This is a genomic window from Cupriavidus sp. HMR-1 (assembly GCF_000319775.1).
Taxonomy (GTDB): Bacteria; Pseudomonadota; Gammaproteobacteria; order Burkholderiales; family Burkholderiaceae; genus Cupriavidus; species Cupriavidus metallidurans.
The window spans coordinates 1-42,022 of sequence record NZ_ANKP01000073.1 but is presented as its reverse complement, the minus strand read 5'-3'; the positions used below and the strand labels follow the sequence as shown (position 1 = coordinate 42,022).

Annotated in this window: 43 protein-coding genes and 1 pseudogene; 21 read left to right on the top strand and 23 right to left on the bottom strand. The window is 64.9% G+C overall.

What is annotated here, in order from left to right; all coding sequences use genetic code 11:
• On the bottom strand, window positions 1–1,776 hold a 1,776-nt coding region (locus D769_RS11290), incomplete at its 3' end, for an MMPL family transporter (protein WP_008645113.1).
• A 181-nt stretch (window positions 1,777–1,957) separates the two neighbouring features.
• On the opposite strand from D769_RS11290, the gene D769_RS11285 reads away from it, so the two are divergent.
• Window positions 1,958–2,587, top strand: a complete 630-nt coding sequence (locus tag D769_RS11285) for an ABC transporter substrate-binding protein (protein WP_008645112.1) — start codon at window positions 1,958–1,960, stop codon at window positions 2,585–2,587.
• 93 nt (window positions 2,588–2,680) lie between these two features.
• On the opposite strand, the gene hpnH is transcribed toward D769_RS11285, so the two are convergent.
• Window positions 2,681–3,847: an adenosyl-hopene transferase HpnH gene (gene hpnH / locus D769_RS11280; protein WP_008645108.1), complete on the bottom strand. Its 1,167-nt coding sequence runs from the start codon at window positions 3,845–3,847 to the stop codon at window positions 2,681–2,683.
• A 28-nt stretch (window positions 3,848–3,875) separates the two neighbouring features.
• The gene (gene ispH, locus D769_RS11275) at window positions 3,876–4,874 is read right to left on the bottom strand and encodes a 4-hydroxy-3-methylbut-2-enyl diphosphate reductase (RefSeq protein WP_040010987.1); all 999 of its coding nucleotides are present in this window, start codon (window positions 4,872–4,874) and stop codon (window positions 3,876–3,878) included.
• Between the two features lie 154 nt (window positions 4,875–5,028).
• Between ispH and hpnA the strand changes: the two genes are divergently transcribed.
• On the top strand, window positions 5,029–6,105 hold the full coding sequence (gene hpnA / locus D769_RS11270; protein ID WP_267880404.1) for a hopanoid-associated sugar epimerase: 1,077 nt from the start codon (window positions 5,029–5,031) through the stop codon (window positions 6,103–6,105).
• 36 nt (window positions 6,106–6,141) lie between these two features.
• Here the strand turns inward: hpnA and D769_RS11265 are convergent, their stop codons facing one another.
• The 4 genes from D769_RS11265 to D769_RS11250 all read right to left on the bottom strand — a co-directional run bounded on the left by D769_RS11265 (window position 6,142) and on the right by D769_RS11250 (window position 9,041).
• The gene (locus tag D769_RS11265; protein ID WP_008645101.1) at window positions 6,142–7,284 is read right to left on the bottom strand and encodes a glycosyltransferase; all 1,143 of its coding nucleotides are present in this window, start codon (window positions 7,282–7,284) and stop codon (window positions 6,142–6,144) included.
• Window positions 7,285–7,290: 6 nt separating this feature from the next.
• Complete coding sequence (locus D769_RS11260; RefSeq protein WP_008645100.1) at window positions 7,291–8,307, bottom strand: hypothetical protein; 1,017 nt, start codon at window positions 8,305–8,307, stop codon at window positions 7,291–7,293.
• Between the two features lie 132 nt (window positions 8,308–8,439).
• Window positions 8,440–8,715, bottom strand: coding sequence for a hypothetical protein (locus D769_RS11255; protein WP_008645099.1), 276 nt, complete (start codon window positions 8,713–8,715; stop codon window positions 8,440–8,442).
• A 62-nt stretch (window positions 8,716–8,777) separates the two neighbouring features.
• A complete protein-coding gene (locus tag D769_RS11250) occupies window positions 8,778–9,041 on the bottom strand; it encodes a hypothetical protein (RefSeq protein ID WP_008645098.1) in 264 nt (87 codons plus the stop codon).
• Between the two features lie 199 nt (window positions 9,042–9,240).
• Between D769_RS11250 and D769_RS11245 the strand changes: the two genes are divergently transcribed.
• A complete protein-coding gene (locus D769_RS11245; RefSeq protein ID WP_040010986.1) occupies window positions 9,241–10,359 on the top strand; it encodes an AGE family epimerase/isomerase in 1,119 nt (372 codons plus the stop codon).
• Between the two features lie 7 nt (window positions 10,360–10,366).
• On the opposite strand, the gene D769_RS11240 is transcribed toward D769_RS11245, so the two are convergent.
• Window positions 10,367–11,224: a LysR family transcriptional regulator gene (locus D769_RS11240; RefSeq protein ID WP_008645096.1), complete on the bottom strand. Its 858-nt coding sequence runs from the start codon at window positions 11,222–11,224 to the stop codon at window positions 10,367–10,369.
• Between the two features lie 133 nt (window positions 11,225–11,357).
• Between D769_RS11240 and mdtD the strand changes: the two genes are divergently transcribed.
• Complete coding sequence (gene mdtD, locus D769_RS11235) at window positions 11,358–12,761, top strand: multidrug transporter subunit MdtD (RefSeq protein ID WP_008645095.1); 1,404 nt, start codon at window positions 11,358–11,360, stop codon at window positions 12,759–12,761.
• A 38-nt stretch (window positions 12,762–12,799) separates the two neighbouring features.
• On the opposite strand, the gene D769_RS31800 is transcribed toward mdtD, so the two are convergent.
• From D769_RS31800 to D769_RS11220, 4 genes are all read right to left on the bottom strand, one after another.
• Window positions 12,800–12,940 (bottom strand): hypothetical protein, encoded by a 141-nt coding sequence (locus D769_RS31800; protein WP_234707028.1) that lies wholly within the window; start codon window positions 12,938–12,940, stop codon window positions 12,800–12,802.
• Between the two features lie 21 nt (window positions 12,941–12,961).
• Window positions 12,962–13,336, bottom strand: coding sequence for a hypothetical protein (locus tag D769_RS11230; protein ID WP_008645093.1), 375 nt, complete (start codon window positions 13,334–13,336; stop codon window positions 12,962–12,964).
• 76 nt (window positions 13,337–13,412) lie between these two features.
• Window positions 13,413–14,084, bottom strand: coding sequence for a dienelactone hydrolase family protein (locus D769_RS11225; RefSeq protein ID WP_008645091.1), 672 nt, complete (start codon window positions 14,082–14,084; stop codon window positions 13,413–13,415).
• 96 nt (window positions 14,085–14,180) lie between these two features.
• Complete coding sequence (locus D769_RS11220; RefSeq protein ID WP_008645090.1) at window positions 14,181–14,477, bottom strand: hypothetical protein; 297 nt, start codon at window positions 14,475–14,477, stop codon at window positions 14,181–14,183.
• A gap of 572 nt (window positions 14,478–15,049) precedes the next feature.
• On the opposite strand from D769_RS11220, the gene D769_RS11215 reads away from it, so the two are divergent.
• A complete protein-coding gene (locus D769_RS11215) occupies window positions 15,050–16,123 on the top strand; it encodes a methyl-accepting chemotaxis protein (protein ID WP_008645088.1) in 1,074 nt (357 codons plus the stop codon).
• Window positions 16,124–16,140: 17 nt separating this feature from the next.
• Here the strand turns inward: D769_RS11215 and D769_RS11210 are convergent, their stop codons facing one another.
• Window positions 16,141–17,010, bottom strand: a complete 870-nt coding sequence (locus D769_RS11210) for an alpha/beta hydrolase (protein ID WP_008645086.1) — start codon at window positions 17,008–17,010, stop codon at window positions 16,141–16,143.
• Between the two features lie 455 nt (window positions 17,011–17,465).
• On the opposite strand from D769_RS11210, the gene D769_RS11205 reads away from it, so the two are divergent.
• Window positions 17,466–17,963: a hypothetical protein gene (locus D769_RS11205; RefSeq protein ID WP_008645085.1), complete on the top strand. Its 498-nt coding sequence runs from the start codon at window positions 17,466–17,468 to the stop codon at window positions 17,961–17,963.
• A 256-nt stretch (window positions 17,964–18,219) separates the two neighbouring features.
• Window positions 18,220–18,819 carry a TetR/AcrR family transcriptional regulator gene (locus D769_RS11200; protein WP_008645082.1) on the top strand — a complete coding sequence of 200 codons (600 nt, stop codon included), beginning with the start codon at window positions 18,220–18,222 and terminating at the stop codon, window positions 18,817–18,819.
• Window positions 18,820–18,865: 46 nt separating this feature from the next.
• On the opposite strand, the gene D769_RS11195 is transcribed toward D769_RS11200, so the two are convergent.
• From D769_RS11195 to D769_RS11175, 5 genes are all read right to left on the bottom strand, one after another.
• Window positions 18,866–19,642, bottom strand: coding sequence for an alpha/beta hydrolase (locus D769_RS11195; RefSeq protein WP_008645079.1), 777 nt, complete (start codon window positions 19,640–19,642; stop codon window positions 18,866–18,868).
• Window positions 19,639–20,670, bottom strand: coding sequence for a M14 family zinc carboxypeptidase (locus tag D769_RS11190; protein ID WP_008645078.1), 1,032 nt, complete (start codon window positions 20,668–20,670; stop codon window positions 19,639–19,641). The genes D769_RS11195 and D769_RS11190 overlap by 4 nt, the downstream gene beginning before the upstream one ends.
• 45 nt (window positions 20,671–20,715) lie before the next feature.
• Window positions 20,716–21,630, bottom strand: a complete 915-nt coding sequence (locus D769_RS11185) for a LysR substrate-binding domain-containing protein (RefSeq protein ID WP_008645076.1) — start codon at window positions 21,628–21,630, stop codon at window positions 20,716–20,718.
• A gap of 286 nt (window positions 21,631–21,916) precedes the next feature.
• Window positions 21,917–24,061 (bottom strand): phospholipase C, phosphocholine-specific, encoded by a 2,145-nt coding sequence (locus D769_RS11180; RefSeq protein ID WP_008645074.1) that lies wholly within the window; start codon window positions 24,059–24,061, stop codon window positions 21,917–21,919.
• Between the two features lie 51 nt (window positions 24,062–24,112).
• Entirely contained in the window at window positions 24,113–24,328 is a 216-nt protein-coding gene (locus tag D769_RS11175) for a hypothetical protein (RefSeq protein ID WP_008645073.1), read from the bottom strand.
• 456 nt (window positions 24,329–24,784) lie between these two features.
• Between D769_RS11175 and D769_RS11170 the strand changes: the two genes are divergently transcribed.
• Window positions 24,785–25,270 carry a hypothetical protein gene (locus D769_RS11170; protein WP_008645072.1) on the top strand — a complete coding sequence of 162 codons (486 nt, stop codon included), beginning with the start codon at window positions 24,785–24,787 and terminating at the stop codon, window positions 25,268–25,270.
• Window positions 25,271–25,295: 25 nt separating this feature from the next.
• On the opposite strand, the gene D769_RS11165 is transcribed toward D769_RS11170, so the two are convergent.
• Window positions 25,296–26,444: a DSD1 family PLP-dependent enzyme gene (locus D769_RS11165; RefSeq protein ID WP_008645070.1), complete on the bottom strand. Its 1,149-nt coding sequence runs from the start codon at window positions 26,442–26,444 to the stop codon at window positions 25,296–25,298.
• Between the two features lie 217 nt (window positions 26,445–26,661).
• On the opposite strand from D769_RS11165, the gene D769_RS11160 reads away from it, so the two are divergent.
• Complete coding sequence (locus tag D769_RS11160) at window positions 26,662–28,209, top strand: methyl-accepting chemotaxis protein (RefSeq protein ID WP_008645069.1); 1,548 nt, start codon at window positions 26,662–26,664, stop codon at window positions 28,207–28,209.
• Window positions 28,210–28,294: 85 nt separating this feature from the next.
• Here D769_RS11160 and D769_RS11155 read toward each other — a convergent pair whose 3' ends face one another.
• Window positions 28,295–28,888 (bottom strand): 2-hydroxychromene-2-carboxylate isomerase, encoded by a 594-nt coding sequence (locus D769_RS11155; protein ID WP_008645068.1) that lies wholly within the window; start codon window positions 28,886–28,888, stop codon window positions 28,295–28,297.
• Between the two features lie 57 nt (window positions 28,889–28,945).
• Entirely contained in the window at window positions 28,946–29,674 is a 729-nt protein-coding gene (locus D769_RS11150) for an SDR family oxidoreductase (protein WP_008645067.1), read from the bottom strand.
• Between the two features lie 316 nt (window positions 29,675–29,990).
• Here D769_RS11150 and D769_RS11145 point away from each other — a divergent pair, with 316 nt between their 5' ends.
• The 4 genes from D769_RS11145 to alaC all read left to right on the top strand — a co-directional run bounded on the left by D769_RS11145 (window position 29,991) and on the right by alaC (window position 33,255).
• Entirely contained in the window at window positions 29,991–30,584 is a 594-nt protein-coding gene (locus D769_RS11145) for a PadR family transcriptional regulator (protein ID WP_051705428.1), read from the top strand.
• Window positions 30,581–31,393: a siderophore-interacting protein gene (locus tag D769_RS11140; protein ID WP_008645065.1), complete on the top strand. Its 813-nt coding sequence runs from the start codon at window positions 30,581–30,583 to the stop codon at window positions 31,391–31,393. The genes D769_RS11145 and D769_RS11140 overlap by 4 nt, the downstream gene beginning before the upstream one ends.
• Before the next feature lie 99 nt (window positions 31,394–31,492).
• Entirely contained in the window at window positions 31,493–31,894 is a 402-nt protein-coding gene (locus D769_RS11135) for a hypothetical protein (RefSeq protein WP_008645064.1), read from the top strand.
• A gap of 143 nt (window positions 31,895–32,037) precedes the next feature.
• Complete coding sequence (alaC, locus tag D769_RS11130; protein ID WP_008645063.1) at window positions 32,038–33,255, top strand: alanine transaminase; 1,218 nt, start codon at window positions 32,038–32,040, stop codon at window positions 33,253–33,255.
• A 68-nt stretch (window positions 33,256–33,323) separates the two neighbouring features.
• Here the strand turns inward: alaC and D769_RS11125 are convergent, their stop codons facing one another.
• Complete coding sequence (locus D769_RS11125) at window positions 33,324–34,211, bottom strand: LysR family transcriptional regulator (protein WP_008645058.1); 888 nt, start codon at window positions 34,209–34,211, stop codon at window positions 33,324–33,326.
• Between the two features lie 100 nt (window positions 34,212–34,311).
• Here D769_RS11125 and D769_RS11120 point away from each other — a divergent pair, with 100 nt between their 5' ends.
• The 4 genes from D769_RS11120 to D769_RS11105 all read left to right on the top strand — a co-directional run bounded on the left by D769_RS11120 (window position 34,312) and on the right by D769_RS11105 (window position 37,934).
• Entirely contained in the window at window positions 34,312–35,319 is a 1,008-nt protein-coding gene (locus tag D769_RS11120) for a tripartite tricarboxylate transporter substrate binding protein (RefSeq protein WP_008645056.1), read from the top strand.
• Window positions 35,320–35,424: 105 nt separating this feature from the next.
• Window positions 35,425–36,162: a PIG-L deacetylase family protein gene (locus tag D769_RS11115; protein WP_008645054.1), complete on the top strand. Its 738-nt coding sequence runs from the start codon at window positions 35,425–35,427 to the stop codon at window positions 36,160–36,162.
• A complete protein-coding gene (locus D769_RS11110) occupies window positions 36,159–36,872 on the top strand; it encodes a 4-carboxy-4-hydroxy-2-oxoadipate aldolase/oxaloacetate decarboxylase (protein WP_008645052.1) in 714 nt (237 codons plus the stop codon). The genes D769_RS11115 and D769_RS11110 overlap by 4 nt, the downstream gene beginning before the upstream one ends.
• 111 nt (window positions 36,873–36,983) lie before the next feature.
• Window positions 36,984–37,934, top strand: a complete 951-nt coding sequence (locus D769_RS11105) for a LysR substrate-binding domain-containing protein (protein ID WP_008645050.1) — start codon at window positions 36,984–36,986, stop codon at window positions 37,932–37,934.
• A 220-nt stretch (window positions 37,935–38,154) separates the two neighbouring features.
• Here the strand turns inward: D769_RS11105 and D769_RS11100 are convergent, their stop codons facing one another.
• On the bottom strand, window positions 38,155–39,846 hold the full coding sequence (locus D769_RS11100) for a M48 family metalloprotease (protein WP_008645048.1): 1,692 nt from the start codon (window positions 39,844–39,846) through the stop codon (window positions 38,155–38,157).
• A 163-nt stretch (window positions 39,847–40,009) separates the two neighbouring features.
• Here D769_RS11100 and moaC point away from each other — a divergent pair, with 163 nt between their 5' ends.
• From moaC to D769_RS11085, 4 genes and pseudogenes are all read left to right on the top strand, one after another.
• Window positions 40,010–40,492, top strand: a complete 483-nt coding sequence (gene moaC, locus D769_RS11095) for a cyclic pyranopterin monophosphate synthase MoaC (protein ID WP_008645047.1) — start codon at window positions 40,010–40,012, stop codon at window positions 40,490–40,492.
• Between the two features lie 178 nt (window positions 40,493–40,670).
• The gene (locus D769_RS11090; RefSeq protein ID WP_152414967.1) at window positions 40,671–40,916 is read left to right on the top strand and encodes a hypothetical protein; all 246 of its coding nucleotides are present in this window, start codon (window positions 40,671–40,673) and stop codon (window positions 40,914–40,916) included.
• Between the two features lie 359 nt (window positions 40,917–41,275).
• Complete coding sequence (locus D769_RS30995) at window positions 41,276–41,740, top strand: hypothetical protein (RefSeq protein ID WP_008645045.1); 465 nt, start codon at window positions 41,276–41,278, stop codon at window positions 41,738–41,740.
• Window positions 41,737–42,022, top strand: a pseudogene (locus D769_RS11085) (glycine zipper family protein); the annotation flags it as partial. The gene D769_RS30995 and the pseudogene D769_RS11085, both read left to right, overlap by 4 nt.

Genomic DNA, 42,022 nt, shown 5'->3' with positions numbered 1-42,022 from the left:
GGCCAGCGCGAGCTGGCGCGAAGCGTTGCGCAGCGATGCCACGCGGCGCACGTCCTCGGCCGGCTGCGAGCGCGTTTGCGTCAGCACGGGCATCAGGCTTTTCGCCATGCCGGCGACGATGGCCAGCTTGGCCGGTTGGTCATCCGGAATGAACGTCTTCAGCGTGACCACGCGCTCGACTTCCGGCAGCGTCTTGAGCCGCGTGGCGATCTGCTGGGCCGCCGCCACGGACGGGGCGAGCACGCTGACGTTGTCGGTGCCGGCCTGCGGCGCATCCTTGAGCGCGAGCAGCGTCGACATCGATTCGGAGTCAGGGTCCTTCAGGTGCAGCGGGTCGAAATCGAAACGCAGGTGCGGCAGCAGCGGCGCGCCCGCGATCAGCACTGCCAGCACGCCCACCAGCGTGCCCTTGCGATGACGTTCGAAGAAGGTATCGGCCGGGGCCAGCCAGGCAAAGCCCGGCACTTCGTCCTCGCCCGGCGGGGCCAGCACGCGGATCATGGCCGGCAGCAGCGTGAAGGTGGTGCCAAAGGCGATGAACATGCCGACGCCGGCGATCTTGCCAAGCTCGGCCACGCCGCGGTAGTCGGTGGGCAGGAAACAGAAGAATGCCGCGGCGGTGGCAGCCGCGGCCAGCGTGAGCGGGCCTGCGACGTCGCGGGCCGCCAGCTCCAGCGCCTTGTTGATGTCGTCATGCTCGTGCCGCTCTGCTCGGTAACGCACGCCGAACTGGATGCCGAAGTCGACACCCAGGCCGACGAAAAGCACCGCGAACGCCACGGAAATCATGTTCAGCGCGCCAACCATCAGCAGGCCCAGCGCGGCAGTGATGATGAGCCCGGAGATCAGGCTGACAAGGACGGCCGTGATCAGCCGCGCGGAACGCAGCGCCATCCACAGGATGCCGATCACGACGACCAGTGTGAGGATGCCATTGAGCGCGGCGCCTTCGCTGACCGACGAGAATTCGTCGTCGGCCAGGGGCTGCGGGCCGGTCAGTCGCACAACGGCGCTGTAGCGTTCGGCAAGCTTGAGTTCGGTGGCCGCGGTGCGGATCGCTTCGCTGGCGCCAGAGCCGGCTTGCAGGTCGCTGAAATCGAGCACCGGCGACAGCGTCACGAAACTGAACGCGTTGCCGTCGGCGTTGGCCTTGAGGCTGTCGTCGACCAGTCCGGCCCACGACAGGGCCACCGTATGGTCGGCCAGCACGCCGTCGACGGTATTCGCGCTCGCCTGGAGCAGCTTTTCCATGTCAGCCAGCTTGATCTGTCCGAGCTGCAAGGGGAGGGCCAGCGTGGTGGTCAGCAGGTCCGACAGGCCGCGCAACGTGGGATCGTGCGCGAGGTTGTTGAGCAGCGGCCGGGCCTGCGTGAGTTTCTCGGCCATGTCGTTGACGCTCGCGGTATCGGCGAACAACAGGCCGTTGCGTTCGAAGAACGGGCCCGAACCGGGCTGCCCGACCGCGCGGAAGCGCTTGGGCTGCTTGCGCAGGGCATCGGCCAGTTCATTGGCGGCCGCATCGGCAAGCTCCTTGGCTGGGGCCTGCACCACGGCGAGGATCATCTTGTCGCGCTGCGGAAAGGCGTCGCTGATGGCCTGGTCGTGCTTCGCCCAGGGGGCGTCGGATTCAAGCAGCCGGCTGATATCGGTGTTGATGGCGAAGTTGCGGGCCGCGTAGATGCCTGCGGCAACGGTCAGCAACAAGGAAATGCCAATTACCAGCCAGGCGTGGGCGGTAGCGAATTTGACGGTGCGAACGAGCAGCGGTCTGATCATGTGTTTGAATTCTTCATCGCCCGGTTGCGGAGGGGCGCGTGGGCGGCACCCGGAGTATAGCGGGTGACGGTGGCGTTGCAGGTCCGGAGCGCCTTGCGCGCCATGCGGTCCGGCCTCGCGGCGATACGCTATATACTGGCTCGACTGGCCAGCCGGCCGATACCTTGAGCATCAGATTGTCATGAACCGTTACGGATTCCTTCCCGCCGCCATCATTGCGCCGATCGCCGCCGTGGCCGTCGTCAGTACCGCCCATGCGCAGGTCAATACCAGCGCATCGCCGGACAAGCTCGTGCAGTCCGCCGTCGAGGGCGTGATCACGAAGATCAAGGCCGATCCGGAAACCCGCGCGGGCGATCTCGGGAAGATCACGGCGGTGGTCCAGCGCGAGTTCCTGCCCTATACCGACTTTGGTCGCACCACGCGCCTGGCGGTGGGCGGTGCCTGGAAACAGGCGACGCCGGAGCAGCAGAAGGTCCTGCAGGAGCAGTTCACGGCGCTGCTGGTGCGCAGCTACGCGGTGTCGCTTTCGCAACTGCGCGAGCAGAGCCCGAAATTCTCGTACAAGCCGGCCAAAACCGGCAGCAATGCCAACGACGTGGTGGTGGCCACGCGGGTGATGAACAACGGCGACGAGATGCTGATCGATTATCGGCTGGAGCGCGGCGCGGAAGGCTGGCGCATCTATGACATCAACATGATGGGGGCGTGGCTGATCGAGGTGTACCGCAAGCAGTTTGCGGACATCGTCGCTCGTGACGGCGTGGATGGATTGGTGAAGTACCTGACGAATCACAACGCGCGGACTTGATGCCTGTGTGGGCCTGAATGGCCTGAGTGGTCCGGAAAAGCAATCGGGGTCGGCAATGCCGACCCCGATTGCTTTCACGTCACCAGAACAGGCTTAGTGCACCTGGGCGGCCTGCGCGGCCTCGGCGCGGCTACCCTGCGCCTTCTTCAGGTTGCCGATCTCGGCCAGCTTGATTTCCACGTGGCGCGAGAAGACGTACTCGGCGGGACGCTGCTTGTCCAGCGGGATGTCCGGGGCCATCGGGCCATCGGTCTTCACGCCGCGCAGGCTCACGCCCAGCGCCTTGATCGGGTGCGCGAACGTGTCGGCCACAGCCGTGGCTTCGAAGCCGCTGTGGACCATGCAGTTGGCGCACTTCTCGTAGTTGCCGACACCGTAGGCGTCCCAGTCGGTGTCTTCCATCAGTTCCTTGAAGGTCTTCACATAGCCTTCGCCGACCAGGTAGCACGGACGCTGCCAGCCGAACACGGTACGCGCCGGGTTGCCCCACGGCGTGCACTTGTAGGTCTGATTGCCGGCCAGGAAGTCCAGGAACATCGTCGACTGGCTGAACGCCCAGTTCTTGCCGGCGTTGCCGCGCGACAGGATGTCGCGGAACAGTTGCTTGGTCTTGCCGCGGTGCAGGAAGTGCTGCTGGTCCGGGGCGCGCTCGTAGGCGTAGCCCGGCGAGACCGTGATGCCGTCCACGCCCATCGCCTTGACCGAGTCAAAGAACTTGGCCACGCGGTCAGGCTTGGCATCGTTGAACAGCGTGCAGTTGATGTTGACGCGGAAGCCACGTTCCTTGGCCATGCGGATCGCTTCCACACAGCGGTCGTACACGCCTTCCTGGTTCACCGAATGGTCGTGCATTTCGCGGTCGCCATCCAGGTGGATCGACCACACGAAGTACGGGCTCGGCTCGTACTGGTCGATCTTCTTTTCCATCAGCAGCGCGTTCGTGCACAGGTAGACGAAACGCTTGCGGGCGATGATGCCGCGCACGATCTCCGGCATATCCTTGTGCAGCAGCGGCTCGCCGCCGGCGATCGAGACCACCGGGGCGCCGCACTCGTCCACGGCCTCCAGGCATTCCTGCACCGACAGGCGCTGGTTCAGGATGGGGTCCGGATAGTCGATCTTGCCGCAGCCCGAGCAGGCGAGGTTGCAGCGGAACAGGGGCTCGAGCATCAGGGCGAGCGGGTAGCGCTTCTGCCCGGAAAGATGCTTGCGTGCGATGTAGGCGCCTACGCGGGCGACCTGCAGAAAGGGAATGGCCAAGGGGGTGCTTCCTGTTAGGTTCGTTGCTTCAGCCTGCCGCCGTCTGGTCGGCAAGGCGTGCGTCGCTGGGTTCAGTGGTACTACTGGCCGCCGGGGCCTGCTTCACATCGTCCAGCTCGGCCGGCAGGCGGAATTCGGCATGTTCCTCGATCCCTTCCATGGTCGAGACTTCGACCGGACCAAGGCGGCGCAAGGCCGCAATGACGTCTTCCACCATTTCTTCGGGTGCCGAGGCACCCGCGGTAATGCCGACGACGGCGGCGTCGCGGACCCACGTGGGGTCCAGCTCGCTGCCATCGGCGATCAGGTAACTCGGTACGCCGCTCTCGGTGCCGATTTCGCGCAGGCGATTCGAGTTGGAACTGTTGGTGGCGCCAATCACGAGGATGACGTCCACGCGGGTGGACAACTCGCGCACCGCGCTCTGCCGGTTCTGAGTGGCGTAGCAGATATCGCGTGTACTCGGGCCAACCAGATTGGTAAATCGCGCGCCGAGCGCCGCAATGATATTACGGGTGTCGTCCACGGACAACGTGGTCTGTGTGATGTAAGCGACCGGTGCGTCATTCGGCAGGTCCAGCGTGGCGACATCGGCCTCGTTCTGGACCAGGATGACCTTGCCCGGAATCTGCCCCATCGTGCCTTCCACCTCGGGGTGGCCGGCATGGCCGATCAGGACGACGTGGCGGCCCGCTGCCGCGTACTGGCGTCCCTGATTGTGAACCTTGATGACGAGCGGGCAGGTCGCGTCGATCGCGTGCAGTTCGCGGCGGGCGGCCTCGCTGACCACGTCCCGCGACACGCCATGCGCGCTGAAGATCGTCACCGCATTGCCAGGCACCTCGTCGAGTTCCTCGACAAAGCGCGCGCCTTTCTGGCGCAGGCTTTCCACCACATGCTTGTTGTGTACGATCTCGTGTCGCACATAGACGGGGGCGCCATGCTTGACGAGGGCTCGATCGACGATTTCGATCGCGCGGACGACACCTGCGCAAAATCCGCGAGGTTGAGCAAGTATCACCTGCATCGAAATGGCCCCCAGACCCTCTTGTGAAGATTAGAAGACATTTATATTTTGGTACTCCCGGGATCACATTTCCGGATTACGGTGGTTACTATATACCGGTGTCAGTTTTCGTGTCGCCGCGTGGGAATTTGCCAACAGCGCGTTTCCGGCGAGAATGCCGCACCGCAATCCGGCTGTGGGCGGGCTTCTGCGGGGCAGAAATGCCTGCCGCGCCGGCAGTATTGTCAGGGGATTTGAAATTAACAATTGCATTCTTGTTACAGGTGCGTCGGGATTCCTGGGCTCCTCTGTGATGCGACAGGCACTCGACCGTGGCTTCCAGGTGCGTGTGCTCGTGCGCCCGACCAGCCCGCGCGCCAATCTGGCCGGCTTGCCCGTGGAGATTGTCGAAGGCGACATGCGCGATGCGGCGTCGATGACCCGCGCCATGGCCGGCGTCCGATACCTGTTCCATGTGGCGGCCGATTACCGGCTCTGGGCGCCTGATCCCGAGGAAATCGTGCGTTCGAACGTCGAGGGCACGGTTACGGTCATGAACGCCGCGCGCGCCGCCGGCGTAGAGCGTGTCATCTATACGAGCAGCGTGGCCACCCTGCGTGTGGCGGGCGCCACGGCGCCGGTCGACGAGACGGCGGCAATGGCCGGCCATGAGGCGATCGGTGCCTACAAGCGCAGCAAGGTGCTTGCCGAGCGCGAGGTGGAGCGTCTGGTGGCGGAAGGCCTGCCGGCGGTCATCGTGAATCCCTCCACGCCGATTGGCCCGCGCGACGTGCGCCCGACCCCGACAGGCAGGATCATTGTCGAAGCGGCCACCGGCAAGATCCCGGCCTTCGTCGATACCGGCCTGAATCTGGTCCACGTGGACGACGTGGCGAACGGTCATTTCCTGGCACTGGACAAAGGGCGCATCGGCGAGCGCTATATCCTGGGCGGCCAGGACGTGCTGCTGCGGCAGATGCTGGCCGACATCGCGGGCATGGCCGGCCGCAAGGCGCCAACCATCGAGTTGCCGCGCTGGCCGCTCTATCCGGTCGCGCGCGTGGCCGAGACCATCGCACGCTTCACCGGCAAGGAGCCGTTCGTGACCGTGGATGGGCTGAAGATGTCGCAATACCGGATGTTCTTCACTTCCGCCAAGGCCCAGCGTGAGCTTGGATACGCGCCGCGCCCCTATCAGGAAGGGCTGCGCGACGCGCTCACGTGGTTCCGGGAAGCCGGCTATCTGAAGTAGCCGATCGGCATGGCGGGTGGCCCCGCCATCTGGACGTTACGACCGTACGGGCGCCTGCGAGCGCCCTTTCCACTGGCCGCCGCGACGCAGGTAATAGCGCCGCGCGGAATCCAGCGTGGCGCCCAGGTAGAACAGGGCGGTCAGCGGCAGCAGCGGCGCCATCCACACGGGTTGGCGATACTCGCGCAGCATCGGCCGGTAGCTGATGGCCATCAGCAGCCAGGCCAGCCAGGCTGGCCAGGTCCCCGCGCCGCCGGCCAGCGCCAGGACCGGCGGGGCCAGATAGGTCAGGATCATGCCCAGCGTGGCTCCGATCAGCATCCACGGCGAGTAGTGCAACTGCGTGTAGGCACTGCGGGCGATCATGTTCCAGAGGCTCTGCCAGTCGTCGTAGGGGCGGAGCGAAATGCTGTCATCCGCCAGATCGAGCCGGATCGATCCACCTGCCTTGATCTTCGCCGCAAGGCTGCAATCGTCGATCAACTCGCCGCGAATGGCTTCGAACCCGCCGATACGGGCCAGCGCCGAGCGCCGCGCCAGCATGCAGCCGCCCGCCGCGCCGGCAACGCGGCTGCGCGGGTTCGCAATGCTCGCGAACGGGTAGAGTTTGGCGAAATAGAAGACAAATGCCGGCACGATCATGCGTTCCCACGCGGAATCGCAGCGCAGGCGCACCATCAGCGAGACCAGGTCACGCTGCTCGTCCTCGGCGCGGGCCACCAGCTCGGCCAGCGCATTCGGACCGTGCCAGATATCCGCATCGGTCAGCCAGACATACCTGGCCTCTGGCGCGGCCTTGTCGGCGGCGGCCAGACCTTCGGACTGCGCCCAGACCTTGCCACTCCAGCCGGCGGGCAGGTCGCGTGCCCCGATCACGGTCAGCGCGTCGCCCTTGCCGATGGACAGGGCCGCGGCACGCGCGATGTCCGCCGTGCCATCGGTACTGTGATCGTCCACCACCACCAGATGGAGCCGGCCGGCGTAGCGCTGGCTCAGCACACCGGTGACGGCGCGGCCAATCACGTCCGCTTCATTGCGGGCCGGGATCACGGTGACCACGGTGGGCCATTCGGCCGGGGCGGGAGAGGGCGTGGGCTTGCGCACGCGCCAGAAACCGGCGCGGGCGAAGACCAGCACGCACCAGACCACAAGGGTCAGCAGGGACAATCCAAACAGCATGGCGAATTATTTGACGAAGCGTCGTGCGAAGCGCGCCAGCTTGGGCACCGTGGTCGGACGCAGAAGCCGCGCATCATACCCCGCCATGCGCCGATCGTTCTCCGCCAGGCAGAGATCGATCATCGAGCCGGGCGTCAGCGAGTCGGCCAATGTTTCGGCGGCGTTCATCGGGAAGTTGGCATCCTGGGCGCCGCCATGCTCGTCCACTTCGATCTGGCGGGCCAGGCCGATCCGCTCTCGAATCAGGAACAGCCAGACGCGGAACACCTTGAAGGCGAACGCGGGGCGACGCCACCAGGGCAGGCTGGCGCGGTACCAGGCCACCCAGTTGACGAAGAACAGGATGTGGCGGCCTTCTTCCTGAATCACCGGTTCGAAGGTCTCGACGAGTTCGGCGGGGAAGAAGCCCGAATCCTTGGCGGCCGCGAACAGGCCGAAGGCGGCAAAGCTGTCGATGCACTCGCTGTAGCCGGTAACCAGCCAGCCCCATTCGATGTCGGACGGCGGCAGATATTCGGGCTCGGGTTCCAACTGGATGCCGTAGGCCTCGACCAGCTTGGCCAGCACCACCTTGTGCCGCGCTTCCTCGTCGCCATCCATTTCCAGCGCGCTGCGCAACAGCGGGTTGCGCTGAAGCCGGGCGAAGCTGTGCACGCGGATCGACGCGCGGCCTTCGGTCTGCACGGCGATGTCCCAGATCGGCAGCGAGGTCACGCGCTCAAGCGCTTCCGGCGAGAGCTTCGGCCACTCGATGACGGCGGGTTTGTAGGGGTTGTGGGTCTGCAGAAGCATGTTGCAGAACATGCGCAGATGCTCGGGGGACCCGGCACGCACCGGACCCTCTACCGGGTCGGTCCAGTTGCGCATCGCATGATCGGCCTGGTCGATGGCAGCTCGGGCAACCGTGGCGGCCACTTCGGCGGCACGCGCCGCCGGGCTCGGTGTGGTGCTGGCCGACTGTGATCCGGATTCGGGGATCAACGGGTCGGCGGTCATGCCATCCGCTTCGAAATCTCTCTTCATCGGCGCTCCGGGCAGGGGATTGCGGAGCCATTGTATCCAGCCGGAGCGATCAGCGCAGGATTGTGTCGTTCAAGGCAGTCGAAATCGATCCGGCGGGCCAAAGCCCGCCGGATCGTGACTGTCAATCGACCGCTAACGCGCGCGGTGTTCGTGCGCGGGCGGGTTCGGGCGAGTGCGCCAGTCCCGTGCGATGTCGGGGAAGACGTCGCACTCGCCACGCACGATGGCCTCGATCGTCGTGCAGACGCATTCGGTCCCCCGCGGGCCTACGCAGACGAGGCTGTGCGGATGCTCCGAATGGGGCGGGATGGCGTACACGTGCATGCCCTCGCGGTAGAGGGGATGCCGGGTGAGCCGCTCGTTCAGGATCTCGACGAAGCGGCGGGGGCTTACGGTGGGCTTGTCCATCGCTAGTTCGTCCTTTGAAGGAAACCCCGGCCCAGGCCGGGAGCGTTTGCAGGCGCGCAGGCTTAGTGGAGCGTTTGCGAGTCAGTGACTTCGCCGGCCGCGCGCGGCGTGTCCAACATGCTGTTGCCGGCAGCCCAGCAGGCCGCTTCCGCTTCGGCGTGCGAGGGGTAGTCGGCCGCGGCTTCGATCATGCTGTCGCATTCAGCGCCGCCGCACTTCTCTTCCACCACGATTCGCCACGTATAGCGTCCGGGAGGGTCTTCAAGCACATGCATGACCAGCGTGCGGCGGTGGTCGGTCAGGGTCATGGGATGGGTGGTGGGCATGGCGATTCTCCCTTGCCGACGGGCCATGACAGGAACGACAACCCGGCGGACTTTCAACATAGTCAGCGTCGCGGGGCATTGCCACCCCGAAATGATGCGGTGCGGCGTCGGCGGCCTTTCCTCGTATCTCCGGGCCTGCTATCTTGTCTGGCTTCGGTCTTGCGGGTCGACTATCCGGCCCACCCGAACCCAATCCGACATGCCAGTCTCGCCGCCGACCCTTACCGCCCGGATCTCCGCGCTGCTCGCCCATTTCGATACGGCCGTCCTGCCGCCCTGGACCGGCGCGGGATGGAGTCCGGCGATGCAACTGGCGCATGAGGCACTGGATGGCGCCACCGGCCAGCCGTTGCCGGACAAACGCTACCGGGCGATGGCGTGCGCGCGCCAGCTCTATGTCTTTGCGACGACTGGCAACCTGACGCATGCCGATACGCTGTTTGCAGCGCTGCAACGTCACTTCGGCGATGGAGCGGGCGGCTGGATCTACAGCATCGACGCCGACGGCCAGCCGCTCGATACGACGCGAGATCTCTATACCCACGCCTTCGTGGTCTTCGCCTGCGCGCATTACCACCGCGCTGGCGGCAGCGCAGCGGCGCTGGACCTGCTGCGTCGCACAGTCGATGTCATCGAAAGCCGCTTTGCCGATGGCAGCGGGCTATATCACGCGGCCCTGGCCGAGGATTTCACGTCCAATGGCAGTGGCGTGCTGCAGAACCCGGTCATGCACCTGACCGAAGCCTATCTGGCCGCGCTGGAAGCCACTGGCGACACATGGTTCGCCAACCGGCTCCGTGACCTGGCCGATGCGGTGCACGCACGCTTTGTCGATGCCGCCGATGGATGCGTGGCCGAACTGCCACAGGGTAGCGCCGGCAATCGGATCGAGCCGGGACATCAATTCGAGTGGTATTCGCTGGTCATGACGGCCCCGGCATTGTTCGCCGATGCGGCACTGTCATCGGCATTGCGCCGGGCGTTCGATTTCGCGCGCAGCCACGGCGTGGCGGCCGACACGCTGGGTGTCTGCGCGGCGCTGGATGGGGCGGGGGGCGTACTGGATGCCACCGAGCGCATCTGGGCACAGACCGAATTCGCCCGGGCGCTGGCGGTCAAGGCATCCGTCGATCATGACGGCGAAGCGTTGAATACGCTCGCGGTCTGGACTGACCGCTTCCGCACGCGCTTTCTCCACGTTGGTGGCTGGCACGAATGCCTGGCGCCCGATGGTGTGGTCGTGCGGGCGGAGATGCCTTCCACCACGCCTTATCACCTGCTGACCGCCTATCAGGCGCTTGGCGCGTTGCCAGGCTAAGCAGACATCAATCGACCCGCGCGGCGCGCAGGTCGCTCTTGCGAATCAGTTGCAGCAGCGTATCGGCCGGCTCGGTGAGCCGGCGTGCGGCCAGCGTGATGAACTCCACGTCCGGCAGTGCTGGCAGGGCATCGAAATTGACCGGTGGCACCAGACCGCCGCCGGTCAGATTCTCGGCCCGCACGGTGATGCCGAGCCCGCCGCGCGCCGCTGCGATGCATCCGGAATGGCTGCTGCTGGTGCACACGACGCGCCAGCGCCAGCCATTCTTGGCCAGCGTATCCAGCACCACGGAGCGCGTCACGCTCGGTTCGTTCACGAGGATCAGCGGTAGAGGTTGACGCACATCCACAACCGTACCGGGTCGCGCCAGCCATTCGAGCCGGCCACGGAAAAGGGGCACGCCGCGGCGCTCACCTTCGCGCCGCTTGCCGACAATGAGGTCCAGCGTGCCCGCTTCCATCCACTCGTACAGCTTGCTGGTCATGCCGATGGTGATCTCGAGCTCCACGTCCGGGTGCGTGGCGCGGAATGCGGCCAGCACATTTGGCAGAGGACCCTGCGCCAGGTCTTCGGAGGTGCCAAGGCGCACGCGGCCCTGCAGGCGCGGTCCGCTGAACTGGGATTCGGCACGGGCCAGGGATTCGAGAATCAGCCGGGCATGAACGAGCAGGGCTTCACCATCGGGTGTCAGCGCCAGCGAGTGGGTATCGCGCACAAACAGCCGCCGGTTCACGCTGCCTTCGAGCCGCCGGATATGGTCGCTGACCGACGATTGCGACAGGCCAAGCTGACGCCCCGCGTCGGTAAAGCTGCGCGCGGTGGCCACGGTCGCGAAAGTCTGGATCCAAACGGGATTGAGCATCGACGCATTGTCATCGGCAAATCCGATTGCAGTCAACAAAGCCAGAGGGGTTCCCGATGGGGTGTCCGCTAGGTACCATGCTCGAACGTCTCCGGGATTACCCGGAGTGACGCCGCCCCATCAAGAATTTCCTATGCGTACCGCCTCTGCTTCCGCCACCGATCAGGCCTTCTCCCAGAAGGCCATGCTGTGGATCGTCTTCGCCGGCTTTTTCATGCAGACGCTGGACACCACTATCGTCAACACCGCGTTGCCCGCAATGGCGCGCAGCCTGGGCGAGAAACCGCTCGATCTCAAGCCTGTGGTGGTGGCCTACACGCTGACCATGGCGATGCTGACCCCGGCGTCTGGCTGGCTGGCCGACAGGTTCGGCACAAGGCGCGTCTACTTCAGCGCGATCCTGATCTTCGTGATTGGCTCGGTGTTCTGCGCCACGGCGCACACGCTGACCCAACTGGTGATCGCGCGGGTGCTGCAGGGCATTGGCGGATCGATGCTGTTGCCGATCGGCAGGCTCGCGGTGCTGCGCAACATACCCGGTGAGCAGTACATTGCCGCACTGGCCTTTGTCTCCATCGCGGGGCAGGTCGGGCCGATCTTTGGCCCGGTGCTCGGCGGATGGCTGGTGCAGAGCGCGTCGTGGCACTGGATTTTCCTGATCAATGTCCCGGTGGGGCTGGTCGGCCTGTTCGCCGTGCATCGTTACCTGCCGGCTGGCGAAGTGGATGCCGCGCCGCCGTTCGACTGGATAGGCTGTGGCCTGCTGTCGCTGTGCATGGTCACGTTCTCGCTCGCGCTTGAGCGTGGTTCGGTCAGTAGCCTGAGCGCCGCGCTGATGGCCGCAAGCATTGCCAGCGCGCTGCTCTACATTCCGCATGCGCGTCGCCATCGCACGCCGCTGTTCCGTCTCGCGCTGTTTCGGGAGCCCAACTTCACCGTGGGGCTGGTCGGCAACCTGGTCTGCCGCATTGGCTCGGGCGCCGTGCCGTTCCTGCTGCCGCTGCTGTTTCAGCTTCAGCTTGGCTACTCCCCGTTTCATTCGGGCCTGATGTTGTTGCCGGTAGCCATTTCCGGGACCATCTCGAAGCGCTGGATCGTGCCGCTGGTGAATCGCTTCGGCTACGACATATTCCTGCTCGTCAATACGGTGATCGTCGGGGCTTCGATCGCTTCGTTCGCGGCGATCTCGCCGGGCTGGCCGCTCGGGCTGTCGATCGTGCAGCTGGCGATTTTCGGTGCCGCCAACTCCATGCAGTTTGCCGCGATGAACGGCGTCACACTCAAGGGTTTGTCGCGTGAAGACGCAGGCAGCGGCAACAGCCTGTTTTCGATGGTGCAGATGCTCGCGATCGGCCTCGGCGTGACCATTGGCGGTGGACTCGTGAGTCTGTTCTCGGCCAAGCTTGGCGTGGCTGCTCCGGCCTATCGGCTGGCCTTCCTCAGTGTGGGCGTGATCACGCTGGCGTCCGCCATGGTGTTCCGGCGGCTCGATGCGGACCTGCTGAACCCGAAGCGGACTGCGGTGGAGGCGCGGTAGGGGACATCACGGCCGCGGTAAGCGCACGGCCGGGCCGCTCATTCATCGACGGAGATGACCAGCACACCCCGTTCCGACAGCGCGGGGCGGAGATCGTGCTGGAGGAACACGGACTTGCTGGTGTGCCGTGGTGCCGCCAGGAACAGTCCATTGTGGGCGTCGCTGAACACTGCTAGCACTTTGTAAGTGCCATTAGATGCTCAGTCTTCCTCGACGCCAGCCTCCCGCAGCATCCGCTCGCACTCATCGAGCATGTCGTGCGCGAATGCGGACTGGTAGTTCGGATCGAGGGCTTCCATCATCTCGTGCGAGGCGTAGAGGCCGGCTTCACGCGACAGCGTTTCGGCCAATTGCCGGGCGAGTTGATCGCTCAGGTCGGACAGCACACGCCGCTCCGACAGTGCCAGCTGCAGTTTCGAGCGCGACAGCCAGTTGCCCGCGAGCGTGGCGCCCTGGCCCTCGGTCATCCACTGGCCGTGTTCGTAGAAGGCTGACAGCCGTTCGGCGGTCAGCGCGAACATCAGGGCCTTGCGGGTGTTGAAGTCGATGCGGGGCAGGGGAGCGGCGGGGATCATGCGTGGATATCGGGGGTGGGGCACAAGAGGCGGATGAAGGACGGCCGCCATGTTAGCGCGGCAATCGTCGCGGCACTCACACAAAGCGCTCCTGCAGCCACTGGCCGATATCGACAATTTCCTCGATGCAGACCGAATGCGGCATCCGGTAGGTCAGCCATGTGACCGGATGACCCGCGGCGGCCACCCAGTCGCGCGCGCGGGTCCCAAGCATCAGCGGCACGACATCGTCCTCGGTGCCGTGGGCGGCGAGGATTGGCGTGGCGGCGTTGGCCGGTGCGGCCTCGGACGCGATCAGGTCGGTCGAGGGGATGTATGTCGACAGCGCAATCACTCCGGCGAGCGCTTCGGGATGGGTCAGGGCCGTGGTGTACGCGATCGCGCCACCTTGCGAGAACCCCGCCAGGACGATGCGGTTGGTTGGCACGCCGCGCGCGTTCTCGCGTGCGATAAGCGCGCGGATGGCATCGCGGGATTGCAGGATGCCCCGTTCATCGGCACGGCGACCCGCTTCATCTAGCGAGTAGATGTCATACCAGGCCGGCATGACGTAGCCGCCGTTGCAGGTCACGGGTATCGCCGGGGCGTTCGGGAAGATGAACCGGATGGCCAGGGTTTCGGGCAATCCGAGTTCCGGGACAACCGGAACGAAGTCGCTGCCATCGGCACCCAGCCCGTGCATCCAGATCACGGAGAACGCCGGGTTCGGCGCGGTTTCAATTTCGATGGCGGGCAGCGGTTCGCTCATGGCCGGTTCCAGTGCAACAGCACGAAGCTAGGGAAGGCGGCCAGTATCGCACAGGCCCGAACGAGCCCATGCGGGTGTTGCCACGCCAGCGCGGCGTCAGGCGGCAGAGGGCACGATTGGCACCGTGGTCAGGCCCGGTGCGGCACGTGCGGGTGCAGCGGCGGCGTCCGTGCCCGTATGGGTGATCGCATAGCGTCGGTCGGCCACACCCTCCACGCCGCTCGTTCCCACTTCTTCCAGGAAAGCGATCATGTTCCGGTAGTAGTCGACTTGCATCTGCGCTTCCAGCAGGCGGCGTTCTGCCTGGAAAAGCGTCAGCCTCATGTCTTGCAGTTCCTTCTCGGCGATTTTCTCGGGCGTCGGCGGACTGAACAAGTTTGCAAGCGAACGCATGGCATTTACCTCCAGGGGCTGTCTACGGCGGTGAGTCGTGAACGGATGTGAGCGCCATTGCGGTCAAATATAGACGATCCGGCGCAAGGTACACGATGGGTCACCATGGTTCATGTGGGGTCGACCACAAGAATGATTGCGGTACGCCGCACGCAGGAGTAGATTGTTTGCCCATTGGCCGGGATGCCGCGAACTGCGCGTCCCGGCTTTGTCGTTTCTGGGGCAATGGGCCGGGCGATTCCACCGATTGTGGCGGAGGTGCCACTGCCGGTCTCCGACGCGATCCGCGCCGTCAAATCCTGCCATCGGCAAAAAAACGACACCCCGTCTGCCGCACGCAACATCGGTCAATTGCAGGCATTTCTCCCGCATGACAGCGGCATGACGCGCCGATGACCAAATGATGGCGGGAACGCCTCGCCTGATTGTTTTTGTCCCGGTTTTGTCTTTTCTCGTCCCACTCTTTCGGAGGGGTAAAGGTTACTTTGCTGGATCCGTTAGTCCATCGATAGCCCCGGACAACGCGGGGCACGAAAGAGGAGCGGAGAAAGATGGCGTGGGATAACTTGAGCATGCGCATCCGGCTGGGCGCGGCATTTGGGGTGGTGGTGGTGCTGGTGGCGGTCATGATGACGCTGGCATTGGGCCAGATCGCCGATGGGGACACGCGAGGCTGGCTCTATGGGCTGGGCACGGCCGTGGCGGTGTTCAGCGTCGTGTGCTGGGCCCGTCTGGCCAGTGCGATCGAGGCGCCGCTGAAAGAGGCTGAATTCATCGCGGAGACGGTGGCTGCCGGCGATCTGAGCAAGGACTTCGAAACCGAGCGCGGTGGCGACTTCGGTCGTCTGCTCGGCGGCCTGGGAGAGATGGAAGACATGCTGACCGACCTGGTCACGCGCATCAAGTCCGCCAGCGATTCGATTTCTTCGGCATCGCAGCAAATCGCCGTGGGCAATACCGATCTGTCGCAGCGGACCGAGGAGCAGGCGGCCACGCTGCAGGAAACCGCGTCGAGCATGGGCGAACTGACTGCGATGGTCCGGCAGAACACTGACCGCGCGCGCACCGCCAACGGGCTTGCGGCTTCGGCGTCCGGCATCGCCGAGCGCGGTGGCGCGATCGTCGGCAATGTCGTGGAAACGATGGATGCCATCAGCGTCAGTTCGCGCAAGGTGACGGACATCATTGCCGTCATCGAGGGCATTGCATTCCAGACCAATATCCTGGCCCTGAATGCCGCCGTGGAAGCAGCGCGCGCGGGCGAGCAGGGTCGCGGCTTCGCCGTGGTGGCTGGCGAAGTGCGCACGCTGGCCCAGCGCAGTGCCGCGGCTGCCAAGGAGATCAACGTGCTGATCAACGACTCGGCGCGTCAGGTGGAAAGCGGTTCGGCGCTGGTCGGCCAGGCGGGGCAGACCATGGAGGAAATTGTCCAGGCGGTGCGTCGGGTGACGCAGATCCTTGGCGAGATCGCGACGGCTTCCGAGCATCAGAGCGACGGCATCGAGCAGGTGAATGTAGCCGTGACCCAGATGGACGATGTGACGCAGCAGAACGCCGCCCTGGTCGAACAGGCGGCTGCGGCTTCGTCGGCGCTGGCCGAGCAGGCGCAGGAGCTTCAGAAGGTGGTGGGCGAGTTCAAGCTGTAGCCTGTCGCTGATCGCCGTCAGAGCTTCCCGCTCTTCAGATAGGCGATCACTGGCGCCCAGAAACGGGTCATGTAGGGGGGCTCGATCGCCGCGTCATGCGGAAGGTCCTCGAAGGCTTCCAGCCGCCGGGGCCCGTGTGCGGCCCGCGCCAGGCACTCGGCATCCCGGAACGGGATCGTCTCATCCCGCTTGCTGTGCAGCAGCAGGATGGGCATGGTCAGATTCCGGATTTGCCGGATGTTATTCCATGGGTCCGGCAACATCCAGGCGAGCCAGCGCGGCACCCGGCCAGTGACGACTGCGGCGGCACGCGCCGAGCGGAATCCGGCGCCGATGACCATGCCGTCAGGTGCCGGCGCCAGATCGCCCACGACATCCAGCAATACGCCGCTACCGAGCGAATGCGCCATGACGTAGTGCCGCGACGCCTGCGGCGTAACGGCGCGGAACTGGGCATAGGCAGCCAGGGCGTCCTGGTGCAGGTGGCGAACGGAAGGCCGGCCCGTGCTGGCGCCATAGCCGCTGTAATCGAAGACGAAGGAACTGATGCCCGCGGCGTGCAATAGCGCCTGGACGGGTGCCCAGTCGGCCAGGCATTCCTCGTCACCATGAAATACGGACAGTGCGGGCGCGTCGGGTGAGGCCGCGACGTATGAGCCGCGCAGCAGGCGGTCGCCGCTTGCGAATGCAAACTGACGCGATGCAACGCCGAAATCGTCTGGCCTTGCCGTGCCGCCCGAGGCCGGAACGAACGCTTCACGTTCGATTGCGCGAAACATTATTAGCCGTCCGACGCCGGCCAGCAGCGCCACGCCAGCCAGCCCTGCGGCGCCAACCAGCCAGCGCCGGTACGGATTGGGGGCGGGGGACGCTTTGGGGGGCGGCATTGCGATGCTCGACTGTCGGCAGGGGTGAGTAACCCTAACACCTGCAAGGCCCGTCGGGAAAGCATCGGCAGGCTTCAGAAGAGGACTTACCTCAACTTTATCTCGTAAAATCAATTACTTATCTTCGTGATTGATGATTTCGATCGGGGCAATAGAAAAGTTTTTGAGTGGCGTCCCAAGTTTCTGCTTGCTTATCTATCTATAGGTAGATAGCATTCACGCCATGGACGAACACGTTGCAGCGCAAACAACCACCGCAGCGGGCAATCCAAGCAACACCAGACAGTGACGCAGTACCGGAAACGGTTCTTTTTTTAAGTCTTTGAATCTATCTAGTAGTAGATAGCAATCAGCAAAGAAGACGAAGAAGAGCGCCGCGAATTTGCAGACAGACTTCGGCCCCGCAATCCACAACCTGAACCGGATTGCCCGGCCCCTTGAAGAAGGAGAGCATCATGAACGCCAAGACCATCCTGACCGCCGCCGCCCTTGCCGCCGCTTTCGTGACGGGCGCCGCCCAAGCCTCCACCTCGCACGGCGAGGTCTACGGTTATACGTATCGCGTGAACGACCAGCGCAGCGCCTTTACCGATGGCGCCCGCCAAGGCAAGTTCGACAGCTTTAGCGAAGGCGCTCGCATCAGCAATCGCGACGGCTTTACCGAAGGCGCGCATATCGGCAACCGTGACGCCTATACGGATGGCGCCCGCATCAGCAACCGGGACGGCCTGACGGCCAGCATCAGCAACCGTGATGGCCTGGTGGAACGCACCATCGACCCGTATCTGGATGGCGCGCGTTTCGTAGCCGGCCTTGACCGCAGTGGCGTTTCCGCCAGCCCGGCTCGCAAGGCCGATCCGTATCTGGACGGCGCCCGTGGCAATGAAGCACGCAACCCGTACTTCGACGGTGCCCGGACCCCGGACGTCTACACCGACGGCGCCCTTGCCTGACCAGTGCCATGGCCGCCCCGACCGGGCGGTTGTCGGCTGAAGCCCGGCGCCCTCGACAGGGCGCCGGGCTTTCATGGTGCGATACGCACGCTAAGATGAAATCGTCCGGGCCGAATGCCCGGATTCCCGGCGGCCGGAAAGTGGCGTGGTTTTGCAATCGCCACCTCCGTCGCGGGTTCCCGGCCTGAATGGCCGCTGGTTGGCTCCGGGAAAGTCCCGGTTGTGTATCTATCTTCGTGTAGATAAAGTGGCGACCATGAAAACGCAACCTGTCCGCGAGCAACTGCTCGAACACACGCTGATCCTGATCCGCCAACGCGGATGCAACGGCTTCAGCTATCGCGACCTGGCCGAGCTGGTGGGCGTCAAGACCTCCAGCATTCATTACTACTTCCCGTCGAAGGACGATCTGATCCTGGAAGCGGTCAAGGAGTACAGCCGGCGGATTAGCGAGCGGCTTGCTGGCATCAGCGCCGACCTGCCCGTGCTGGACCAGGCGCGTCAGTACCTGGAGCCGTTGCGCCAGACCTGCGGGTCGAACCAGATTTGTCTGGCGGGGATGCTGTCGACCGAGATCCTGAGCCTGCCGGAGTCGGTGCACTCGGTGCTCAAGGACTTCTATCACGTCAACGAAAACTGGCTGGCGAAGCTGCTTGAGCGCGGCCAGAAAGAGCGTGACACGCCGTACCCAGTGCCGCCCGCCATGCTGGCGCAGGTGATCTACGGGGCGCTGCAGAGCGGTCTGATTGCCGCGCGCCTGTTCGGCACCCAGGACCGTCTGGAATCGGCGGCCGAAACGCTGCTTGGCGCGCTGTGCAACAAGCGCGCCGCGGCGCTGCTCGAAGCGCACGCCTGAGTCGCGTACCGAACTATCCGCAGGACACATCATCCGCCGGAGGGCATCAGCCGTCCGGCGGTATTTTTTTGTCCTGCTTCCAGGCGGCCACTGTGTCGCACAGCCACCGTGGGTCGTCGTGCGGCAGGTCATGTCCTGCCCATGGATGACGGATATGACTGACGCCATCCGAGCGCCACGCTGCCGCCAGGTGCGCCGAGCAGGCCGGGTTGACCAGCCGGTCGGCATCGGATGAGAGGATCAGCGTTGGACATGCCGGCGCGGCGGTCATGGCGCGAAATCGTGCGGCGGCCAGCAGCTGCAGCCATGCCGCCTTGCGCGAGACCGGCGCGCTTTGTGCGATCTCGACCCAGCCGGCGATGTCGGCGTCGCGGGTATCGAGCCGCTCGCAGGTGAGCCGGTGCACGGTCCGTTCGCAGCGCACGCGATCTTGCCAGTGGTGGGCCATGCCGAGCAGCGCTGGCCAGTTCAGCGGCTGCAGGCGCTCCGTTATCGCGCTGAAGGGCCTCATGCTCGTATTGATCAGCACCAGCCCCGCCACGTCGTCGGGCCACGCCTGAACCCATCGGGTTGCCACCATCGCTCCGAGCGACATCGCCAGCACGTGCCATGGTCCCGGCACGCCCGATGCATGCGCCGCGGCCCGTACCGCCTCCATCATGCCGTCGACGCTGGCCGGCACCGTGGCGTCGCGCGCCGTGCCGTTGCCGGGCAGGTCGATCAGCAGCGGCTGCCCAAGCCCGCGCGATGTCCATAGCGCCGGCAGGTTGCCCCAATGGCGTGATTCACGGGTCAGGCCGCGCAGGAAGATCCAGGCGCTCATGGCATGGGCGGTCCATATTGCCAGTGCGCGCGCGCCTGCTCCAGCAGGTGATCCCGCTGCGCTCCGTTCGGCAGCCAGCGATTGGGCGCCACGGCTACCCGGCCGAGAAAGTCGAACAGGCTTACATGCCGGCGCAGGACCCGCGCAGTGCGGTGTGCCTTGATGGGATTGAAAATGCCGGCACGAGAGAAAATCTGACGCGGATTCTTCTTGATCCACAGCCACGAGCCCAGTTCGAGCGTCATCGGCAGGAACAGGTTCTGCGGCGGCGCGCGGTCATACGCGAAGTCCCACAGATCGCCGTGCAGCAGGTACTGATGGCTCTGCGGCTCGAATGCGTAGCCGTGATGTGGATGGGCCTGTTCGAACATGGTCTTGAGCAGGTACATCTCGGGGAAGTGGGACATTGGTGCGTGCGTGCGCGCGTACGGGAACCAGATGCTGTCGCGCCAGCCGTAGCCCGAATGACAATCGACGGCGAAGCTCAGCGGGCGCGGCAGCAGTTCGGTTTCCACCACGTGAAGCATCGCGCGGCTTTCCGCTTCCATTGGCGCGCCCGCCCGGCCGCGATACCACGGTAGCCAGGCGCCGATACGCTGCCCACCGGCCAGGAACGGCACGGCGGCATCGGCATCCTGCGGCGCATTGCGCATCAGATCGACACCATTCGGATTGGCGCGCGTTGCCGCATACATCCCGCCTGGATTGACGATCGGCATGAAGACCAGCCGCACCGTCTGCAACTGGCGATGTAGCAGGTCGTCCCAGGCAAGACGGCACAGCAGTGAGCGCATGTAATCGAGCACAAGCTGCGTGCCGATGCGTTCCAGACCGTGAATGCCGCCGAAGATGCCAATGGCCGGGGCGTCTGGTGCGTCGGTGCCCAGACTGGCCACGTGCACGGCAAACGAGTGGCCTTGCACGGTCACCTCGCAGGCGATTTTCGAACGAAACCATGGCGCGCCGAGTTCCAGCAGCGCGAGTAGCTGGTCGTACTCGGGAAAGCTGGAGCGGCCCGGGTCGGTCATCGATGGGAGGCGTTTGGGGCGGAGGGCGCTTGGAAGACGGGCGGATCAGTTCAATATAGGCGCTGGCGGCGGCACTTCGCAATGGCGCCCGGAGGCGGCGCCGGGCAGCACCAGGCTGTCCAGCAGCGCGCTGAGCAGCCGTGTCTCGCGCCGGCTGTTGAGGCAGTACAGGTATTCGTGGATCACCGGCGCGCGGCTGGCGAACGGCACCACCGTCAAGGCCGGGTCGCGTGGCACTTCACCCATCGGCATCACGCTTGCGCCAAGGTTGTGGCGGATGGCCTCGCAGATGGCCTCGCGGCTCCCGATCACGGTGTGCGCCGGCAGTTCCTCTCCGACGGCACGGAGCGCGCTTTCCGTGGCCTCTCGCGTCATCGAGCCCTGTTCGCGCACGAGCAGGTGACAGGCGGCGAGTTCGGAAACTTCCACGCGCGGCCTGCGCGCGAACGGGTGCGCGGGATGCGTTACCAGCACCATCGGGTCCGCTGCCAGCCTGACTCGGTGCAGGCGATCGTCATTGACCGCATGCGACGACACGGCGGCATCGATGCGGTACTCGAAAAGCGCATCGAGCATTTGCCGGGAGTTGCCGATCTGGATGCTGACGCCGATGGCCGGAAAACGCTGCCGGAATGCCGCCACGCTGCGCAGGATGTAATAGGGGCCGGTTGCGCCGATCCGCAGGTTGCCCATACGGAGATTTCCGGCATTGCGCAGCAGGAAGTCGGCATTGCTCTCCTGCTGCACGATCTGCTCGGCCAGCGGCATCAGCGCGACGCCGGTATCGCTCAGGTCCACGCGGCTGGCTCGGCGATGAAACAACTCCACGCCGTAGAGCTCCTCGAGCTGGCGGATGCGCCCCGTGACCGTGGGCTGGCTGACTCGCAACTGGCGAGCGGCGGTGGTGATGCTGCCTTGTCGCGCCACCTCGTAGAAGGTCATCAGCAGATCGCCAAGCATGGGGTTCCAAGCGGAAACGGGAGAGCTGCCGACTATAAGGCGGAAATATGACAGCGTGACGAAGGCCTGTGTGTGGCCAATTCGGTGCCGGGGTGGGGCTGGCCATCATGCTGCTTCATGGCGCGACGGAGGTGATGACAGCGCCGACGCCGAGGGGGATCGTTACTTCAACATGGAGTCGGGCCCGGGGATGCCGTGGGCATCCCGCGGATGGGCGATTACCTGGCTGCGCGGCTCACCGGCCCGGCAACTGCGAGGCTGCCGGGCCGGCTGCCATGAGCTGTTGTCAGGCGCCCATGGCCGGGTCGGAGACGGTATGCGTGCCGTTCTCCAGCCGGCCAGCGAAGCGGCGCATGAAACCACCCTGCTGCGTGGTGACCGTGAAGTCGTACCAATTGCCTTGCGACCCCACGGGCCAGTGCTGATCGACCTCCTTGCCGGCCGGGACCTCGAACGTCCAGGGGCCGTCGTTCCGATAGGCGTTTGGCTTGACCGTGAACGTGCACGTTGCGCTGCCACGGTTGATCAGCGTGAGCCAGACCTGGGCGTTGGCCTCGTCGTAGCACACGCGAATCTCGGGCGCGGCACCGCCGCCGGCAGCCTTCTGCGCGCTGATATCGCCGACGAACGCGCGGTGATAGCCATTCGGGCCAAGCACCCAAAGGTCGTAGCGACCACTGTCGCGGCTCACGTCGAGCTTCGCGTCGTAGGACTTGCCCGCCTCGATCGCATAGCGGCGCGGCACATCGCCCAGATGCAGGCGGTCGTACACGTGGAATACCGCGGCCTGGGTGCCGTCGTTCTTGAAACGCAGCCAGACCGTGTTCGTGGACGGGTCCTCGAAGCCGCTGGTATGCAGCGTGTAGGGCAGCGCGCGCGACGGGCGCGTGCCACTCTTCTGGATGGGCATCGACTGGGCGGCAACCGTCGGCGCGGGAATCTGCGCCTTGGCATCCTGCGCGGCACGCAGCGTGTCGGCATCGGTCTTCTGCAGCGGCGTGAAGGCCAGGGCCGTGTTGCTATTCGGGTTGACGAAGTCGAACGCCGACATCAGATCACCCATGATCGCGCGGCGGTAGGCACTGATGTTGGTTTCCGCCACGCCGAAGCGCTGTTCGAGGAAGCGCAGGATCGAGGTGTGATCGAAGGCCTGGGAGTTGACCCAGCCACCACGGCTCCACGGCGACACGACGTACATCGGCACGCGCGGGCCGGGACCAAACGGCGTCTTGTCGACGCTGTAGTACTCGGTCGATGCATCCATCGTCGTGTAGCCGACGGGATTGCCCGTGGCATCGAGCGCGGGGGCGCACGGCGGCGGCACGTGGTCGAAGAAGCCGTCGTTCTCGTCGAAGTTGATCAGCAGGACAGTGCGGCTCCAGATCGCGGGGTTGGCCGTCAGCGCGTCGAGCAACTGCTGCGTGTACCACGCGCCCTGCACCGGGCTCGACGGCCCCGGGTGTTCCGAGTAGGTTGCTGGCGCGACGATCCACGATACCTGCGGCAGCGTGCCGGCGGCGATGTCATCGCGCAGTGCCTGCAGGAAGCCGCCATCGGGCATGGTGTTGCCGATGCCCTTGAAGAGCGGGTTCACCGTGTCGTTGGCCGGCGTGTACGGCGTATAGGGCGAGCCGTTGGCGGTATTGCCCAGCGCCGCGTTGGCCGCGCGGTATTGCTTGAACCCAGCCAGCGGATTGTCGGTGAAGTTGTCCGGCATGTTCTGGTAGACCTTCCAGGTCACGCCGGCAGCCTGCAGGCGTTCCGGATAGGTGGTCCAGGTGTAGTTGATGCCGGTGGCGTCGAGCGAGTCGCCGCTATTGTCGATCACCGGGCCGCCGTTCTTGCCGAACGGATCATTGGTGCCGGTCCACTGGAACAGCCGGTTCGTGTTGGTGCCACCGTGGAAGCCGCAGTGGTAGGCGTCGCAGAGCGTGAATGCATTGGCGAGCGCGTACTGGAAGCCCAGTTCCTGCTCGGTGTAGTAGCCCATCGACTGGGTCTTCTTGGCGGTGGGCCACGCGCTCATGCGGCCGAGGTCCCACGCGGCCTGCGCGTCGGGCTGGCTGTGAGGCGTGCCGCTCACGCGCTGGGCGTTGCCGGCGGTCTGGTCCAGGTGATACGGCAGCACCACGCGGTTGATGTTGTTGCTGGCGTAGGTCTGCTGGAAGGCGTTGCGGCCGCCCGGCAGCGGGATCGGGAAGCGGTCGCTGAAGCCGCGCACGCCGTTCATGGTGCCGAAGTAGTGATCGAACGAGCGGTTCTCCTGCGTCAGGATCACAACGTATTCGACGTCGCGGATCGATTTGGTGGCGTTGTTGGCCGGAATGGCCAGCGCGCGGCGGATGGCCGGCGGGAATGCGGCAAGCGCGGCGGTGGCGGCGGCACTGCTGCCGGCCATCTTCAGGAAATTGCGTCGGCTGCTGGAGTTCATAGCGGTTCTGCCCTGGTCAAGCGTGTCGTTGTTGGTAGCGTCCGTCGGTGCTCAGGGCGCGCATTTCATGAGCGGCTTGGCGGAATCGGGAGTGTCGCCGCCGGGTGTCGTGCCGCCGGGCGTGGTGCTGGTGGGTGGCGTGGTGCCGGAGTTGCCAGTGCTGCCGTCGCCATCGCCGCCACAGGCGGCAAGGGTCGCACACAGCAGCAGGGCCGCCAGGCACCCGCGGGTGCGGGCCCGGGTGATGGTGCGGATTGCGTCGATCATGGTCGGTGTCTCGTGCGGGGTATGGCCGGCCGCTGCTGTCTTGCAGCGGCGCGTCGCGTGACTCGCGATGCGCTTCGCAGCGTAAGCAGCCAGGTTGTCCTCGCAGTGACATCGGGCCCAAGAATTCCGATGACGGCATCGGTCTTTTTTGCGCTTTGGGCCAGTCGGGCAAGCTGTCAAATTATCTGAATCATCAGAATATTGTGCTGCGATGCACCAAACCGTGTGCTATGGTTTTAGACGCTTCCCTCGAATTTTGACGCAGCGGCGCGGCTTTCAACTTGGCGATGTTTCCCTGAAAGCCGCGCCAGTCCTGGGCTGCAGGGAGGTGGCACCCGTGCTGGACGCGTCTGACCCCATTCTTGTTGCGGGTGCAACAAGCCGTGACCTTGCTTGTGATCAGGGCTTCCCGCCCCCAGTCTGGTAACTGAGCAGGGCGCTTGGAGGAGTTGCATCATGAACAACCAACCCGACTATGTCTGGCACTACACGGTGGGCACGCCACTGGCCGCGATCGCGCGCGCCGGGCGTCTCGTGCCGGCTGCCGCATTGATGCGGGAGCCGCGCCTGGGCAAGCAGGAGATTCTCTGGTTCTCACGCAACCAGCAGTGGGACCCGTCGGCGAGCAAGGACGACGGGCTGGGTCAGGCGCGCCACACGTTGACGCGCGGGGCGTTGCATACCCGATTTGGTCTTTACCGATTTGGCCTGTCGGCGCTGGACGTGCGCCTGGTACCGTGGCCGACCGTCACGCGTGTGGCGGAAATCGACGTGCCCGAGGCCATGACGATGGTGGCCAACGGACTGCGCTGCGGCGCGGCGCCGACCGACTGGCTTGGCACGCTGATGCCGATTCCCTTGTCGGATCTCCGTTTCGAGGCCTGGACCGGCGCGATCTGGGCGCGGGCCGATCTGAACGAAATCGCCGCCCAACTCGCGTAGCGGGCGGGCGCTCCAGTTCCGGCAATCAGCGGCTCAGCCCACGCGCGCTGATCGGCCAGATACATTCCACCACGCCGGCCCGGACGCCGATGATCTCGTCATAAAGATTCAGGGTCGGGTCGCAATGGCCCGGCACCAGCATGACGCGGCTGCCCAGTGCGGGCAACGCCTCGGGGGTGTCGGCGCGGCGCGGCTTCACAATGCCGTGCTCGTCGTTGGCCGCCACGTAGTCGAGCGTCGTCGACGCCGCGCCATCGGCCCAGATCCACGGCAGCCCGGAATCGACTGCCATCGACTTCAGTCCCGCATCCAGGATCACGCGGTCTCCCGCCGCCACGCTCATGACCGTGGTGGCGATGAACAGGCTATGTTCGAAGCGCAGCGTGCCCGTGTAGGCATTGCTGCCGTAGTCCGCGTCCATGAATACGTAGGAGCCTGGCTGGATTTCGGTATAGACCCCACTGGTCAGGTCGAACTCCACGCTGCCGCTGCCGCCGCCTGTCACCACGTCACAGCGCACGCCGACTGCGGCGAGGCGCGCGATGACACTACCGGTGCGCTCGGCAGCCCGTGCGGCGGCGTCACGACGCTCGGCCCAGCCGCGCAGATGCTGGACGCCTCCGTGATATGCCTGCAGGCCCCGAAATTTCAGTGGCGCGTGTTTCGCGATGCGCTCCGCGAGCCGCAGCGCCTCGGATGCATCCCGCACACCGCAGCGACCCTGGCCGACATCGATCTCGACGAAGACATCGACCGTGCTGCCTGCCACCGAGGCAGCACTGGCCAGCGCGTCGATCTGCGCGACGTCGTCGACGCACACGCTCATGCGCGCATGCCGGGCCATTTCGGCCAGCAGCGCCGCCTTGGCCGGGCTGGCGAGTTCATTGCTGATGTGGATGTCGTGGATGCCGGAGCGCGCGAACGGCACGGCCTCACTGACCTTCTGGCAGCAGATGCCCACTGCGCCCTCGGCGATCTGCGCGACCGAAACATCCGGGCACTTATGTGCCTTGGCGTGGGGACGCAGCTTGACGCCGGCCATGTCGGCCGCGGTCTGCATCCGGCTGATGTTGCGGGCGAAGACATCCAGGTCGACAACGAGCGAAGGCGTGTCGATGGCGTCTACGGGCTGGCCGGTACGCGCGGCGGGAGGCAGGTCGAAGGCGATGGACATGGCGAGATGGCGGTTGACTGGGGAGCAGGACCGGCGATACGAACCACACGATGCGCGAGACAGCGTAGCACGGTCCGCGATACCGCCGCCCGGGAGTGCTGAAAAAGCCTCTCGCAAGCCCCGCATTTGATCTATCGCAAATGAAGATCATGGATAGGCTCAAGCTTCAGGCGAGGGCGTCGTTAAGGCGGGCTTGCACCCTTATCTGTTGAGCCCCATGAATAACCTGAGCATCCGCCACGGCCTGCTGGCGACCCTGGTGATTTTCGGCCTGATGATCGTGTTTGGCGCGGCGTTGGGCGTGACCCAGTTGTACGCAGCCAGTGAGTCCGCGGAGGACATGCATCAGGTATCGGCGCGTGTGCAGTTGCTTAACAGCGCCTACAAGGACATGACACGCGCGCGCGCCGCGCTGACGCGTGCGTACAACTCGTCCAAAGCCGGTGGCGGCATCAATGCCGAGGCAATCGGCAATGCGGAAGGGTCGATCCGCAAGTCCACCGATGCGTTGGAACGCTTTGCCAACGCGCCTGTCCTGGAGGGGCTGGATGCCTCGACACGCGAAGCCATGGTCGCTGTCGCACGGGCACACAATGACGCTGTGCAACGGGGACTCGAAGCGTTGCGCAAGGATGATCCCGATGGTTTCGTGGCGATCAACGACAAGGACATCACGGCTACAGGCACGAAGTACTCGGCTGATGTCGAGCGTTTCGAGGCGCTCGCCACGCAGCACACGGAAGCCGTGATCGCCAGGATCAGCACCCGTTTCAACCGGGTGCTGATCCTGGTGTGTGTCGGCATGGTGGCGTCGGTGCTGCTGATCGTGGTCGTGCATCTGGCGCTGCGCAAGCTGGTTGTGGCGCCGCTGCACCTGGCGTGCGACCTGATCATGCGCGTGGCGGACGGCGATCTGACGATCAAGGTGCCCGAAGCCGGCCGCAATGAAATCGGACAATTGCTGCGCGCGCTGTCGCGAATGCAGCATGGGCTGACGGACACCGTGGCGAAGGTGCGGGCGGGCTCCGATGCGGTGACAACCGGCGCGAAGGAGATTGCCGCGGGCAATACCGACCTGTCGTCGCGTACCGAGCAGCAGTCTTCGGCGCTGGAGCAGACTGCCGCCAGCATGGAGGAATTGACGTCGACGGTGGCCAATAACGCGGAGAGCGCCACGCGCGCCAGCGGCTTGGCCCGCGACGCGGCGGATCTGGCATCGCGCGGTGGCGAGGTGGTGCGCGGCGTGGTGCAGACGATGAGCGAGATCAACGCCAGTTCGCAGAAGATCGTGGACATCATCGGCGTGATCGACGGCATCGCATTCCAGACCAACATCCTGGCACTCAATGCCGCCGTGGAAGCGGCACGTGCCGGCGAGCAGGGTCGCGGTTTCGCGGTGGTGGCTGGCGAGGTGCGCGCGCTGGCCCAGCGCAGCGCAGGGGCCGCCAAGGAGATCAAGTCATTGATCGATTCGTCTGTCGACAAGGTGGGCGCCGGCAGCGCGCAGGTAGAGCAGGCCGGCAGCACGATCGAGGACATCGTGGTGGCCGTGCGGCGACTGGCCGATACCGTCAATGAGATCTCGGCCGCATCGATCGAACAGTCATCGGGTATCTCGCAGGTCAGCGAGGCGGTGTCGCAGATGGAACAGGTGAACCAGCAGAACGCTGCCTTGGTGGAGCAGGCTGCTGCCGCCGCGGATTCGCTCGAATCCCAGGCCAACCAGCTTGCCGCTGCCGTGACAACGTTCAAGCTGGCGGCTTGATGGTTCGCCTGAGGGGCAACCTGAGGGGCCGCCTGAGGGGCCGCCTGAGGGGCCGCCCGAGGGGGATTTACCCGGGCGGGTGGCGTTAGCTGGCGAGTTGTTCCTCGACGAACGTCAGCCGGTCGTTGCCCCAGAACAATTCGCCATCGACGATGAAGCTTGGCGCGCCGAAGATACCGCGTGCCACGGCTTCTTCGGTCACCTGCTTGAGTTCGGCCTTGACCTCGGGGTCGTCGAGCATCGTCAGTGCCTCGCGCGGGTCGAATCCCGCCGCCACCAGCACCTTGCCGATCTCGTTCGGGTCGTTGAGGTTCTTGCCGTGTTCCCACATCGCGCTGAAGATCGCGTCGACATAGCGATGGAACTCGGCGTCGCCCTTGCGCTGGTAGCCGATCGCGCCACGCATCAGGGTCAGCGTGTTCACCGGAAAGAACGGGTTGTGCCGGAACGGTGCGTCGTAGCGCCGGGCCCAGCGTTCGGTATCGCCGGACGACCACTTGCTCTTGGCCGGAATCTCGGCCGGGCTATGGTTGCCCGTGGCCTTGAATACCCCGCCCAGCAGCATCGGCCGCCACACGATCGTGGCGCCGGTACGCGCCGCCACGCGAGGCAGTTCCTTGTACGCCAGGTACGAGTAAGGACTGCCGAAATCGAAGAAAAATTCCACCTGCTTGGTCATTGCATGTCTCCTTTGTGTCCGGCTTTGTGCTTCTTGGCAATGCTGGCTTGAGGGCGATTACCAGTGTTCGATCCAGGGACGCAGATCGAGTTCGTGGGTCCAGGCATCGCGTGGCTGTTGATGCAGCATCCAGTAAGTGTCCGCGATATGGTCCGGATTGACGATGCCGTCCTGTGCCCTGGTGGCGTAGCGGTCGGGGAAATTGTCGCGGATAAAGGCGGTGTCGATGGCGGCGTCGATGATCAGGTGGGCGACGTGGAGGTTCTTCGGGCCAAGTTCACGTGCCATGCTTTGCGCCAGCGCGCGCAGCGCGTGCTTCGCGCCCGAGAATGCCGACATGCCCTCGCGGCCGCGCGTGCTTGCAGTGGCGCCGGTGAAGAAAATCGACCCGCGCTGCCGGGGCACCATGACGCGCGCGGCTTCGCGGCCCATCAGGAAGCCTGCGAAACAGGCCATCTCCCAGACCTTGAAGTAGACGCGCGAGGTGGTTTCCAGAATCGGGAAATTCACGTTCGCGCCGATATTGAACACCGCGACTTCCAGTTGCCCGATATCGCGCTCAATGCGCTCGATCATGGCAACCGTTTCTTCTTCCTTGCGCGCGTCGCAGCCAAAGGCATGGGCCTCGCCGCCTTCGGCCCGAATCTGCTCGACCAGTGGCGCGAGTTTGTCGACATCGCGTCGGGTGACGCAGGCGACATAACCCTCGCGGGCAAAGCGGCGGGCGATGGCGCCCCCGGTGGCGTCGCCGGCGCCGACGACGAGGATGGCTTTCTTCTCAGGCACGGTGTCTCCTCCTGCCAGGTTGAATTTCGGAAAGGGTGCTGCGTGGAATGCCTTGGGTGTCCTGGGTGTTTGCGTAGTGGCTTGCATTATGACAGGAACGATCCCATACCGTATGACCTGAGAATCCGTCCTTGACTTTATATCGTACGATATATATCTTAAGATGCATCGTAAGACTTATTGGAGTGCAATCATGAGGGACTGCTTTGGTTCTGATGGTAGGGGTGAAGGTCGCCAAGGTCATCAAGGGCGGCATGGCGGACACGGGCATTGGCGCGGGCAGCGTCACGATGGCTTGCGCGTGCTGATCCACGCGATGGGCCGAGGTGGCAGCTTCTGGTCCCGTGGAGGCGGTGGGGATTGGGACGGCTCCGATGGCTTCGATGGCGAAAGCCTGCGCCGTGGCCGCAAGTTCAGCGCCGAGGATCTGCAACTGCTGTTGCTGTCGCTGCTAGAGGAAAAGCCGTCACACGGCTATGAGCTGATCAAGGCGCTGGAGGCGCGCACGGGCGGGTTCTACAAGCCGAGCCCGGGTGTGGTCTACCCCGCGCTGACCTTCCTGGAGGATCTCGGCTACGCAACGGTCGATACCGAGGGCAACAAGAAGCGCTACCAGTTGGCAGACGCCGGTCGCGCCTATCTGGAAGAGAACCGTGAGCGGCTGGAGCAGATGCTGGCACGGCTGCAGCACGTGGCGCGCAAGATGGACTGGATGCGCCGGGCCATGCGCGGCGAGCCGCAGCGCGAGCCCGAGCAGGGCGGATGGGTGCCCGAGTTCGTGGCGTCGCGGATGCGACTCAAGCAGGCGCTGGCGCTTCGCAGCGGTGTGTCTCCAGACGAGCAGCGCCGGATTGCCGCCATCCTGAGCCGCGCGGCGGATGACATCGAATCGGGAGACCAGAACGCATGAATGACGACCGCAATCTGACAGTCGAGCGCGTCCGCCATCCGCTCAAGATGCGCCTGCTCAAGGTGCTGCGCACGCACCGGGTATCGCCGCAGTTGCTGCGCGTGACACTGGGTGGCGAAGACCTCGCGGATTTCGTCTCGGGCTCGTTCGACGATCACATCAAGGTGTTTTTCCCGCCCCCGGGTGCGGAAAAGCCTGCGCTGCCAGAAGTGGGGGCCGACGGCATCCGTTTTCCGGAAGGGCAGCCCCGGCCAGAGACACGCGACTACACGCCCCGCCGATACGACAACACAGCCCGCGAACTCGACATCGAGTTCGTGCTGCATGGCGACGGGCCTGCTTCCACCTGGGCGGCGCAAGCGCAGCCGGGCCAGTATCTCGGCGTGGGCGGCCCACGCGGTTCGTTCGTGATCCCGCGCGGGTTCGACTGGCATCTGCTGATCGGCGACGACACCGCGCTGCCAGCCATGGCTCGTCGTATCGAGGAACTGGGCCCGGACGCCCGTGTGATCGTGGTGGCGGAGGTGTCGGATGCCTCGGCGCAGATTCCGCTCGCGACAGGGCCGAATGCGCAAGTGCACTGGGTGCACCGCGAAGGCCGGCCCGAAGGTAGCCAGCTTGCGCCGACGCTTCGCTGGCTCAGCTTGCCGCAGGGCGAAGGCTACGTCTGGGCTGCTGGCGAGGCCGCCGCGATGCGCGAGGTGCGCCAGTATCTGGTGGGCGAGCGCGGCATCGACAAGTCGCGTATTCGCGCATCGGCTTACTGGAAACGCGGCAATGCGGCGGTGCATGAAACGATCGACGACTGAAGAGTTGAATCGCGACATCTGAAATTTTTCGTCGCGGGCTCCGGCAGGGGCGTGGCGCGGATACACTAATCGCCACGCTCATCGACACAGGGATCTGCCATGCCGCGCCTTCGCCTGTCGCCATTGTTTGCCGTTGCCGCCGCCATCGCCGCCGCTGTTGGCACCGCGGCGTGCGCCCCCGACTCCGTGCGTAACTACGAGGCCCATGGCCTCAACAAATATCTGAACACGATCCAGGATGCGTGCGCCGACACGCGGCTTGGCAACCACAACCTGGGCGAGTGGCTGCGCAGCGGCACCACCGATAGCGACAGCGACTACGTCTACTGGCTCGACCAGACCTCCAGGCTTTACTACAGCCGCATCGATGTGCCGCAGTATCGCGACGCGATTGCCGGGTCGATGGGGGGTACCAAGTCCAATGCCGATGCGCTCGATTGCATCGTGCGCCATCTTCCTCCGGATCGTCCGACGCAGCCGCCCAGCGGCATGTTCCAGTAACGCAGCGCAACGCGCGTTGTTCGACGCGTGCAATTTATTGGTTGTGCGATCGCGCGCGTCTTGCTAAATTCAGTCCCCAGCGACCGAGACAACGGTCGCGACGTCGCTCGGACGGTTCCGGGCGCTTACGTAAAGGACTCCACATGACTGCCGATTCCGGCAAGCGCCGCTTTGCGCGCATCGATCGTCTCCCCCCGTACGTTTTCAATATCACCGCCGAGCTCAAGATGGCCGCCCGCCGCCGTGGCGAGGACATCATCGACATGAGCATGGGCAACCCCGATGGCGCCACGCCGCCGCATATCGTGGCCAAGCTCGTCGACGCCGCGCAGCGGCCGGACACGCACGGGTATTCGGCGTCGAAGGGCATCCCGCGGCTGCGTCGCGCGATCTCGCACTGGTACCGCGAACGCTATGACGTCGATATCGATCCGGACAAGGAAGCGATCGTCACGATCGGCTCGAAGGAAGGCCTTGCGCACCTGATGCTGGCCACGCTGGACCGTGGCGACACCGTGCTGGTGCCCGACCCCAGCTACCCGATCCATATCTATGGCGCGGTGATCGCGGGGGCAGACATCCGTTCAGTGCCGCTGACGCCGGGTATCGACTTCTTCGCCGAACTGGAACGCGCGATTCGCGGCAGCTACCCGAAGCCCAAGATGATCGTGCTGGGTTTCCCGTCCAACCCGACGGCGGCCTGCGTGGAGCTCGATTTCTTCGAACGTGTGATTGCGCTGGCGCGCAAGCACGACATCTTCGTGGTGCACGACCTGGCTTATGCCGATATCGTCTTCGATGGCTGGAAGGCGCCGTCGATCATGCAGGTGCCGGGCGCGAAGGACATCGCGGTGGAGTTCTTCACGCTGTCCAAGAGCTACAACATGGCGGGATGGCGGATTGGCTTCATGGTCGGCAATCCCGACCTCGTGGCCGCGCTGACGCGTATCAAGAGCTATCACGACTACGGTACGTTCACACCGCTGCAGGTGGCGGCGATCGCCGCGCTCGAGGGTGACCAGCAGTGCGTAAAGGAAATTGCCGCCCAGTACCAGTCGCGCCGCGACGTGCTGGCACGCGGGCTGATCGAGTCGGGCTGGCCAGTCGATATTCCAAAGGCTTCGATGTACATCTGGGCCCGCATCCCGGAACCCTATCGCGCGCTCGGCTCGTTGGAGTTTTCCAAACAACTGCTGGCCAAGGCCAAGGTATCCGTATCCCCCGGTATCGGGTTTGGTGACTACGGCGATGAGTACGTGCGATTCGCGTTGATCGAGAACGAATCGCGTATCCGTCAGGCCGTGCGCGGGATCAAGGCGATGTTCCGCGCGGATGGGCTGGTGACGGCGCCAGGCGGCTGATCTGCAGTTGGTTTTTTCCCCTCTTCCGCGAGCGGAAGAGGGGAGCCAGCAATCGGCAACACCCAACCTCAGAAATATCCCACGAACCGTTTCATGATCGGCGATAGCGCATCCGCGCGATGCGCCATCAGGATGCGGCTGCCTGCGTCGGGCCCGGCGATGGCGCGGTATGCCACGCCGGGGATGCCCGTGCGCGCGTAGATCGCCGGTAGCACCGACACCCCCGCACCACTGGCTACCAGACCGATGATCGTGGTGGCCTCGCGCGCTTCCTGCGCGACATTCGGCGCGAATCCGGCGCGATTGCACAGTGTGGTCACGTGGTCGAACAGGCCGCAGCCGAGTCCGCGGGGAAATAGCAGGAACTTCTCGCCGGACAGTTCACTGATGTCAATCTCTGTCTGCTCATTCGATCGCGCCAACGGGTGGCCGACCGGTAGCACCGCCACCAGACGGTCCGCCAGGACTTCCCGCACTTCAATACGCGCCGGTGGCCGGAACTGAGGTGAGGGACGCAGGAATCCAATGTCGACTTCGCCACTTTCGAGTTGCTGGAGTTGCTGGCCGGTGGACATGTGCACCAGTTCAAGCCGGGCATGGCGATGTGCCTCGCGGAAGGCGTGCACGGCGCGCGGAAAGACATCCTGCATCGGCACCGACGCCGTGAATCCCACCCGTATCTCTCCTGCTTCGCCGGAGGCCACCTGCCTGACCACGTCACGCGCTTCGTCGAGATTGGCCAGCGCCGCCCGTGCCTTGTCCAGGAACAGTTCTCCGGCCGGCGTTAGCGCCACGTGATGGCGCGACCGTTCCAGCAGCGGGCTGCCCAGTTCATCTTCCAGTGCCTTGATCTGGATGCTGAGCGGCGGCTGGCTGACATGCAGCCGGCGGGCGGCCTCGCTGAAGCTCAGCGCCTCGGCCACGGCCACGAAATAGCGAAGTTGGCGAAAGTCCATTGATACGAATTCGAAATAACGAGCCACCTGAAAACATATTGGACAGTATCACGACCCGCGCCGAGAATGTGCCAGGAGATTAATAACATCTGGAGACATCATGCTGCGCGGGCTCGCTCGTATTCATGTTTTGCAGGGCGGGAGCCGCCCGATTCTGGCCGCAATGCTGGCCACCGCGCTGGCAATCGGCGCCCAGACGGCCCGCGCCGACGCGTATCCCGACCATCCGATCCGACTGGTCGTGCCGTATGCGGCGGGCGGCGCGGTCGATATCGTGGCTCGCTCGGTTGGCCAGCGTATGAGCCAGCAACTCAAGCAGCCGATCATCGTCGATAACCGCCCCGGCGCCAGCACCAATATCGGCATGGACTTCGTGGCCAAGGCCCCGGCCGACGGCTACACGATCATGATGGCCTCGAACAGCCTGGCGACGAACGCGGCGCTGTTCAACAAACTCAGCTTCAACCCGGCCACGGATTTCGCGCCAGTGGCGCGGATTGGCGAGGCATCGCTGGTGGTGGTCGTGCCGGCCAAGTCGAACATCACATCGATGAAGGGGCTGATCGCCCAGGCCAAGGCGGAACCGGGCAAGCTTAGCTTCGGTTCGGCCGGCAACGGCAGCTCGGGCCACCTTGCAGGCGAAATGCTCAAGGAGTCCGCTGGCATAGACGTGCTGCACGTTCCATACAAAGGCGGCGCGCCCGCCATTACCGACCTGATCGGCGAACGCCTGACGTTCATGCCGATCAATCCGCTTGAAGTGATCAGCCATATCAAGTCCGGCACGTTGCGGCCGCTGGCGGTGGCCAGCGCCAGCCGTTCGGCGTTGCTGCCCAATGTCCCGACTTCGAAGGAGGAAGGGCTGCCCGCCTTTACGGCCTCGGTCTGGTGGGGACTCGTGGCGCCCGCCAAGACGCCCGCGCCGGTCGTCAAGGCGCTGAACTCGGCGGCCAACGCCGCGTTGAACGATGCCGACGTGCGCAAGCAGCTTGGTCAGCTTGGTGTGACGATCGTCTCAGGCACGCCCGAGCAGTTCGGCCAGTTCATCCGCTCGGAAACCACGACCTGGACCGGGGTGATCCGCAAGGCTGGGATTACCGCCGACTGAGGGGCTGACTGAGTGGCCAACTGAGCGGCCAACTGAGCGGCCGATCGAGGCCGCATCCGGGCGCCTGACTGCGCCCATTCTCTCGAAAACGTTTTTCGTATTGCCATGTCCGTACAACAAGCATCGGCTGCAAAGCCCTCCATCCTGGTGGTCAGCGCCCACGCCGCTGATTTTGTCTGGCGCGCGGGCGGTGCCATCGCGCTTTACGCCGAGCGTGGTTATCACGTGCGCATCGTGTGCCTGTCGTTCGGCGAGCGCGGCGAGTCCGCGAAGATGTGGCGGCAGCCGGGCATGACGATGGACCGGGTCAAGGTCGCGCGTCGCGAGGAAGCCGAACGCGCCGCCGAGATCCTGGGCGGCACGCTCGAATGCTTCGATCTGGGCGACTATCCGCTGCGCGTGCCCGACGAAGCGCTGCTGCGGCTGGCCGACATCTACCGCGACATTCGCCCGGAACTGGTGCTGACGCACTCGCGTGAAGACATCTATAACTTCGACCACCCACTGGCCACTCACGTGGCGCAGGAAGCGCGCATCATCGCCCAGGCGCATGGCTACAAGCCCGAGGTGCCGGTGATCGGCGCGCCGCCCGTGTTCCTGTTCGAGCCGCACCAGCCGGAGCAGTGCAACTGGAAGCCGGATGTGCTGCTCGATATCTCAGCGGTCTGGGAGAAGAAGCAGCGCGCGTTCACGACGATGGCCGCGCAGGAGCACCTGTGGGAGTACTACACTCGCGTCGCGCTTCAGCGGGGCGCGCAGGCAACGCGCAATTCCGATCGCAAGATTACCTACGGTGAGGGCTACGCCCGCATTTTCCCGCAAGTCTCGGAGGTCCTGGCATGAGAACCGTCGCTTATCGCAATATCCTGCGCGCCGAGTCGCGTGATGTCGAAGCGCTGGGCAAGTTCGGCGTGGCGACGGTGCATGAGGCCCAGCGCCGTACCGGGCTGATGAAGCCATATCTGCGGCCGATCCAGTCCGGTTCGGCAATCTCGGGCTGTGCCGTCACGGCGCTGATGCATCCCGGTGACAACTGGATGATCCATGTGGCCGTGGAAATGGTTCAGCCCGGCGATGTGCTGGTGGTGGGCCTGGTGAGCGACTGCACCGACGGCGTGTTTGGCGATCTGCTGGCAACGTCGCTGAAGGCGCGCGGCGCGCGCGGGCTGATCATCGATTGCGGTGTGCGTGACGTGTCGACGCTGAATGCCATGGGCTTTCCGGTCTGGTCCCGCGCGATTTCCGCGCAGGGCGCGGTCAAGGAGACCGTGGGCGCGGTCAACGTACCGGTGGTCTGCGCCGGCACGCTGGTACGACCCGGGGATGTGATCGTCGCGGACGATGACGGTGTGGTCGTCGTGGCGCGACCGCAAGCGGCGGACATCGCCGCGAAGGCGGCCGAGCGGGAGGCGCTGGAAGCTGGCAAGCGCGAGAAGCTGGCCTCCGGCGTGCTGGGCGTCGACATGTACAACATGCGTCCGGGGCTGGCTGAAAAGGGTCTGGTGTACCTCGATCAGACTGTCGACTGGTACAGCGGCGCCAACGAAGCCTGAGACCCCGGAGCCGGCGTCTCGGCGCGCCGGGTTTCGCATCTGGTATAAGACGTCCCACGAGATGACGATCGTTGCCGCCGGAATCGGCGGTAGCGATGCCAGGGGACACAGATGGAATTGCGCCAGCTTCAATACTTCGTGCGAGTGGTCGAACTCGGCAGCATGAGCCGGGCGGCGCTTGAGCTCGACATGGTGCAATCGGCTGTCAGCCAGCAGATCAGCCGGCTCGAGAGCGAACTGGCCACGCGCCTGCTGCGCCGGACGCCACACGGCGTGACGCCGACTGAAGCGGGCCTTGCGTTCTTTCACGAAGCCCAGCTGACGCTGCGGCACGCGGAGCAGGCGCGCCGCGCCGCGCATCAGGCGCGGCTGACCGGTACGGTCAGTGTCGGGCTGGCGCCGACCACGGCCTCGGTGATCGGTGTGCCGCTGATTCGCGCGATGCGCGAGCGCTATCCCGACGTGCGACTGCATATTGTCGAAAGCCTGTCGGGACACCTGACCGCGATGCTCAATGCGCGCCAGCTCGATCTGGCCGTGTTGTTCGATACGCATGCCGCGCGGCGCTGGACGGTCATGCCGCTGCTCGAGGAAACGCTCTTCCTGATTCAGTCCCGCAATGCCTTGCCGCAGGGCAAGGCCGAGCCGCCCACGCGTCTGACCATGGCCGATCTTTCCGAGGTGCCGCTGATCATGCCCACCGGTGTTCATGGTCTGCGCAGCACGCTCGATGCGGCATTCTCCCGGGCCAAGGTTGTGCCGCATGTCACGCAGGAGATCGATTCGCTGGCGATGCTGATGGATGCCGTCGACATGGGCTTCGGCACCACGCTGCAACCATGGGCGGCAGTGGGGCGCTATCCCGATGCGGAAACGCGATTTCACCTGGCGCAGATCGACGATCCGCAGGTAGGTCGTCAGAACCTGCTTTGCAGTTTGTCGGACGATGAGTTGTCACCCGCTGCGCTGGCGCTGCGGGTGGTGCTGGCCGATACGGCGCGTGGTCTGGTGCGATCGGGAGGTTGGCGCGGGGCACGGCTGCTAGAGGCACTATCAAAATGATTCTGGCGTCGTTGCGCGCCCTTGGCCAGTCCACTTGTACTGTCTGCGGCCGCCCCCTTGCAGGGCGCGCATGTGCTCGCAGGCACATGCCGTTCCGCAGGCGGCTCGCATACGAGCCGAAACCCCTGCTTCACCCTAGCCAGAACCGCTTCGCTTCATTTTGATTGCGGCTCCTAGGCTTTTCTCCTCTCCCCACGCCTGGGCCAATCACCCGGGCCGATCAGTTCGGCATCCCCTTGTTGTCCTGCTTCTCTTCCTTGAACTGAAGCTGGAGCTGATGCAGACGCGCATCGACTTCGGACAGCGTGTAGAAGTCGCCATCACCGGCCTTGCGCGCGATCTGGAGTTGTTCGATAGCGGCCTGGTACGAGCCATCCATCGCATACTTCTCGGCCATCGCCTGATGCTGCTGCAGGCGCTTGCCTTGCGCCGCGTAGGCGCGCGCGAGCAACTCCCACCATTCGGATCGGCTGGTTTCCTCGCGCGTGCGGGACCGCAGGAACGTTACGGCGTCGTCTAGCTTGTTCGCTGCGACAAGCGTGTCCGCATAGGCCAGCGCCGCCGCATGAGACAGCGGAAACGCGCGCATCGTGGCCAACGCCTGCGTCAGCGCATCCTGCGTCCTCCCCTCGGCACGCGCCAGCTCCACCGCCATCACATCCAGCATCGGACTGCCCGACGTCGCACCCGGGATATTGCCGTAGAGGCGACGCGCCTCCGCAAGCGCCTTCTCGGCATCGGCAAAACGGCCCAGCCGCTGATTGGCGAAGGCGATGCCGTAGTAGACCGCCGGCAGTCGCACCGCCGACGTGTTGCTGTTCACCTGGGCCTGGAAGACGGCCAGCACGTTGCGCACATCGTTCGGTGTGGGCTCCTGAATCACGCGTGCCCGCGCGCGGGCGAACTCGTACTCGGGCGTGTTCGGTACCTTGTGCGGCGGCACGTGACTCACGCGGTCCTGCATGTCGGCGATACGCTCGGACGTCAGCGGGTGGGTCCGCACATAGGCCGGGACGGAATTGTCCGAGATGCCCATCACGCGTTGCAGGCGCTGGAAGAAATCGGGCATCCCCTGGGGATCGAATCCCGCCGCCGTCATGATCTGGAAGCCAACGCGGTCGGCCTCGCGCTCGGCGCCGCGAGAAAACGAAAGCTGGTTCGCGACGGCCGCGCCCTGCCCGCCCATCGCCAGCGCCGCCGCGGCATCGCCGCTCTTGGTGGCGGCCAGGCCGGCCAGCACCATCGAGGCCAGCGCGATCCACATCGACTGGTTCTGATTGGTGATGCCGCGCGCGATGTGCCGTTGCATCACGTGGCCGATTTCGTGCCCCAGCACCGACGCCAGTTCGGATTCGGTCTCCGACTGCACCAGCAGCCCGGTATGCACGCCGATGTAGCCACCCGGCATGGCAAAGGCATTGATCGAGCGATCCCGCACGCCAAACAGCTCGAAACCGGTGGCAAAGGTGCCCGAACCATTCGAGCCCGAGATGTTCTGCCGGCGCGCCGCCTGAACGAGCCTGTAACCAAGCGCATTCAGGTAGTCGTTCATAAGCGGGTCGGAGACATAGTCGGGATCCCGGCGGATGTCACGCATGATCCGGTCGCCGAGGCGCTTTTCCATGTCCGGCGACAGCGAGGCCGTCGACGGATCACCAAGATCGGGCAACTGATTGCCTGAACTCTCCACCACCGTGTTGGCGCTGCGCAGCCCAAATTCGGACTTCTGGCCGGCCCGCACGCTCCGGCTAAGGTTGTCGTAGACCTGATCGCTGGCGTCGCTTGGAGGGGGGGGCGCGGCCGGGGCGCTGCTCGTCGTGCCCGGCGGCTTTGCGGACGTCCCCTGCACGCCCTGAGGCCACGCCGGAGCAGCCATTGTCAGCACCAGCACGGCGGCAAGCGCACGCGACATATGTGATGCGCGCGAGGCTGGCGCTGCGGCTGCGAGTGGGTGAGCACTCAGCCGGGCTGGCAGGCGGAAAGGCCGGAGGGTCTTGGGCATGTTGCTATGATAGCGGCCTGCGGATGACGTTCCCATCGGGCAAGCCCCAGCACACATTTCCTCCTGTTTCGCCATGAGCCAGCTCACACATTTCGACAACGCCGGACAAGCCCATATGGTCGACGTCGGCAACAAGGCCAACACCCATCGCGTCGCCGTGGCAACCGGCACGATCACGATGCTGCCCGCGACCTTCGCGCTGGTGCGCGACGGCAACGCCAAGAAAGGCGACGTGCTCGGCATCGCCCGCGTGGCGGCGATCATGGCCACCAAGCGAACCGCCGACCTGATCCCGCTCTGCCATCCAATTGGCCTGACCAAGGTGGCGGTCGACTTCGCACTCGACGAACCGAGTTCGACAATCGCCTGCATCGTCCGCACCGAGACCCACGGCCAGACCGGCGTGGAGATGGAAGCGCTGACCGGCGTGCAGGTCGCCCTGTTGACCATCTACGACATGTGCAAGGCGGTGGACCGGGGGATGGTGATGGGGAATGTGAAGCTGCTGGAAAAGCATGGCGGCAAGTCGGGCGACTGGGTGGCGGGCACCGCATAACGACACCGCTGCATAGCCGGGCTTTGCCTTCCCGATCACCGACGCCGCTTATGCCGCACTGAAATATCGCATATGACATTAATGTCGTAACTGCATTCGACCACCGCTACCGTCGCGCCTATATTGGAACGAACGTTTTTACGCCGGGGACAACAGCCACCTGAGGGGAGGTGGAAAAGTGAAGACACTCCTGATGCTAGCGGCCGCTTGTGCCGCGCTAGGTGCCGGCATGGCCCATGCCGGTAATGGTCCGAGAGATATGTACCTGGATGGCGCGAGGACGCCAGATCCGTACACCGATGGCGCCAAGGCCACCCGCTTTGACGTCTATACCGATGGGGCAAGTGTGCTTGGCAAACGTGACGTGTTCAGCGATGGCGCGAGCACCATTGACAAGCGAGACACATTCACCGACGGCGCCTGAAAGGCGTCTTCACGGGTGGCGAGATGGGCGCCGGAATACCAGGCCAGGGAAACGTCCCTGGCTTTTTCTTGTGCTCATAAGCCGGCACCCATGACAGCTTGGGACGGGCCAAGGCAGTCAATGTCACCCATGACGTACCGTGGACGTATCGTGATTCACGACACCGGACCGCCACGTACCTGTCACCGCATATCCCGCCCGTAATAAAGGTAACGCCACATTTCGGAATGATCCAGGCTACCCCTGCCTGAGGCAAATTGCTATTCAATGTAATTGGATTGACGCGCGCCGCCGGCCTCGGTACGCGGGATCAGGACAAGGCGCGTTAACGGCAAGACAGGCCAGGCAGGGGGTACATCATGAACGGGCGCAAGCTTTGCCAGATAGCGCTGGTGGCAGCGGCGGCATTGGCGATCGTCAGCACGTCCGCGCAGGCGCACGGCGGTGGACACGGCGGCGGAGGCGGACACGCGCATGTTGGTGTCGGCGTCGTCGTCGGACCGGGTTGGGGCTGGGGCTGGGGTCCTGGATGGGGCTGGGGCCCCGGCTGGTATGCGCCCTATGGTCCTTACTACTATCCCGGCTACTACCCGCCTTACTATCCGCCCGCCGCAGCGGTCGCCCCTTCCGAGCCTCCGCAATACGTCGAACAGGGCAACGTGAGCAACCACGGCGCGCCCGGCGACGCCAATGCGTGGTGGTACCACTGCAGCCGGCCGGAGGGCTATTACCCCTACGTCAAGGATTGCCCTGGAGGATGGCAACGCGTGCCGCCACAGCAGCCGTCGTCTTCAAATCCCTCTAACCCCGGAGTGTCTTCATGAATTTGCGTACCCTGAGCTTGCTGACCCTGGCCGCGACAGCCTCGCTGGGCCTGGGAGCCTGCGCGGTGATGCCATCCGGGCCTACGGTGATGGCGTTGCCAGGCTCCAACAAGACGTTCGACCAGTTCCGCGGTGACGACTACAACTGTCGCCAATTCGCATTCCAGCAGATCGGTGGAACCACGGCCCAGCAAAACGCCAACGCAGCAGCGGTGGGTAGCACGGTGGTCGGGACTGCGCTCGGCGCCGCGGCCGGCGCGGCATTCGGTGGCGGCAGCGGCG

Coding starts and splice junctions, on each gene's coding strand:
- D769_RS11115 (WP_008645054.1), top strand. CDS start 35,425: ATGTCCGTACAACAAGCATCGGCTGCAAAGCCCTCCATCCTGGTGGTC.
- D769_RS11215 (WP_008645088.1), top strand. CDS start 15,050: ATGCGCATCCGGCTGGGCGCGGCATTTGGGGTGGTGGTGGTGCTGGTG.
- D769_RS11100 (WP_008645048.1), bottom strand. CDS start 39,846: ATGTCGCGTGCGCTTGCCGCCGTGCTGGTGCTGACAATGGCTGCTCCG.
- D769_RS11240 (WP_008645096.1), bottom strand. CDS start 11,224: ATGCTCAATCCCGTTTGGATCCAGACTTTCGCGACCGTGGCCACCGCG.
- D769_RS11110 (WP_008645052.1), top strand. CDS start 36,159: ATGAGAACCGTCGCTTATCGCAATATCCTGCGCGCCGAGTCGCGTGAT.
- D769_RS11200 (WP_008645082.1), top strand. CDS start 18,220: ATGAAAACGCAACCTGTCCGCGAGCAACTGCTCGAACACACGCTGATC.
- D769_RS11260 (WP_008645100.1), bottom strand. CDS start 8,307: ATGAAGAGAGATTTCGAAGCGGATGGCATGACCGCCGACCCGTTGATC.
- mdtD (WP_008645095.1), top strand. CDS start 11,358: ATGCGTACCGCCTCTGCTTCCGCCACCGATCAGGCCTTCTCCCAGAAG.
- D769_RS11190 (WP_008645078.1), bottom strand. CDS start 20,670: ATGACCGACCCGGGCCGCTCCAGCTTTCCCGAGTACGACCAGCTACTC.
- D769_RS11195 (WP_008645079.1), bottom strand. CDS start 19,642: ATGAGCGCCTGGATCTTCCTGCGCGGCCTGACCCGTGAATCACGCCAT.
- D769_RS11185 (WP_008645076.1), bottom strand. CDS start 21,630: ATGCTTGGCGATCTGCTGATGACCTTCTACGAGGTGGCGCGACAAGGC.
- D769_RS30995 (WP_008645045.1), top strand. CDS start 41,276: ATGAACGGGCGCAAGCTTTGCCAGATAGCGCTGGTGGCAGCGGCGGCA.
- D769_RS11105 (WP_008645050.1), top strand. CDS start 36,984: ATGGAATTGCGCCAGCTTCAATACTTCGTGCGAGTGGTCGAACTCGGC.
- D769_RS11120 (WP_008645056.1), top strand. CDS start 34,312: ATGCTGCGCGGGCTCGCTCGTATTCATGTTTTGCAGGGCGGGAGCCGC.
- D769_RS11180 (WP_008645074.1), bottom strand. CDS start 24,061: ATGAACTCCAGCAGCCGACGCAATTTCCTGAAGATGGCCGGCAGCAGT.
- D769_RS11145 (WP_051705428.1), top strand. CDS start 29,991: ATGGGCCGAGGTGGCAGCTTCTGGTCCCGTGGAGGCGGTGGGGATTGG.
- D769_RS11165 (WP_008645070.1), bottom strand. CDS start 26,444: ATGTCCATCGCCTTCGACCTGCCTCCCGCCGCGCGTACCGGCCAGCCC.
- moaC (WP_008645047.1), top strand. CDS start 40,010: ATGAGCCAGCTCACACATTTCGACAACGCCGGACAAGCCCATATGGTC.
- D769_RS11205 (WP_008645085.1), top strand. CDS start 17,466: ATGAACGCCAAGACCATCCTGACCGCCGCCGCCCTTGCCGCCGCTTTC.
- D769_RS11155 (WP_008645068.1), bottom strand. CDS start 28,888: ATGACCAAGCAGGTGGAATTTTTCTTCGATTTCGGCAGTCCTTACTCG.
- D769_RS11135 (WP_008645064.1), top strand. CDS start 31,493: ATGCCGCGCCTTCGCCTGTCGCCATTGTTTGCCGTTGCCGCCGCCATC.
- D769_RS11210 (WP_008645086.1), bottom strand. CDS start 17,010: ATGCCGCCCCCCAAAGCGTCCCCCGCCCCCAATCCGTACCGGCGCTGG.
- D769_RS11175 (WP_008645073.1), bottom strand. CDS start 24,328: ATGATCGACGCAATCCGCACCATCACCCGGGCCCGCACCCGCGGGTGC.
- D769_RS11170 (WP_008645072.1), top strand. CDS start 24,785: ATGAACAACCAACCCGACTATGTCTGGCACTACACGGTGGGCACGCCA.
- D769_RS11230 (WP_008645093.1), bottom strand. CDS start 13,336: ATGATCCCCGCCGCTCCCCTGCCCCGCATCGACTTCAACACCCGCAAG.
- D769_RS11160 (WP_008645069.1), top strand. CDS start 26,662: ATGAATAACCTGAGCATCCGCCACGGCCTGCTGGCGACCCTGGTGATT.
- D769_RS11140 (WP_008645065.1), top strand. CDS start 30,581: ATGAATGACGACCGCAATCTGACAGTCGAGCGCGTCCGCCATCCGCTC.
- ispH (WP_040010987.1), bottom strand. CDS start 4,874: ATGCAGGTGATACTTGCTCAACCTCGCGGATTTTGCGCAGGTGTCGTC.
- D769_RS11225 (WP_008645091.1), bottom strand. CDS start 14,084: ATGAGCGAACCGCTGCCCGCCATCGAAATTGAAACCGCGCCGAACCCG.
- D769_RS11250 (WP_008645098.1), bottom strand. CDS start 9,041: ATGCCCACCACCCATCCCATGACCCTGACCGACCACCGCCGCACGCTG.
- D769_RS11245 (WP_040010986.1), top strand. CDS start 9,241: ATGCCAGTCTCGCCGCCGACCCTTACCGCCCGGATCTCCGCGCTGCTC.
- hpnA (WP_267880404.1), top strand. CDS start 5,029: ATGCCGCACCGCAATCCGGCTGTGGGCGGGCTTCTGCGGGGCAGAAAT.
- alaC (WP_008645063.1), top strand. CDS start 32,038: ATGACTGCCGATTCCGGCAAGCGCCGCTTTGCGCGCATCGATCGTCTC.
- D769_RS11125 (WP_008645058.1), bottom strand. CDS start 34,211: ATGGACTTTCGCCAACTTCGCTATTTCGTGGCCGTGGCCGAGGCGCTG.
- D769_RS11265 (WP_008645101.1), bottom strand. CDS start 7,284: ATGCTGTTTGGATTGTCCCTGCTGACCCTTGTGGTCTGGTGCGTGCTG.
- D769_RS11220 (WP_008645090.1), bottom strand. CDS start 14,477: ATGCGTTCGCTTGCAAACTTGTTCAGTCCGCCGACGCCCGAGAAAATC.
- D769_RS11255 (WP_008645099.1), bottom strand. CDS start 8,715: ATGGACAAGCCCACCGTAAGCCCCCGCCGCTTCGTCGAGATCCTGAAC.
- D769_RS11285 (WP_008645112.1), top strand. CDS start 1,958: ATGAACCGTTACGGATTCCTTCCCGCCGCCATCATTGCGCCGATCGCC.